The following is a 56434-nucleotide window of genomic DNA, read 5'->3' as shown; positions in this document are numbered from 1 at the left end:
TCGTCACGACGGCTGCCGTGACATATCGCCGCATGGCGGCGCCACCAAGCAAAAGCGCCGCCTGACTGAGTCGCGGCGGCGCCGGGGGCGTCGAGCGCTAGCAGCCGGCCGCTGCGTCGCCTTCGCCAATGAAAACGGCCCGCGCATCGCTGCGCGGGCCGTTGTTCCATTTACAGCCAGTAGACGACGACGTACAGGCCGAGCCAGACGACGTCGACGAAGTGCCAGTACCACGCGGCGCCTTCGAATGCGAAGTGGTGATCCGGCTTGAAGTGGCCGCGGATCATCCGCACCAGCACCACCGCGAGCATCGTGCCGCCGAGGAACACGTGGAAGCCGTGGAAGCCCGTCAGCAGGAAGAACGTCGAGCCGTACACGCCCGAGTTCAGCGTCAGGTTCAGTTCGTTGTACGCGTGGTAGTACTCGAAGCCCTGCAGGAACAGGAAGCAGATACCGAGCGCGAGCGTCGCGGCCAGCCACGCGATCGCCTTCTTGCGGTAATTGTCGCGCAGCGCGTGGTGCGAGATCGTCAGCGTCACGCCCGACGACAGCAGGAACGCGGTGTTCAGCGTCGGGATCGGCCATGGGCCCATCGTCTTGAAGTGACCGGCGAGCGCGGCGGGGCCTTCGTTCGGCCACACGGCGGAGAAATCCGGCCAGATCAGCTTGTAGTCGAGGCTGCCGAGCTGGTGCAGCGCGATTTCACGCGCATAGAACAGCGCGCCGAAGAACGCGCCGAAGAACATGACTTCCGAGAAGATGAACCAGCTCATGCTCCAGCGGTACGACTTGTCGACGTTCTTGCCGTAATGTCCGCCTTCCGACTCGGCGATCGCGTCGCCGAACCAGTGATACAGCGTGAAGAGCAACCACAGCAGGCCGAGCAGCGCCGTGTACGGCGCCCAGTCGTGACCGTTGATCCACAGCGCCACCGATCCGAGCATGACCAGCAGGCCGATGGCCGCGCTGATCGGATGCTGCGACGGATGCGGCACGAAATAGTACGGGGTCTGGTTTTGACCGCTCATGCTTGATTCTCCACTTCAGTCCAATTTGTGTACCGGAAACCGCTCCGGCTGTATTTCTTGCGCGGCGCGACCGCCGCCGCTCTTTCCCGCACGCGGCGCCCGGGCGCCACGCACTGCATTCTTTCGTGGCCGCGGGCCTCAGCCCACGACCGCACGCACGATCAGGATCAGCACGCCGATGAACACACCGGCCGCGATCAACGCGACGATCAGCACGTGCAGCGGATTGAGCTGCGTCGCATCGGCCTCCAGGTCGCGCCGCTTGCGCACCCCGAAGAACGACCACAACACCGCCCGCAACGCCTGGCCGAACGACCCGCTCCGCTTGGTCTCCGTCATCGCCCCGTCTCCTTTCTTATGCGTCCGGTTTGGCCGCGCCCTGCGCTGCCGTCGTGCGCGGCGCCGGCGCCGGTTCGGCCGGCGTATTCAGTTCGAAGAACGTGTACGACAGCGTGATCGTCTTCACGTCCTTCGGCAGCTTCGGATCGATCACGAACACCACCGGCATCTTGCGCGACTCGTTCGCGGCCAGCGTCTGCTGCGTGAAGCAAAAACACTCGATCTTCTTGAAGAACTCCGTCGCCTGCTTCGGCGCGTAGCTCGGAATCGCCTGCGCCACCACCGGCCGGCCCTGCCCGTTGGTCACGTCGTAGACGATCGTCGTCAGTTCGCCCGGATGCACGTCGAGGCTGTTGTGCTCCGGCTTGAAACCGAGCGGGCCGCGCGCATTCGCATCGAACTCGACCGACACCGTGCGGCCATAGTCGACCTGCGAGTTCTTCGCCTCGCGTTCGCTGACATCCCGCTGCACCAGGTTGTTGATGCCGGTGATCTGGCAAATCGCGCGATACATCGGAATCAGCGCGAAGCCGAAGCCGAACATCAGTCCGGCCACGACGAAGAGCTTCACCAGCATCGAACGATTGAACGCGCGATCGGCGGCGCCCTCTTCCGGCTTCGACATACGACGACTTCCTCGCTACTGCGTCAGTTACTGCATCAGTGGGTGGACAGCCACCACTGCTTGATCACGACACCCACAAAAAAAACGGCGGCGATGACGAGCAGGATGAGGCCGAGCCGCTTGTTGCCCGCGCGAATCTGCTCGGGCGTTCGTCTTTCTTGTGGATTCCGGGTCATCTGAAACTTCGCTGAAACTCGATTCCGCGCCCGCCGCGCCTGCCTGCGCGGCAGGCTGCGGCGGAACGCCGGGTGAAACTTATTCGACGTGGGGCGGTTGCTCGAACGTGTGGAACGGAGCCGGGCTCGGCACCGTCCACTCGAGGCCCGTCGCGCCATCCCACGGCTTGTCCGACGCCTTTTCCAGCTCGCCGCCGCCACGGTAGGCCGGCAGCGCGACCGCGAACAGGAAGTACACCTGTGCGAGGCCGAAGCCGAATGCGCCGATCGTCGCCACCTGGTTGAAGTCCGTGAACTGCGCCGGGTAGTCCGCATAGCGGCGCGGCATGCCCGCGAGACCGACGAAGTGCATCGGGAAGAACGTCAGGTTGAAGAAGATCATCGACGCCCAGAAGTGGATCTTGCCGCGCGTCTCGTTGTACATCCAGCCCGTCCACTTCGGCGCCCAGTAGTACCAGCCCGCGAACAGCGCGAACAGCGACCCGGCCACCAGCACGTAGTGGAAGTGCGCCACCACGAAGTAGGTCCCGTGGTACTGGATGTCGAGCGGCGCCATGGCCAGCATCAGGCCCGTCAGGCCGCCGAACGTGAACACGAACAGGAAGCCGATCGCGAACAGCATCGGGGTTTCGAAGGTCATCGAGCCGCGCCACATCGTCGCGAGCCAGTTGAACACCTTCACGCCCGTCGGCACCGCGATCAGCATCGTCGCGTACATGAAGAACAGCTGACCGGTGACCGGCATGCCCGTTGCGAACATGTGGTGCGCCCAGACCATGAACGACAGGATGGCGATCGAAGCCGTCGCATACACCATCGAGCTATAGCCGAACAGCGTCTTGCGTGCGAACGCCGGGATCACCTGCGACACGATCCCGAACGCCGGCAGAATCATGATGTACACCTCGGGGTGGCCGAAGAACCAGAAGATGTGCTGGTACATCACCGGATCGCCGCCGCCTGCCGCGTTGAAGAATGACGTGCCGAAGTGGCGGTCGAACAGCACCATCGTGATCGCGCCTGCCAGAACCGGCATCACGGCGATCAGCAGGTAGGCCGTGATCAGCCACGTCCATGCGAACATCGGCATCTTCATCAGCGTCATGCCCGGTGCGCGCATGTTCAGGATCGTCACGACGATGTTGATCCCGCCCATGATCGACGATGCGCCCATGAGGTGGACCGCGAAGATCGCGAAGTCCATGCCCGGGCCCATCTGCGTCGACAGCGGTGCGTACAGCGTCCAGCCGGCGGCCGTCGCGCCGCCCGGCGCGAAGAACGAACCGACCAGCAGCACGGCCGCGACCGGCAGCAGCCAGAAGCTGAAGTTGTTCATCCGCGCGAATGCCATGTCGGACGCGCCGATCTGCAGCGGGATCATCCAGTTCGCGAAGCCGACGAACGCCGGCATGATCGCGCCGAACACCATGATCAGGCCGTGCATCGTCGTGAGTTCGTTGAAGAACTCCGGACGCATGATCTGCAGGCCCGGCTCGAACAGCTCGACACGGATGCCGAGGGCCATCACGCCGCCCGACAGGAACATGATGAACGAGAACAGCAGGTACAGCGTACCGATGTCCTTGTGGTTGGTGGCGAACAACCAGCGCCGCCAGCCGTGCGGTGTTTCGTGCGCGTGGTCGTCGTGCGCGTGGTCCGCGACTACGTCGTGCCCGATGCTAGACATGAGAATCTCCTAATGCGAATACGTCGACTAACTCAGCGACACGTCAAGCCGCCGGCCCGATCTCGACTCGCCGGGCTTCCTTCGTGTCAGCCCCGCCCGTGATCGTTTCCGGCTTTTTGAGAATAATGTGGTCTTCCGCCACGCCTGCTGCCTTCAGCGCGTCGCGCACGGCCTGTGCACGATGCTTGGCGAGTTCGGCGTTCGCGTCGGCCGAGCCCGTCTTGTCGGTGAAACCCGACAGCGCGAGCTTCGCGTCCGGATGTGCCTTCGCATAGTCGGCCGCCGCGGCGATCGCCGCCTTCGCGTCGGCCGGCAGCACGCTCTTGCCCGTTTCGAAGTAGATGGTCGACAGCGCGGTCGATGCCGGCGCTGCCGCCGATGCCGCCGCCGACTGCTCGGCCGCGCCCGACGCGGCTTGCGCCGGTGCCGAGGCCGCTTCGGCAGGTGCCGCGGCGCCTGCCGTGTCTTCCGGCATCTTGCCGTTGCGCGCGTCAGCCACTTGCTTCGGCTGCAGCAGATCGTTCTTGTGGTTGCCCCACGAGTTGCGCTCGTACGTGACGACCGATGCGATGTCGAGGTCCGACAGCGACGCCCACGACGGCATCGCGCCCTTGCCGTGCAGCACGCGCTCGACGTGGCCGGCGATCGGGCCGTTCACGATCGGGCTGCCGTCCATCGCCGGGAATGCGCCGAGGCCCTTGCCGCTCACCTGGTGGCAGGCCGCGCAGTTCGCCTTGTAGACTTCCTCGCCGTGCGCGACGAGTTCGGCCATCGTGTAGACCTTGTTCGGATCGACCGGCGCGCCGGCCAGCTTGGCCTTCTGCGCGGTGACCCACTTCGCGTAGTCGTCGTCCGACAGCACAACGACTACGACCGGCATGAACGCGTGTTCCTTGCCGCACAGCTCGGTACAGAAGCCGCGGAACGTGCCGACCTTGTCGGCCTTGAACCACGTATCGCGCACGAAGCCGGGGATCGCATCCTGCTTCACGCCGAATGCGGGCACGTACCACGAGTGAACGACGTCGTTCGCGGTCGTGATGATGCGGATCTTCTTGTTGACCGGCACGACGAGCGGGTTGTCGACTTCCTGCAGGTACGTCTCGGTGATCGGCTTCTTGCCCATCACTTCGTCACGCGGCGTGCTGAGCGTCGACAGGAAGCCGATGCCCTCGCCCGGGCCCTTCACGTAGTCGTAGCCCCACTTCCACTGGTAGCCGGTGACCTTGATCGTGAGATCGGCGTTGGTCGTGTCCTTCATCGCGACGACGGCCTTCGTGGCCGGCAGCGCCATCAGCACGACGATGACGAACGGCACGATCGTCCAGATGATCTCGACGGTCGTGCTTTCATGGAAATTGGCGGCCTTGTGGCCTTTGGATTTGCGGTGCGCGAAGATCGAATAGAACATCACGCCGAACACGCCGACGAAGATCACCGTACACAGGATCAGCATCATCGTGTGGAGATCGTAGAGCTCCTCGGCGATCTTCGTGACCGGCGGCTGAAAGTTGATCTCGTTGACGCGGGGGCCGCCCGGGCTATCACCGACCGCCAGAGCAGCGCCGGCAAAGAGCAATCCGCTGCATGCCAGCACGCCCGTGAGGGCTCGCTTGATTGTTTTCATAGCATCCTTACCCAAAATTTCCATTCAAACCCCTCCCCCGTCGCAAGCCGCCGGCCTGTTCCGGCCGGTGCCCGCGCCTCGTCAGCCGCAGCGCCTGAGCGACACGCGCAGTTCGTCGGCGAACTGCGCACGCTTGTGCTGCGCGAGATGCTGCCCGATTACGACGGTCTGCCCGCGCGATACCAGTCGAATCGGATCGCGTGGCGTCGCACCCGGCTCGACCCGCACCCAGCGCGGGTTGAATTCGATCTGCGTGAACCGCTCCGCATCCATCCGCTCGATCACGAGCCGGTGCGGAAACAGCCTGATGCGCTCGTAATCGACCGCATGACGGGCATAGATCGCAAACGCGACGCCTACCGCCAGCAATTCGATTCCGGTGAAGGGCATGACGAGCCAGGCCCCACGCCACATCAGCAATGCCGCGATCACCAGCGAGAAGCTCGCGAGCGACGCGTAAAACAGCACGAACTGGCGCGGCGACATCGAACAGTTGCGTTTCATGAGCCAGTCTGCGAGGACCGGTTCACCGTTCGTCGTCTCCGCCAAAACCCTCGCTGCTCCCATCGCCGCCTCACGCGAATGGCATGCGATGCATGCCTGCATCGGACTCGTCGGCCCGTATTGCGGGGACCCCGGGACGACAAGCTGACGCATTATAGGCGGGTTCAATGGCATCCACAAGCAAGCGGCTATCGGCCCGCAAGCCAAGCGCCACAAGCTTTCCGGCCGTTTTTCACGTCAATTCGACCCCGCTTTGCGCCGCTAATTTCGGACATAACAAAACCCCTCTTTACCGCTTTACCGATTCTTCGGACGCCCCTTTCCGATATCTTCGATGCGCACGATCCCGTGCCCCTCGGCAGTCGTGCGCGGCACGGCCTTCCACGCGTGGCCGTAGATCACCTCGAACGTGAGCGGAATCGTGCCGTCCGCGCGCCGGCGCGCTTCCAGCGCATCGCCGAGCGCCGCGCGAAAGCGCCGCGTCGCGCGCTGCGGCGCCGCGCGGTCGAACGGATAGGCGCCCCAGCGGCGCACGTCGGCCAGCAGGGAATCGGGTGTCTTGTACGTGACGGTGAGCACTTCCTGGTCCATCACCGGAATCTCGAAGCCGCTCTCGACGAGCATGTCGCCCAGGTCGTGCATGTCGACGAAATCGATCACGCGCGCCGCGGGCGGCGCGATGCCGAGCGCCGCTTCGGCTTCCGCGCAGGCCGCGCGCAGCTCGCGCAACGTGTCGGGGCCGAGCGTGCTGAACATCAGCAGGCCGTTCACGCGCAGCACGCGCTGCCACTCGGGGAACACGGTATCGGGACGCGAATGCCAGTGCAGCGCGAGATTCGACCAGATCAGGTCGAACGCGCCGGCCGCGAACGGCAGCACCGAGAAGTCGGCGTGCGCGACGCGCGGGCCGCGCTGGCCCAGCGCCCGGCCGAGCGACGCGGGTAGCCAGCGGCGCCAGCTCGTCTGCTCGACCTCGCGCTGCCCCGCCCGCGCGAGCATCGCGCCGGACAGGTCGACGCCGAACACCGGGGCTTCGGGAAAGCGCGCGCGCAGCGCCGGCAGGTCGTCGCCCGCGCCGCAGCCCGCATCGAGCACGGCCGTGGGGCTCACCTTGATGTATTCGAGGCGCTCGTTCATCCGCTGCGCGATCTCGCGCGGCAGGAACGCGACCGCGTCGAACGCGGCGGCGCGGCGATCGAAGATCCGCCGCAAACGCCGGGCGTCATTGGCCGGACGGCCGGTTGAAGTCGAAGCTGGGGACATGTCGGGCACACTGGCGAAGAGCCCGAAGTATACTCGCTCGCCTCGCAGCCTTCAGCGAGGCGGGGCCGCCAGGAGTCTTCACGAATGGATCGCCGTTTCGCCCCGCGCCCGATGCGCGTCGTTTTGTCGCAGGCTCGCGCACTGGCTGTGCGCGTCGTCGCGCTCGCGTTGCCGAACCGGTGCGCACTGTGCGGCAATTTGTCACACGCCGTGATTTGCAGCGCCTGCGACGCCGCGTACTGGAATGAAGCGCGACTGCGCTGCGACGTCTGCGCGGTGCCGCTCGGCAGCGGGCGGCCGCGTTCGCGCGGAACCCGTGGCCGGCACGCCGGCGCCGCGGCTTCGTTCGCCTACCGGTGCGATGCATGCCGCGCGACACCGCCGCCGTTCGACGCGACGCTCGCGCTCGCCGATTACCGCGCGCCGCTCGACGGGCTCGCGCGCGGCCTGAAGTTTCATGCACGGCTCGCGCTCGGCGCGGAATTCGCGGCCCGGCTCGCGCAGCGGGTCGACGACACGGACGCGCTGCGCGAGCCGGGCGGCTTCGACGTGATCGCGCCGGTGCCGCTGTCGCACCGACGGCTCGTCGCGCGCGGCTACAACCAGGCGTGGGCGATCGCGCGTCCGCTCGCGCGCCGGCTCGGCGTGCGCGCCGACGCGACGCTGCTCGCGCGCGTGACCGAAACCGCACCGCAGTCGCGGCTCGACCGGCGCGCGCGGCGCGACAACGTGATCGCGGCGTTCGCGGTGACGGACGATCTCGCCGGCCGCCACGTGGCGCTCGTCGACGACGTGATGACGTCCGGCGCGACGCTCGCGGCCGCCGCGCATGCATTGAAGATGGCGGGCGCCGCGCGCGTGACGAATCTCGTTGCGCTGCGCACCGCCAGGGATTAATTAGATAGAGAGGCCGGCCGCCCGCACGCGGCGACGGCCGTCACGAACCGGCCGGCAGGGATGGCGTGCACGTTGCTCCGCCCCGGCCGGCCCAGCCAGACCCAACCATGTTCAACGTCATCCTCGTCGCTCCCGAAATTCCGCCGAACACCGGCAACGTGATCCGCCTGTGCGCCAACACCGGCGCGCGCCTGCACCTGATCGAGCCGCTCGGCTTTCCGCTCGACGACGCGAAGATGCGCCGCGCGGGCCTCGACTATCACGAGTACGCGGAGATGGGCGTGCACCGCGACTGGAACGCGTTCGTCGCGGCCGAAGCGCCCGATCCCGCGCGAATGTTCGCGTTCACGACCCGCGGTTCGGGCCGCTTCCACGATCACGCGTTCGTGCCAGGCGACTGGTTCGTGTTCGGCTCGGAAACGCGCGGCCTGCCGGCCGACGTGCTCGAGCGCTTCCCGAACGAACAGCGCGTGCGCCTGCCGATGCGGCCGGGCAATCGCAGCCTGAACCTGTCGAACACGGTGGCGGTGGTCGTGTTCGAGGCGTGGCGCCAGGCCGGCTTCGAAGGCGGCGCCTGACACGCCCGCCCAGCCGCCCGCGCTAGATGCGCGCGAGCCGCGCGCGATACAGGTCGTATATGTCGGATGAAAAACACGCGAACACCACGCGTGCGAGGTTCGGCGCCTGCGGCAGCATGTCGGCGACCGTGCCGACCGCGATATCGACGGCCTCGTCGGCCGGATAGCGGTATATGCCGCAGCTGATCGCCGGAAATGCGATCGATGTCGCCGCAACCTCTTCGGCCAGCTCGATCGCGCGCCGGTAGCACGCGGCGAGCAAATCGGGCTCGCCGCGCCCGCCGCCGTGCCACACCGGGCCGACCGCATGAATCACGTACCGCGCCGGCAGCCCGTGGCCGCGCGTGAGCTTCGCGTCGCCGGTCGCGCAGCCGCCAAGCGTGCGGCACTCGGCCAGCAGGCCCGGGCCGGCCGCGCGATGGATCGCACCGTCGACACCGCCGCCACCGAGCAGCGAACCGTTCGCGGCGTTGACGATCGCGTCGACGTCGAGCGTCGTGATGTCGACGCGTTGCGCGTCGAGCGTGGTGGAACCGATCCGAAGCATGACACCCTCCCGAAATGCCGGAGACCGTTCAAGCGTAGTGCGCTTTGGCGCCGCCCGCTTTGCGCGAGCGCGCCCGGTCGCAAAAATCGGCGTGCTTCGTCGGTGTTATTCGGCGCGCGCGTCGCGCCGCAGCAGGCCGCTGACCGCATCGCGCGGCGCGACGCCGTCGAACAGCACGCCGCACACGGCTTCGGTGATCGGCATTTCGATCGATTGCGCGCGCGCGAGCGCGAGCACGGCCTGCGCGCAGCGCACGCCTTCGGCCACGTGGCCGAGCGCACCGAGGATGTCGTTCAGCGAGCGGCCGGCCGCCAGTTGCAGGCCGACCGTGCGATTGCGCGACAGGTCGCCCGTCGCGGTGAGGATCAGGTCGCCGAGGCCCGTGAGGCCCGTGAAGGTTTCCGCGCGGCCGCCGAGCGCGACGCCGAGGCGCGACATTTCCGCGAGGCCGCGCGTGACCAGCGCGGCGCGCGCGTTCAGCCCGAGCCCGAGCCCGTCGGCGATGCCGGTCGCGATCGCCAGCACGTTCTTCACCGCGCCGCCGACCTCGACGCCGACCACGTCGTCACCCGTGTAGATCCGCATCGCGCCGTGATGGAACGCGGCGAGGGTGCGCTCGCGGCATTCGGCGGACGCGCTCGCGACCGTCAGCGCGACGGGCAGCGCAAGCCCGACCTCGCGGGCGAAGCTCGGCCCCGACAGCACGCCATTGCTGTGCTGCCCCGGCAATTCGGCCGCGATCACCTGGTGCGGCAGCAGATGCGTGTCGGCCTCGAAGCCCTTGCAGACCCATACGACATGCGCGGGCACGCAGCCCGCGTCGCGCATCGCGCCGAACAGCGTGCGCAGGCCGGCCACCGGCGCGGCGATCACGCACAGCGCGTCGTCCGCGGCGCCGTGCGCGAGCGCGGCGCCGAGATCGGCGTCGTAGCGCAGCGCAGCGGGCAGCGCGATGCCGTCCAGATAGCGGGAATTTTCGTGCCGGGCCTGCAGCCCGGCGATCAGCGCGGCGTCGCGCGCCCAGAGAAGCGTATCGTGCCGCGCGGCCAGATGGCCCGCGAGCGCGGTGCCCCAGGCACCGGCGCCGAGAACGGCTACTTTCATACCCAGCACCGGTCCGGAGTGAAACGTCAGTTCAGCGTCGTGCCGTTCGGCGCGCCATTCGGCGCGCCTGCTGCGCCGGACTGCTGCTGAAGCTGCGCGAGACGCTGCTCGTACAGCGCCTGGAAGTTGATTTCCGCCAGGTGGATCGGCGGGAAGCCCGCACGCGTGATCGCGTCGGCAATGTTCGAGCGCAAGTACGGGAACAGGATCGTCGGGCACGCGATGCCGACGAGCGGGTCGAGCTGTTCGTCGGGAATGTTGCGAATGTCGAAAATGCCGGCCTGCTTCGCTTCGATGAGGAACGCGACCTTGTCCTTCACCTTCGCGGTGACGGTGCCCGACACGACGACTTCGAACACGCTTTCCGCCAGGCGCTCGGCCTTCACGTCGACTTCCACTTCAACCGACGGCATGTCCTGCTCGAGGAAGATCGCCGGCGAATTCGGCTGCTCGAGCGACATATCCTTCAGATAGACGCGCTGGATGTTGAAGAACGGTTGATTTTCGACGTCGGACATGGTGTTTCCCTAAAAGTGGTGACGGGGCGGCCCGGCTTCGCGCCGGCCGCCTCGGTTGGATCCTGCGCGCCCAAGCCACGGCGCGGCCGGCGGCCATTCTGCCCTAATCAGGCTGCTTGCAGAAGCGGCAAGAGGCCGCCCTCGCGATCGAGCTTCGACAGATCGTCGTAACCGCCGACGTGCGTGTCGCCGATATAGATCTGCGGCACCGTGCGGCGGCCCGTGCGCGTCATCATTTCGTCGCGGCGTGCCGGATCGCGGTCGATCAGCACCTTCTCGATCTGCTCGACGCCGCGCAGCTTCAGCAGGCGCTCGGCCTGGATGCAATACGGGCACACCTGCGTGCTGTACATCAATACCTTGCTCACTTCGCCACTCCTTGTTTGACGACCGGCATCCCGGCCTGCTGCCACGCGGCGACGCCGCCCTCGAGCACGTGCACCTCGGCATAGCCCGCCGCCTCGACCTCGCGCGCCGCCTTCTGCGACTGCTGGCCGTTCTGGCAGACGAGCAGCACCGGGGTGCTCTTGTTTTTCGCAACCTGCGCAATTTTCGCGCCGATCTCGCCGGCGGCGACCTGGCGCGCCGACGGCAGGTGGCCGGCAGCGAAGTCGGTCGCCGCGCGCAGGTCGATCACGACCGCGTTGCGGCGATTGATGAGCTGCGTCGCCTCCGCGGCCGACAGGCCGCCGCGGCCGCGACGCAGCGCGGGCCATGCAAGCAGGCCGCCGGAAACCAGCAGGATCGCGATAAGGGCCAGGTTCGTGTAATTGGTAAAGAACGTCACGGAATGTCGCCGGAAAAGAGAAATCGGAAAAGGACAATCCGGCCATTATAAAATAACCGTCTTGCGCGATGGCGGACCCGGGCCGGGTACCGCGCGACGCGCCCCGCTTCCCTATCACTACCGACCGCAAGATCCATGTACAAACTCGTTCTCATCCGCCACGGCGAATCGACGTGGAACAAGGAAAACCGCTTCACCGGCTGGGTCGACGTCGACCTGACCGAACAGGGTCGCAACGAGGCCTACCAGGCCGGCGAACTGCTCAGGGAGGCCGGCTACACGTTCGACATCGCATACACGTCGGTGCTCAAGCGCGCGATCCGCACGCTGTGGCACGTGCAGGACCGGATGGACCTGATGTACCTGCCGGTCGTCCACTCGTGGCGCCTGAACGAGCGCCACTACGGCGCGCTGTCGGGCCTGAACAAGGCGGAAACGGCCGCCAAGTTCGGCGACGACCAGGTGCTCGTGTGGCGTCGCAGCTACGACACGCCGCCGCCCGCGCTCGAGCCGACCGACGAACGCGCGCCGTTCAACGACCCGCGCTACGCGAAGGTGCCGCGCGAGCAGCTGCCGCTCACCGAGTGCCTGAAGGACACCGTCGCGCGCGTGCTGCCGCTGTGGAACGAATCGATCGCGCCGGCCGTCCGCGCGGGCAAGCAGGTGCTGATCGCCGCGCACGGCAACTCGCTGCGCGCGCTGATCAAGTACCTCGACGGCATCTCGGACAGCGACATCGTCGGCCTGAACATTCCGAACGGCGTGCCGCTCGTGTATGAACTCGACGAAGACCTGAAGCCGATCAAGCACTACTACCTGGGCGACCAGGACGCGATCGCGAAGGCGCAGGCCGCCGTCGCGAAGCAGGGCAAGGCGGGCTGACGCCCGTCACGCCGGGCAGCGCGCGTCGCGCGCGGCCTGTCCGGCCCGCCCCGGCGCGCGGCGCGAACCTTCGCGGCCCCGATGCTGTCGAATCCGCTTTCGAATCCGCTGCGCGTCCGGCGGCAGCCCGCCGGGCCCTGGGCCTCTGCACCATTTCCGCAGCGTTCCACTGAGTATTCGGACGAACAGTTATACTTGTCCGCTACATCCCCGCTACCGCCACGCGCTTCCCGACCGCACCAGACTCTCTATGCGAATGAAATTGAAGAACATCGGCCTGATTGCCGCGGGCCTCGCCACGGGCGTGTTCGCCACGCTGCAGGTTTCGGCATCGGCCGAGCAGACCGCCACGGCGCCGCTTCCCCTCGACCAGCTCCGCCTGTTCGCGGAAGTGTTCGGCCAGATCAAGCGCGAGTACGTCGAGCCGGTCGACGACAAGAAGCTGCTGACGGCGGCGATCAAGGGCATGGTGTCGAGCCTCGACCCGCATTCGTCGTTCCTCGACAAGACCGACTATGACGAGCTGCAGGAGCAGACCAAGGGTCGCTTCGCGGGTCTCGGCATCGAGATCTCGCAGGAAGACGGCCTCGTCAAGGTGATCTCGCCGATCGAGGATACCCCCGCGTTCCGCGCCGGCATCCGTCCGGGTGACCTGATCACGCGCATCAACGACAAGCCGGTGCGCGGCATGACGCTCGACAAGGCCGTCAAGCAGATGCGCGGCGAGCCGGGCACCAAGGTCACGCTGACGATCTTCCGCAAGAGCGACGACCGCACGTTCCCGGTCACGGTCACGCGCGCGGTCATCCGGGTGCAGAGCGTGAAGATGAAGCTGCTCGACCCGGGCTACGCGTACATCCGGATCACGAGCTTCCAGGAGCGCACGACGCCCGATCTCGCCGCGAAGCTGCAGGACATCGCGCGCCAGCAGCCGAACCTGAAGGGCCTGATCGTCGATCTGCGCAACAACGGCGGCGGCCTGCTGCAGAGCGCGGTCGGCGTCGCCGGCGCGTTCCTGCCGCCCGACTCCGTCGTCGTGTCGACCAACGGCCAGATCCCGGATTCGAAGCAGGTCTACCGCGACACCTACGACAACTACCGCCTGCCGTCCTTCGACGGCGACCCGCTGAAGAACCTGCCGCCGGTCTTCAAGACCGTGCCGATGATCGTGCTGACGAACGCGTATTCGGCGTCCGCGTCGGAAATCGTCGCCGGCGCGCTGCAGGATTCGAAGCGCGCACAGATCATGGGCAAGACGACGTTCGGCAAGGGCTCGGTGCAGACGGTTCGTCCGATGACGGCCGACACCGCGCTGCGCCTGACGACCGCCTACTACTACACGCCGAGCGGCCGTTCGATCCAGAACAAGGGCATCACGCCCGACGTGCCGGTCGATCAGTACGCGGACGGCGATCCGGACGACGTGCTCGTGACGCGCGAGGTCGACTACACGAACCACCTCGCGAACACGCAGGACCCGAACGAGAAGAAGGAACAGGAAGAACGCGAGCAGCGCCGGATGGATCAGCTGCGCGTCCTCGAAGAGCAGAACGACAAGAAGACGCCGGAGCAACGCCAGAAGGACCGCGATCGCAAGCCGATCGAGTTCGGCAGCGCCGACGACTTCATGATGCAGCAGGCGCTCAACAAGCTCGAAGGCAAGCCGGTGCAGGAATCGAAGTCGCGCCTCGCCGAGAGCACGACGAAGAGCCCGGCCACCAAGGCCGCGACGCCCGCGAAGGCGTCGGGCGCGAAGGCCGCCGCACCGAAGCCCGCGTCGGCACCGCAGTAAGCGCCGGCCGGCATCCGACGGGCCATCGCGGGAACACCGCGATGGCCCGTTTTTCATGCGCGCCTAAAATAACGCTACGTCCGCCGCCTCGCTCACGACTTCCCATGAACGACGATCAACTCCTTCGCTATTCCCGCCACATCCTCGTCGACGAAATCGGCATCGACGCGCAGCAGCGCTTCCTCGACGCGCATGCGCTCGTCGTCGGCGCGGGCGGTCTCGGCTCGCCGGCGGCGATGTATCTGGCGGCCTCCGGAGTCGGCACGATCACGCTGGTCGACGCCGACACGGTCGACCTCACGAACCTGCAGCGGCAGATCCTGCACGCGACGGCCTCGGTCGGCCGCAGCAAGGTCGAATCCGGGCGCGACACGCTTGCGCGGCTGAACCCGGAAGTGACCGTGAATGCGGTCGCGGCGCGCGTCGACGACGCGTGGCTCGACGAACACGTGCCGCGGGCGAGCGTCGTGCTCGACTGCACCGACAACTTCGCGACACGCCATGCGATCAACCGCGCGTGCGTCGCGCACGGCGTGCCGCTCGTGTCGGGCGCCGCGCTGCGCTTCGACGGCCAGATCAGCACGTTCGACTTCCGCGACCCGGCCGCGCCCTGCTACGCGTGCGTGTTTCCGGAAGACCAGCCGTTCGAGGAAGTCGCGTGCGCGACGATGGGCGTGTTCGCGCCGACGGTCGGGATCATCGGCGCGATGCAGGCCGCCGAAGCGCTGCGCGTGATCGGCGCGATCGGCACGACGCTCAACGGCCGGCTGATGATGCTCGATTCGCTGCGGATGGAATGGACGACGATGAAGATCGCGCGCCAGGCCGACTGCCCCGTGTGCCAGGGCCGGCACTGACGCGCGCGATGCATGCGCCGAACGGCGCATGCGTGACGTTTCGCTACTTTTGCGGCGGTTTCACCGGGCGGTACGCGGCGCCTAGGCGGCCGCGTCGTCCGCGCGCGGTTCCGCGACCGCCAGGCGCTTGAGCGCCGCCTGCACTTCCTCGGGCTCGAACGCGGCCAGCACGTCGGCCGTCGGCTTCTCGAGCGCCTTCAGATGCGCGCGCAGGATCTCCTGCTTCACGACCAGCAACTGGCTCGGATGCATCGAGAACTCGGTGAGCCCCATCCCGAGCAACAGGCGCGTGAGCGTCGGATCGCCCGCCATCTCCCCGCACACCGACACCGACACGCCCGCGCGCTTCGCTTCGCGCAGCGTATAGGAGATCAGGTGCAGCACCGCCGGATGCAGCGGGTCGTACAGGTGCGCGACCGCGTTGTCCGCACGGTCGATCGCGAGCGTGTACTGGATCAGGTCGTTGGTGCCGATCGACAGGAAGTCGAAGCGCTTCAGGAACAGCGGCAGCGCGATCGCCGCGGCCGGGATCTCGATCATCGCGCCGAGGCGCACGTTCGGGTCGTACGCGAGCCCCGCATCGTCGAGCTGGCGCTTCGCCTCGCGGATCAGGTCCAGCGTCTGGTCGATCTCCTGCGCGTGCGCGAGCATCGGGATCAGGATCTTCACCTGCCCGAACGCGGACGCGCGCAGGATCGCGCGCAGCTGCGTGAGGAACATCTGCGGCTCGGACAGGCTCCAGCGGATCGCGCGCAGGCCGAGCGCGGGGTTCGGCGCCGTCTCGTAGCCTTCGTCGAGCGCCTCGAGCGGCTTGTCCGCGCCGACGTCGATCGTGCGGATCGTCACCGGCATGCCCTTCATCCACTCGACCGCACGCTTGTACGCGGCGAACTGCTCCTCCTCTTCCGGCATCTCCTTCTGATGCATGAACAGGAACTCGGAACGGAACAGCCCGACGCCGACCGCGCCGGCCTCGACCGCGGCCTTCGCGTCGTCGGGCAGCTCGATGTTCGCGTACAGCTCGATCTTGGTGCCGCACAAGGTTTGCGTCGGCGAGAACTTCAGGCGCTGCAGCTTGCGCTGCTCGAGCAGCTTCTCGGACTGGCGGTACGAATATTCCTCGAGGACGATCGGCGCGGGATCGACGATCACGATCCCCTGGTCGCCGTCGACGATGATCAGGTCGTCCTGGCGGATCAGCGCGCTCGCATGCTGGACGCCGACCGCGGCCGGAATGCCGAGGCTGCGCGCGACGATCGCCGTGTGCGACGTGCGGCCGCCGAGATCGGTGACGAACGCCTGGAACGACTGCGACTTGAACTGCATCATGTCGGCCGGCGCGATGTCGTGCGCGACGACGATCATCTCGTTCTGGCCGCGCGCGGCCGCGCGATCGAGCGCCTGCGACGCGGACGGCGCGCCGGCGAGCGCCTTCAGCACCCGCTCGACCACCTGTTCGATGTCGGCCTTGCGCTCGCGCAGGTATTCATCCTCGATGTCGTCGAAGTGGCGCGTGAGCAGCTCGAGCTGCTCGGTCAGCGCCCATTCGACGTTGTAGCGGCGCGTGCGGACCAGGTCGATGGTTTCCTGCACGAGCATCGCGTCGCTGAGGATCATCGTGTGCACGTCGATGAACGCGCCCACTTCGCTCGGGGTGTCGTCGGTCAGGTCGGCGCGCAGCGCCTCGAGCTCGCGATGCACGAGCTCGCGCGCCGTGCGAAAACGCTCGACCTCGGCGTCGATCTGGTCCGCCTCGATCAGGTAATGGGCGACGTCGAGCGCCGCCGGCGCGATCAGATACGCTCGCCCGATCGCGATACCACGTGAGACGGGAATGCCATGCAGCGTGAAGGACACGCGCACCTCCTCTATACAAGTAAAGCCGCGGCACACCGCTGCGATGCGCTTATGACCCCGGTTAGCGATTATAAATTCCGTACCTCCGTGCTGACTGCATGCACCGCAGCATTGTTCTTTCCGCACCCATGCTCCGGACGAAAAAAATGCCGCGGAAAACGCGGCATTCTGCTCCGAAACGGCAATGATCCCGCGCGGGGATCACTGACCTTCGCCGAATTTGTCCGCGATCAGCTTGAGCAGCGCGTCCATCGCTTCGCGCTCGTCGGGACCTTCGGTCTCGATCGTCACCGAGCTGCCGATGCCCGCCGCGAGCATCATCACGCCCATGATGCTTTTCGCGTTGATCTTGCGCCCGTTGCGCGTCATCCAGACTTCCGACTGGAAGTTGCCGGCCAGTTGCGTAAGCTTGGCCGATGCGCGTGCATGGAGCCCCAATTTGTTGACGATGGTGGTTTCTTGTTGAAGCATGATTCTCGGTCGGGTCGGTCGAGGCCGCCGGCGACGTGCGGCGGCTCGGTCTAAAACGGGGAAAACGGGCGGTCAGTGCGATTCGGTGCGCGGTTGCGGCTCGGGCGGAATCGGCGCGCACTGGCCGCAGCCGGCTTCGGTCGGCGGCGGCGGCGTGCCGGCCGCCACTTCATGGACGCCCTTCGCGCCGCCGGACAGCGCCTTGTCGACGAGCTTGTCGAGCGGCACGGTGCGGTAGCAGACGGCCCGCACCAGCATCGGCAGGTTCACGCCCGCCAGCACGCGCACGTTGTCGAGCTTCGCGAGCTGGCCCGCGATGTTCGCGGGCGTCGCGCCGTACATGTCGGTCAGCACGACGACGCCGTTCTCTTCCCTGAGCCGCGCGAGCTCCGCATGCGCGAACGCCATCACCTGGGTGGGGTCGCTGTCCGCCAGCACGTCGATACAGCCGATGCGCGCGGGCACGCCGCCGTAGATGTGCGCGATGCAGTCCCGCAACGCGGTGGCGAGCGGCGCATGCGCGATGATCAGAATCCCGGCCATGTCAGACCGCCTCCGGCCGCCCCTGGCGGGCCGACGCCCCGCGGCGGGGCCACGAGCATAGCGAGTATGGGAATCGTTTCATGTTCAGCCTTGCAACGGTTTCGGCCCGACCGCCGGGCCTTCGGCGCGCTGGTCGCGGCACCGGGCAAGCGGGCATTGTAGCAGGCCGGTCGAACGGCTCCGGCGACGGGGGGCCTGCGCGGCCGCCGCCGGAATTGCGCGCGAAGCGGGCTACGCGGCCGCCCGCTCCAGCGCGTCGATGAACATCGCGGCGACGTCGAAACCCGTCTGCTCCATGATTTCGCGGAAGCACGTCGGGCTCGTCACGTTCACCTCGGTCAGCCAGTCGCCGATCGCGTCGAGGCCGACCAGCAGCAGCCCGCGCGCGGCGAGCACCGGCCCGAGCGTCTCGGCGATCTCGCGGTCGTGCGGCGTCAGCGGCTGCGCGACGCCCAGCCCGCCCGCGGCGAGATTGCCGCGCACCTCGCTGCCCTGCGGGATCCGCGCGAGCGAATACGGCACCGGCTCGCCCGCGATCAGCAGGATGCGCTTGTCGCCGGCCGTGATCTCGGGGATGAACTTCTGGATCATCAGCGAGCGCGTGCCGTCATGACCGAGCATCTCGATGATGGCGCCGAGATTCATCCCGTCGGCCTTCACGCGGAACACCCCCATCCCGCCCATCCCGTCGAGCGGCTTCACGATCACGTCGCCGTGCGCGGCGTGGAACGCACGCAAGCGCGCGGCGTCGCGCGTGACGAGCGTCGGCGCGACGAACTGCGGAAACTCGCCGATCGCGAGCTTCTCCGAGTGATCGCGGATCGACTGAGGCTTGTTGAACACGCGTGCGCCTGCACGCTCGGCCAGCTCGAGCATCCAGGTCGCCGTCACGTACTCCATGTCGAACGGCGGATCCTTGCGCATCAGCACCGCGCCGAACGACGTCATCTGACGCGATTCATGGGCGCCCGCCTCGTACCACGGATGGCGATGAAGATCGGTCGTGTCGCCGACGATCGTCATGCGCTGCACGTCCGCCTCGACGCCCGAGCCCGTCCATGCGAGCTGGTGCGGCTGGCATGCGTACACCGCATGCCCGCGCCGCGCGGCCTCCGCCATCATCGCGTAGGTCGAATCCTTGTAGATCTTGAAGCGCTCGAGCGGGTCGGCGATAAAGAGAATGTCCATGCGGGTCCTGTACGTAGCGAAGCCGTTACACCTGGATGGCTTCGGGATCGGTCTTTTCCAGTTCGATCGACGACGCGATCAGCGACAGGCGCGCGACGACGCCGTACATGTAGAAGCGGTTCGGCGGCGCGGCGCCCGGCTTCGCGCCGGCGTCCGGCAGCGCGGTGTGCTCGAAGCCGAGCGGCACGTAGTGCATGCCCGGCGCGTTCAGGTTCTGGTCGCGCTCGCGGCCGCCGTGCGTGCGGTAGAAGCCGCCGACCACGTAGCGGTCGATCATGTACACGACCGGCTCCGCGACTTCGTCGCCGACGCGCTCGAACGTATAGACGCCTTCCTGCACGATCACGTCGCGCACCGCGAGGCCGGCCTTCGACTCGGCCATCTGCGTGCGCTCGGCCTTCGACATGCGGCCGATCTCGGCCGCATCGTGCACGGTCATCACGCCGCGCCCGGCGGTGCCCGCGTCGGCCTTCACGACGACGTACGGCTTTTCGCTGATTCCGTATTCGCGGTACTTGCGCGCGATCTTCTTCAGCACGCCGTCGATCGCGTCGGCGAGCGCCTGCTCGCCTTCATGCGCCTGCCAGTCGACGCCTTCGACGTGCGCGAAATACGGATTCACCATCCACGGATCGACGCCGACCATCTTCGCGAACTTCTTCGCGACGTCGTCGTAGCACAAGAAGTGCGTCGACTTGCGGCGCACGGCCCAGCCCGCGTGCAGCGGCGGCAGCAGGTACTGCTCGTGCAGGTTTTCCAGCACGGCGGGAATCCCGGCCGACAGGTCGTTGTTCAGCAGGATCGAGCACGGATCGAAATTCTTCAGGCCGAGGCGGCGCTGCGAACGCTCGAGCGGTTCGAGCACGATCTTCTGGCCGTCGGCCAGCGTGATCGGCGTCATGTCGGTGATGCCCGGATCGAGCGAGCCGAAGCGCACGTTCAGGCCGGCCTGGCGCATGATCGTCGCGAGCCGCGCGACGTTTTCCAGGTAGAACGCGTTGCGGGTCGGCAGCTCGGGGATCACGAGCAGGTTCTTCGCGTCCGGGCAGATCTTCTCGATCGCGGCCATCGCGGCCTGGACGGCGAGCGGCAGCACTTCGGACGGCAGATTGTTGAATGCGCCGGGGAACAGGTTCGCGTCGACGGGCGCCAGCTTGAAGCCGGCGTTGCGCAGGTCCACCGAACAATAGAACGGCGGGGTGTGTTCCTGCCATTCGAGCCTGAACCAGCGTTCGATCGCAGGCGTCGCGTCGAGGATCTTCCGCTCGAGTTCGAGCAGCGGACCGTTCAACGCGGTAACGAGGTGGGGAACCATGAATCACTCGCGAGCGGGAGAATGAAGATTGTAGAGCAATTGCCTTGCCCATTTGGGGATTGTTCCCGGCTTCACAAGGATTTGGAGGAAGTTTTCGGCTATTGACCCGATAGGTCGAAGGGTTATGCGCTGCCGCGACATGCGGCAGGAGAAAAAAACGCCCGCCGGGTGGCGGGCCGAAATCGCTGCGCTCATTCGTGGCGGGCGCCGTCTGCGCGGCGGCCCGCCGTCATCCGTACGACTTATTCGACATGCTCGCCGTGCAGCACCACGTCGAGACCTTCGCGCTCTTCCTCTTCGCTCACGCGCAGGCCGATCGTCAGGTCGATCAGCTTGAGCAGCACGAAGCTCAGCACGCCGCTGTACACCAGCGTGATCAGCACGCCCTTCGCCTGCAGCAGCAGGCTGCCGTCGAAACCGCCGATGTCCTTGACCGCGAACACGCCGGTCAGCAGTGCGCCGAGCACCCCGCCCACGCCGTGCACGCCGAACGCATCGAGCGAATCGTCGTAGCCGAGCTTCGACTTGAGCCACGTCGCCGACCAGTAGCACACGACGCCGGCCGCGATGCCGATCACGAGCGCACCCGTCACGCCGACGAAGCCGGCCGCCGGCGTGATCGCGACGAGGCCCGCGACCGCACCCGACACGATGCCGAGCACCGACGGCTTACCGTGCGTGAGCCACTCGGCGAACATCCAGCCGAGCGCCGCGCAGGCCGTCGCGATTTGCGTCGTCAGCATCGCGAAGCCGGCACGGCCGTCGGCCGCGACCGCGGAACCCGCGTTGAAGCCGAACCAGCCGACCCACAGCATCGAGCCGCCGATCATCGTCAGCACGAGGTTGTGCGGCGCCATCGATTCACGGCCGAAGCCGACGCGCTTGCCGAGCATCAGGCACGACACGAGGCCGGCGATACCGGCGTTGATGTGCACCACCGTGCCGCCCGCGAAGTCGAGCACGCCGTCCGCCGACAGCCAGCCGGTCGGCTCCCACACCATGTGCGCGATGGGCACGTAGACGATCAGCGACCAGAGCGTCATGAACACGAGCATCGCCGAGAACTTCATCCGGTCGGCGAACGCGCCGCAGATCAGCGCCGGCGTGATGATCGCAAACGTCATCTGGTAGACGAAGTAGACCGATTCCGGAATCGTCGTCGCCAGGTGGCTGACGGTCAGCGTGGTCGCCTTGTCGCCCTTCACGTAGGTCATCCCGTGCAGGAACACGCGCGACAGGCCGCCGATGAAGCCGTTGCCCGGCGTGAATGCGAGGCTGTAGCCGACCACCGTCCACAGCACCGTGATCAGCGCGGTGATCGCGAAGCTCTGCATCACGGTCGCGAGCACGTTCTTCTTGCGGACCATGCCCGCGTAGAACAGCGCGAGGCCGGGGATCGTCATGAACAGCACGAGCGCGGTGGACGTCAGCATCCACGCGGTGTCGCCGGCGCTGATCTTCGACGAATCGACGGAGAACGGCGCGGTCGGCGCGGCGGGTGCGGCCGGCGCGGACGCAGCCGCGGCAGCCGATGCGTCGGCGGCCGACGCGGGGGCCGCGGCAGCGGCAGGCGCCGAAGCGTCCGTGGCGGCCGGGGCCGAAGCGGCCGAAGCGGTTGCCGTTGCATCGGACGCCGTTGCGGCGGGCGCGGACGCGGCCGAGGCCGCGTCGTCGGCGAGCGCGGGGCCGACACCGGCCGCGATCAGCGAGCCTGCCATCAGCAGGGACATCAGAAGTTTGCGCATCTCGGGTTTCCTCTTGTTGCTTGTCTTTGTCTGTTACAGCGCGTCTGCGCCGGTCTCCCCGGTCCGGATCCGGATCACTTGCTCGATCGGCGTGACGAAGATCTTCCCGTCGCCGATCTTGCCGGTGCGTGCGGCCCGCTCGATCGCCTCCACCGCCTGATCGACGAGATCGTCGGACACGGCCGCCTCGATCTTCATCTTCGGCAGGAAGTCGACGACGTATTCGGCGCCGCGATACAGCTCGGTGTGCCCCTTCTGGCGCCCGAACCCCTTCACCTCCGTCACCGTGATGCCGGAGACGCCGAGCGCGGAGAGCGCTTCGCGCGTCTCATCGAGCTTGAACGGCTTGATGATTGCGGTAATCAGTTTCATGAAGTCCTCTCGCTGGGTTGTCCCGTCGAATTGGTTGGAATGGTGTGACGGTCTCTTCCCAGCAACTCGCATGCCATGTTTGCGGGAGGACCGTCTCGAACGGCTCCGAAACGGGGGCGCATCACCCGCTGAAAGGTGCGCAAGCCCGGCCGAACGGCCAACGTGGGCCCGGTTTGCTGGCGCGCCGAAAGGATCGTTGCTAGAGTGCACGCACGTCCCGGTTCACCGGGCCATTCACCCATGCGGGCGCCATGCCCGGAATTCGCGCCAGCGGCGCACCATTTCCGGTCATGCGTGCATCATGGGCACGTACGCAACTGAAGATGCACATTTTTTGTGCAAGGAAGGAAATCTCATGAAGCAACCCAGCGATGTTTTCAACGACCTGCAGTCGCGCGTCAGCGATCTGCTGAAAAACTCGCCGGCCAAGGATGTCGAGCGCAACGTGAAGGCCATGCTGTCGCAAGGCTTCTCGAAACTCGACCTCGTCACGCGCGAGGAGTTCGACACGCAGGCACAGGTGCTTGCCCGCACCCGCGTGCGTCTCGAGGAACTCGAAAAGCGCGTCGCGGAACTCGAGCAGAAGCTCGCAGCGCCGCAGGCCTGACGCCCCCTGACCGACAGGTTCGGGCACGGGCCGCCTCGTGCGCCCCGTGCCCGCCACCTTCCTCCGCGCTTCGTCGTCCGTCGTTCTTCGCTGCACCCTCCGCTCTTCGCTGTTCATCGTTCTTCGCAGCATCCTCCGCTCTTCGCAGTCCGTCGCTCTTCGCAGTCCGTCGTTCGCAACACCTCGTTCTTTCCCCGCGCCACGCCGGCAAGCGCGCACCGATTTCTCCGATTCCCGCGGCATGCGGCCCTGAACGGCCGTTGCCCGTCCGATTCATTTACAGGAGCCTCGCCATGTCGCTCGCCGTGGTGCGCAGTCGCGCGCCGGCGGCCGGTCGCGCGCCGGACGTCACCGTCGAAGTCCATCTTGCCAACGGGTTGCCGTCGTTCTCGATCGTCGGCCTGCCCGATCTCGAAGTCCGCGAAAGCCGCGAGCGCGTGCGCGCCGCGCTGCAGAACTGCGGATTCGAATTCCCCGTGCGCCGCATCACGGTCAACCTCGCACCGGCCGACCTGCCGAAGGAGTCGGGCCGCTTCGACCTGCCGATCGCCCTCGGCATCCTCGCCGCGAACGGCCAGATTCCGGCCGACGCGCTGGCCGGCCGCGAATTCGCGGGCGAGCTGTCGCTGACCGGCGCGCTGCGGCCGATGCGCGGTGCGTTCGCGATGGCGTGCGGCGCGGCACGCGACTCGCGCGCGGGTGAAACCGGATCGGGCGTCGCCTCCGGCGCTCGGCTCGGCGCGACGTCCGGCCCGGCGGCCGCGTCGCGCCCGCCCGAGCTGTATCTGCCGCTCGACAGCGCCGCCGAGGCCGCGCTCGTGCCGGGCGTCACGGTATTCGGCGCGCCCGACCTGCCCGCGCTATGCGCGCACCTCGCCGGTGCGCCGGACGCCCGGCTCGCGCCGGTCGCGGCGCCGTGCCTCGACGGCGTGCCGGCGCCGGCCGCCCCCGATCTCGCGGACGTCATCGGCCAGCGCGGCGCCCGGCGCGCGCTCGAAGTGGCCGCCGCGGGCGGGCACCACATGCTGATGATCGGGCCGCCCGGCGCCGGCAAGTCGATGCTGGCCGCGCGGCTGCCTGGCCTCCTGCCGCCGCTGACCGACGACGAGGCGCTGACGTCGGCCGCGCTCCTTTCCGCCAGCCGCCTCGGCTTCTCGCCCGCGCAGTGGCGGCGGCGGCCATTCCGCTCGCCGCATCATTCGTCGAGCGCCGCCGCGCTGGTCGGCGGCCGCAATCCACCGCAGCCGGGCGAGATCACGCTCGCGCACCTCGGCGTGCTGTTTCTCGACGAGCTGCCCGAATTCGACCGGCACGTGCTGGAAATGCTGCGCGAGCCGCTGGAAGTGGGCCGCATCACGATCTCGCGCGCGGCGCAGCAGGCCGATTTCCCTGCCGCATGCCAGCTGATCGCCGCGATGAATCCGTGCCCGTGCGGCTGGCACGGCGATCCGTCCGGACGCTGCCGCTGCTCGCCGGACGTCGCCTCGCGCTACCTGCGCAAGCTGTCGGGGCCGCTGCTCGACCGCATCGACATCCAGATCGACCTGCCAGCGCTGTCGCCGGCCGAACTCGCCGCACGCGCGACGGCGCACGGCGAATCGAGCGCCACGGTCGCCGCACGGGTCGCCCACGCGCGCGCACTGCAGTTCGAACGGCAGGGCAAGACGAATCACATGCTGAGCGGCCGCGAGACCGACGACCTGTGCCGCCCGACCGACGACGGCGAGCGGCTGCTGCGCGAGGCCGGCGAGCGCTTCGGATGGTCGGCGCGCGCGTATTTCCGCGTGCTGAAGGTCGCGCGGACGATCGCCGACCTGGCCGGCGACCCGTTGCCGACGGCCGCGCAGATCGCCGAGGCGATCCGCTACCGGCGCGCGCTCACGGCGCTGTGAGTGCCCTCGGAGGACAAAATCCGGCTGTCAAGACTTGACTTATGCACAATTTCGCGAATCTGGCCCCGGATCGCCGCTCGCGAGTGCGCTGCCATCGCGAAATTCGTATCCCGTTGTTTCTATTGATTTTTCTCAAAGGGCGCGGACGTTGTCAAATGTACCGGAAGGCCGTCCGGCGCGGCTTTGCGCGAGATTCGCCCTACTTTTCAACAAAGTTATCCACATGCGCTGTGGATAGCTGAAAAATCCCCGCAAAATCCGGCGATTAGCGTCGAAAGCTGCGAATGAACTTTCAGTTGTCACGGCGTGTCGGAGCGCCCTCGCCGGCCGGTGTCAGTCCAGTTTGAACGAGCCGAAAAACTGGTCGAGCTGTTCCTGCGCAAGCGGCCCGTCGGCGATCACGACGGCCTGATACGCATGCCGGCCGCGCGCCACGAGCCGCGCAACGATCGTCTTGTGCGCGTGGTCGCCGCCGCTGGCCGCACCCGCGACCCGCAGCTCGAGCCCGTTCACCGCGCCGCCGGCCGCGAGCGGCACCGGCACCGAGGCCGTCTGTGGCGCGCCTTCGAGATTGCGCGATAGCCCGGCACGCAGGAACTCGAGCGCCGCACGACGCGTGTCGTCGCGGTCGTCCGGCAGCGTCAGCGTGCCGACCGCGAACACCGCGCCGTCGACGTGCGCGGCCTGCATCCGCATCGGCATCGGCATCGGCATCGACGCGCCGCCGACCGTGACCGGATGGTCCTCGACGGTCGGCTTCGCCGGCAGGTCGATCGTATAGCCGGCGTCGTTGTGCAGCGTGCGCCAGTCATACGATGGCGAGCACGCGGCCAGCGCGGCGCTCACACATGCGAGCGCGGCGAAGTGTCGCAGCGGACGATAAAAGGGGCGCAACGAATCGATGACTTCCTTCGGCATGGCTGGGATCGGAACAGGCAAAACGCCATTATCCGACGAAGCTGACACCGGGGATCCGTGGCGCCCGCGGGTGCGTACCGTGCATTCGCGCTAAAATGAGCGCCGAATTTCGACGTCCTTTGCATCGATCCGCGTCATCGACCGACTCCGAGAGCACCAGATGAACACCACGCCTCCCGCCCGGCGCCGCACCGGCCCCGCCCGCTATATCGTCGCGGCGGTCGTCGTCGCGGCCATCGCCATTGCCGGCTTCTTTGCGTTCAACGGCAAGTCCAGCGTGCCGGACGCCACGTTCACGCTGCTGTCGGGCCAGAAGGTATCGACGGGCGGCGACCTGAAGGGCAAGGTCTACCTCGTCAATTTCTGGGCGACGAGCTGCGCGACCTGCATGCAGGAAATGCCGCAGATGGTCGAGACCTACAATCGCTTCAAGGATCAGGGGCTGGAATTCGTCGCGGTGGCGATGAACTACGATCCGCCGATGTACGTCGCGAACTATGCGCAGACGCGCCAACTGCCGTTCAAGGTCGCGCTCGACGACGGCAGCGTCGCGAAGCAGTTCGGCAACGTGCAGCTCACGCCGACGACCTTCGTCGTCGACAAGAATGGCAAGATCCTGAAGCGCTACGTCGGCGCACCGCAGTTCGCGGAGCTCGACGCGCTGCTCAAGAAGGCGCTCGACAGCAACGCAGCGTGAGCGCCGCCACTTAATTCCCCGCACGCAGGGTGCACGCCGCCCTGCTCCGCACAACGGACCGCACTGCGGTCCGTTCGTTTTTCAGCGCTCGGTGTCGCCTTTCGCCGACAGCCCGTAGCGCTTCATCTTCTCGTACAGCGTCGCCTTGCCGACATGCAGCCGGTCGGCCGTCGCCGCGACCGCGCCGCCCGTCTGGTTCAGCGCCTGCGCAATCACCGCGCGCTCGAACTGCTCGATGCGCTCCTTCAGCGTCTGGTCGCTCTCGGCATCGTCGCCGTTCGCGCCCGCTTCCTGCGGCATGTCGGCGACGCCGAGCACGAAGCGGTCCGCCGCGTTGCGCAGCTCGCGCACGTTGCCGGGCCAGTCGCGCTGCATCAGGCTCGCGCGCTGCCGGTCGGTCAGCACGGGGGCCGGCCGCCCGTAGCGCACGGCCGCGTCGAGCATGAAGTGCTCGAACAGCGGCACGATGTCCTCGCGGCGCTCGGCGAGCGGCGGCAGCGCGATCGTCACGACGTTGAGCCGGTACAGCAGGTCGCGCCGGAACGTGCCGGCCGCGACGAGCTCGCTCATGTCGCCCTTCGCGGCCGCGACGACGCGGCAGTTCACGCGGATCGGCTGGTTGGAGCCGAGCCGCTCGAGCACGCCGTCCTGCAGCACGCGCAGCAGCTTCACCTGCAGCGCGAGCGGCATGCTTTCGATTTCGTCGAGGAACAGCGTGCCGCCGGACGCATATTCGAGCTTGCCGACGCGGCGCTTCGCGGCACCCGTAAACGCGCCGGGCTCGTAGCCGAACATCTCCGACTCGAACATCGGCTCGGGCAGCGCGCCGCAGTTCACCGCGATGAACGGCTTGTCGCGACGCGGCGACAGCTCGTGCAGGCTGCGCGCGATCAGCTCCTTGCCGGCGCCCGTGTCGCCGTTGATCAGCACCGATGCGTCGGTGGGCGCGACGTTCGCGATCAGCTTGCGCACCTGTTCGATCGCCGGGCTGCGGCCGATGATGCGCGGCGCGACGATGTTCTGCCCGGCCAGCTCGCGCCGCAGCGCGTGGTTCTCGAGCACGAGTTCGCGCCGCTCGAGCGCGCGGCGCACGGTCTCGGTCAGCCGTTCGGCCGCGAACGGCTTTTCGATGAAGTCGTACGCGCCGTCGCGCATCGCCTGCACGGCCATCGAGATGTCGCCGTGGCCGGTGACGAGGATCACCGGCACGTCGGGCACGCGCTCGCGACACTGCGCGAGCAGGTCGAGCCCGCTCGCGCCGGGCAGCCGGATGTCGCTGACGATCACGCCGGCGGTTTCCGCGACGATCGCCTTGTCGGCAGCCTCGGCCGATTCGAACCCGACGACGTCGAACCCCGCGAGCTGGAGGCTCTGCACGCTCGCCCGGCGAACGAGCGCATCGTCTTCGATATAGATCACTTGCAGCCGGTTGGCCATCGTAGTCACTTGCTCCTGACACGCCGCGCGGCGGGAAGCGCGCGGCTCTCGTTGATGCCGGTCGTGCGGCGAACGGGGCCCTAGCGCGAGCCCGCCGGCTCGGACAGGGAGTCCGGATGATGCGTGCGCGTGCGCCGCAGCGTCAAGACGAACAGCGCGCCGCCGGACGGCGCATTGCGCGCGGTCAGCGCGCCGCCCGCGTCGCTCGCGATCGACGACGAGATCGCGAGGCCGAGCCCGAGCCCGCGCCCCATTTCCTTCGTCGTGAAGAACGGTTCGAACAAGCGCGGCAGCAGGTCGGGCGCGATGCCGGGGCCGTTGTCGCGCACCTCGACCGCCAGCGTCGCGGCCGACACCGCGATCGTCACTTCGATCGCCGGCGCCGGAACACCCGCGACCGCGTCGAGCGCGTTGCCGAGCAGGTTGATCAGCACCTGTTCGAGGCGCAAGTCCTCACAGCGGGCGACGAGGTCCGGATAATCGCGCGCGAGGTCGAGCGGCGCATCCTGCGCGGGCGACACGGTCGCATCCTGCAGCGTCAGCGTGAGCGCGACGCCGCGCAGCCGGTCGCCGAGCAGCGACAGCACGCTGCGCAGCGCGCGCACGACGAGCGCCTGTTCGTTGCGCGGCTTCGCACGGCCGACGAACAGCTTCAGCTGATTGGTGATCTTGCCCATCCGCTCGGTCAGCGCGGCGATCGCCTCGAGGTTCTCGCGCGCGGCCGCCTGCTCGCCGCGATCGAGCAGCACGCGCGTGTTGTCGGAGAAGCTGCGCAATGCCGCGAGCGGCTGGTTCAGTTCATGCGTGATGCCGGCCGCCATCTGGCCGAGCGCGGCGAGCTTGCTCGCCTGGATCAGTTCGTCGTGCGCGGCGCGCAATTCCTGTTCCGCGCGGATCCGTTCGCCGACTTCCTTCTGCAATTGCTCGTTCGCTTCCGACAGGTCGGCCGTGCGCTCCTCGACGCGCCGGTTCAGCTCCGCATACGCCTGCTGCAGCAGCGCGCGGCCGCGGATCATCTCGCGCACGCGAGCGCGGCGCATGCGCCAGTAGAACGCGAGCAACGCAACCGACACGAAGCCGAAGCCCGTGACGATGGTCGCGTTGCGCGCATCGGCGTCGATCGGTGCGATCGGCGCGAGCGTGACGAGCAGCCAGTCGGGTTCGCCGATCCGCCGCTTGCTGGCCAGGAAGCGCGGTGCGCGCAGGCCCGGGCCGAGGCGCACGATCTCCGCGTCCGCGCCGAGCACCTGCTCGACGCGCAGCGGCAGCGGCGTGACGGGCTGCTGCGCGTACTGGCGCGTCTCGTAGATCGACGCGGCGACAGGCCCCGTCAACGGATGCAGCGTGTGATATTTCCACGCGGGCACGGACGACAGGAACACGACGCCGTGATCGTCCGCGACGACGAGCGGTTCGGACGCGTCGGCGCCCTGGAACCATTCGAGATTGAGTTTCACGACGACGACACCCACGATCTTGCCGTCGCGCCGCACCGGCTGCGAGATGTAGTAGCCGGGATCGCGGGAGATCGTGCCGATCCCGAAGAAGCGGCCGACCCGGCCGTTCATCGCGTCGATGAAATACGGACGGAAGCGGTATTCGATCCCGACGAAGCTGTCGGGCGCGCGCCAGTTGCTGGCGGCGACGCACAGGCCGTCCGCGCCGACCACGTAGGTGACGGTCGCGTGCGCGTGTTCGTTGAGATCTTCGAGATAACGGTTCGCGCGCCCGGTGAAATCGGCGCGCTTCGGCTCGGCGAGCAGGTCCTGCACGTACGGATGGCTGCCGAGCAGATAAGGCAGCGATTCGTAGCGGTCGAGCGTGCTCTTGAGCGCGTTGGTGGTGCGGTCGACCCTCACCGCGGCATTGCGCTGCAGCTCGGCGACGCCGCGCCGCCACGTGATGGTCCACGTCAGCGCGCACGCCGCCGCGAGCGCGGCGGCAAGCACGACGAGGATGAGCAGGCGGCGCTTCACGGACGTGACTTCCTGGCGATGCGGATCGCCTATTGTGTCATAGGGCTCCGCATCACCGGCCCAACCGCCCCGGCCGCCGCGCGGCGCGGCGGCCGCGGGCGGTACCGCCGCCTGCTCGTTCATGGTGTCAGACGCCGGCCGCCTCGGTCGTCTTGACTTCGCCGCCGCCGCTCAGCGCCTGGCGCAGCTTGTTGCGGTCGAGCTCCTTCTCCCAGGCCGACACGACGACGGTTGCGACACCGTTGCCGACGATGTTGGTCAGCGCACGGCATTCGCTCATGAAGCGGTCGATGCCGAGGATCAGCACCATGCCCGACAGCGGGATCGTCGGCACGACGGCGAGCGTCGCGGCGAGCGTGATGAAGCCCGCGCCCGTGACGCCGCTCGCGCCCTTCGACGTCAGCATCGCGACCGCGAGCAGCGTCAGCTGCTGCATCCACGTCAGTTCGATGTTGGTCGCCTGCGCGATGAACAGCACGGCCATCGTCATGTAGATGTTGGTGCCGTCGAGGTTGAACGAGTACCCGGTCGGCACGACGAGGCCGACGACCGAACGCGAGCAGCCGGCCTTCTCGAGCTTTTCCATCAGCTGCGGCAGCGCGGCTTCCGACGAGCTCGTGCCGAGCACGATCAGCAGCTCTTCCTTGATGTAGGACACGAAGCGGATGATCGAGAAGCCCGTGACGCGCGCGATCGTGCCGAGCACGACCAGCACGAACACGACCGACGTCAGGTAGAACGTGCCGATCAGCTTGAGCAGCGGCACCAGCGAGCCGACGCCGTACTTGCCGATCGTGAACGCCATCGCGCCGAACGCGCCGATCGGCGCCAGCTTCGTGACGATGTGCACGATGCCGAACAGCACGCGCGTGAGACCGTCGATGAAGTCGGTCACGACCTTGCCGCGCTCGCCGAGGTGCGCGAGCACGCTGCCGAACAGCAGCGCGATCAGCAGGATCTGCAGGATTTCGCCCTGCGCGAAGGCATCGACCATCGTGTTCGGGATGATGTGCAGCAGGAAGTCGACGGTCGACTGCCCGTGCGCCTTCGCCGCGTACGACGCGACCGCCTTGCCGTCGAGCGTCGCCGGATCGATGTTGAAGCCGACGCCCGGACGCAGGATGTGCGTGGCCGCCAGGCCGAGCAGCAGCGCGAAGGTCGACACGACCTCGAAGTACAGCAGCGCCTTGCCGCCGACGCGGCCGACCTTCTTCATGTCCTCCATGCCGGCGATGCCGGTGACGACCGTACAGAAGATGATCGGGCCGATCACCATCTTGATCAGCTTGATGAAGCCGTCGCCGAGCGGTTTCATGTCGGTGGCGAGCGCCGGGTAGAAGTGGCCGAGGATCACGCCGACGATGATGGCGAAAATCACCTGCACATAGAGCACTTTGTAGAAGGGTTTCTTCTTCACGATGGTTCCTGCTGAAGTAGATGAGCCGTGGAAACGGCGTCACGCGCGCAGGGATGAATGAGAACGGGGGCAATCCCCCGAGGCCACTCGCCCGCGCGGCTGCCGTGCCGCAACAAGCGATGCCTCAGGACATCCGGAGGGGGAGGAAGGCATTGGTCATCGGTTGTCTCCTTGCTTGCTGTAGTAGTTCGGCCGGGGGATGGCCGTGCGTTTTATATCGCAAGGTCGATGCCAGGTTCCTGGAACCCCTCAAGCCGTTGTTTTTATTGTATTTCCCATAATGCGGCAGGCAAGGAAATCCGGGATTCCGGATTTTCGGAAAATAGCCGTCCGGCGATCCGGACGGATCCGCCCATTCATCGGACGGATCAGTGCTGCACGGCGCGGCTGGCCAGCACGCCCGTCTGCGCGTAGAACTCCTGCTGCGCGAACGCGTCGCGCTCGCGCCGCGCGCGCTCGCCGCGGTCCGCGAGCGAGCCGACGACGATCCCGACGAACGCGAGCGGCACCGACACGAGCGCCGGGTTGTCGAGGAACACCGGCGCATGCGCATGGTGCAGCACGTCGACCCACACCGACTTCGACAGCACCGTGAGCGCGACCGCCGACGCGAGGCCGAGGCCGCCGCCGAGCACGGCGCCGCGCGTCGTCATCCCGCGCCAGAAGATCGACATCGCGAGCACCGGGAAATTCGCGCTGGCGGCCACCGCCGCGACGAGGCCGACCATGAACGCGACGTTCACGTGCTCGAACAGGATCGACAATGCGATCGCGATCGCCGACAACCCGATCGTCGCCGCGCGCGAGATGCGCATTTCCAGCCGCTCGTTGGGCTTGCCGCGCGCCCACATCTGCGCATACAGGTCGTGCGAGATTGTGGTCGCGCCGGCGAGCGTCAGCCCGGCGACCACCGCGAGGATCGTCGCGAACGTGACGGCCGCGATGAAGCCGTAGAACCAGTTGCCGCCGACCGCCTGCGCGAGCTTCACCGCGACCATGTTCGAGCCGCCGAGCAGGTCGTGCGTCAGGTTGAACGTGCCGTTCGCGCCGAGCCGGAAGAATTCCGGATGCTGCGCGAGCAGCACGATCGCCGAAAAGCCGATCACGAAGGTCAGCAAATAGAAGTAGCCGATGAAGCCGGTCGCGTACAGCACCGACTTGCGCGCCTCCTTCGCGTTCGGCACCGTGAAGAAGCGCATCAGGATGTGCGGGAAGCCGGCCGTGCCGAACATCAGCGCGATGCCGAGCGACAGCGCGTTGGCCGGATCGCGAATCAGCTTGCCGGGGCCCATGATCGACAGCGCGCCCGGATGCACGGCCACCGCGCGGCGGAACATTTCGTCGACGCTGAAGCCGAATTCCCCGAGCGCGAGCAACGCGAGCAGCGTCGCGCCGCACAGCAGCAGCACGGCCTTGATCACCTGCACCCAGGTGGTCGCGGTCATCCCGCCGAAGAACACGTAGACGACCATCAGCACGCCGACGATCAGCTCGGCCGTGCCGTACGACAGCCCGAACAGCAGCTGGATCAGCTTGCCCGCGCCGACCATCTGCACGACCAGGTACAGCACGACGATCGTCAGCGCGTTCGCGGACGTCAGCAGCCGGATCGGCCGCTGCGCGAAGCGGTACGCGACGACGTCGACGAACGTGAACTTGCCGAGATTGCGCAGCGGCTCGGCGATCAGGAACATGACGAACGGCCAGCCGACCAGGAAGCCGATCGAGTAGATCAGCCCGTCGAAGCCGAACATGAACACCATCCCCGAGAGCCCGAGGAACGACGCGGCCGACATGTAGTCGCCCGCGATCGCGAGCCCGTTCTGCAGCCCGGTGATGCCGCCGCCTGCCGTGTAGAAGTCGCGCGTCGAGCGCGTGCGGCGCGCGGCCCAGCGCGTGAGCGCGAGCGTCGCGAACACGAACGCGAAGAACATCCCGATCGCGACGGGGTTCAGATCGACCTTGTCGGGCATCGGGCCCGCGACGGAGGTCGCGTGCGCGGCGGACGAAACGAGAACGGCCAGCGCGGCGAGCGCGCTCGAAGTGTGTCGCATGGGGGCCTCCGTCATGAACGCTGCAGGATCGCGGCGACGCGGCGGTCGAACGCACGGTTCGCGCGCAGCACGTACCACGCGGTCAGGCCGATCGCGACCAGGATGATCGCGACGCCCACGACGATCCCGACCGTGGTCGTCGCGCCGCGGTACAGCGGCGCGGCCAGCACGTGCGGCGCGAGCGCGACGAGCAGGATGAAGCCGTAGTAGGTGGCGATCATCAGCGCCGTCAGCGTGAAGCTAAAGCGGCGCCGTGCACGCACAAGCTGCTGGTAGTCACGGCATGCCGTGACCGATTCGATGACGGAAAGCTCCATGGTGTCTCCTCCGGTCGACCAGAGTTGGCGCTTCAGCGCTTACTCTGGTCCCATGCTTCGCGGTCGACTGGTGTTGGCGCTTGAGCGCCTACTCCAGTCCCCGCAGGGCAACCACCTCGTCGTCGCGAGGGGCGTCTTGTGGATGATCGGCGCGCGTCGACTGCTCCGCCCGCGCCGCGGCGGCAAAAGCGATCTACACGATGCGATCCGCGCGCAGCCGCGCGACGTCCTCCGTCGACAGCCCGAGCCAGCCGCCGAGCACGTCGTCCGTATCGGCGCCGAGCACCGGCGGCGCACCGCGCACCGGCAGGCGCGCGCCGTCGAAGCGGTACGGCGGCGCGAGCACGTCGACGCCGCCCGCGACCGGATGCGGCTGCCGCGTGACGAGCCCCGCGCGGGTCGCGCGCTCCGAGGTCAGCGCGTCGTGCAGCCCAAGCACTTCGCCGCACGGAATGCCCGCGCCGGAAAGCGCCGCGAGCAGCGTCGCGCGCGGCCGGCGCGCGAGTTCGCGGCGGATCTCCGGCAGCAAGTCGGCGCGATTCGCGGAACGGCCGAGGTTGGTCCTGTAGTGTTCGTCCGCGGCGAGGTCGGGCCGCTCGATCGCGTCGCAGAAACGCGCGAACTGCGTGTTGTTGCCGACCGTGATCACGAGCGGGCCGTCGGCCGCATCGAACACGCCGTACGGCACGATCGACGGATGCGCGTTGCCGTAGCGCGGCGGATCCTCGCCCATCAGCAGCGCGTCGAGCCCGTAGTACGCGGTGATCATCAGCCCGCAGTCGAACAGCGCCATCTCGATTTGCCGTCCGCGCCCCGTCGCATGGCGCTCGTACAGTGCGGCGAGGATCGCCTGCGCCGAATACATGCCGGTGAACAGGTCGACCGCCGCGACGCCGAACTTCAGCGGCGGCTGGCCGGCCTCGCCGTTCAGCGCCATCAGCCCCGCCTCGCCCTGCACGACGAGGTCGTAGCCGGGCCGCGCGGCCTCCGGACCCGAACGGTCGTAGCCCGAGATCGCGCAATGCACGAGCCGCGGATTCAGCTCGGCCAGCGCGTCGTAGCCGAGCCCGAGCCTTTCCGCGCCGCCGGCCTTGAAGTTGTGGATCAGCACGTCGGCCTGCGCGGCGAGCTCGCGCGCGATGCGCTGCCCGGCTTCCGTCTGCAGGTCGACGCAGATCGACCGCTTGCTGCGGTTCACGCTGTTGAAGTAGGTGGTTTCGGTGTCGCCGATCCGCAGCCCCCAGTCGCGCGTGTCGTCGCCGCGCGCCGGATGCTCGATCTTGATCACGTCCGCGCCGAAATCGGCGAGCACCATCGCGCTCCACGGGCCCGCGAGCACGCGCGAGAAATCGAGCACCTTCACGCCGGCCAGCGGTAATGCGCGCGGGTCGTTCTTCATCGTTGTCTCCTCCATTCGCGTCGTTCTTCTTTACTGTTTCGACAGCGCGATATAGCGCGCGAGATGATGATCCTCGTCGCCGAGCTGGTGATCGATCATCACCAGCCGCTTCGCGTAGTGCGACAGCGGCAGCTCCCACGTCATCCCGATCCCGCCGTGCAGCTGGATGCTTTCCTCGGCGACCAGCGTGCCGATCCGGCCGATGCTGTACTTGGCCGCCGCGAGCGCGCGCTCGCGCACCGCACGCGGCGCATCGAGCTGCGCGGCCGCGTTGATCACCGCCGAGCGCGCCTGCTCGACTTCGAGCAGCAGGTCGGCCATCCGGTGCTGCAACGCCTGGAAGCTGCCGATCGGCATCCCGAATTGCTTGCGCGTGCGCAGGTAGTCGAGCGTGTACGCCTTCGCGACGTCCATCGCGCCGAGCGCTTCGGCCGACAGCGCGAGCAGCCCGTAGCCGAGCACGCGTTCGAGCAGCGCGGCGCCCGCTTCGCCGTCGTGCGCATTCGGCGCGCCGAGCGCCGCATCGGCCGGCAGCGCGACGCGCTCGAAACGCACCTCGGCCGCGCGGCCGCCGTCGATCTTCCTGTAGTCGCGCAGCGACACGCCCGGCGCGTCGGCCGGCACGACGAACAGGCCGATGCCGGCCGCGTCGTCGTCGTGACCGGACACGCGCGCGCTGACGACGAAGAACGCCGCCTGCGCGGCCTGGTCGACGACGCCCTTCGCGCCCGTCAGCACCCAGCCGTCGCCGGCACGCTCGGCGCGCGTGCGCACCGTCGTCAGTTCGTAGTGCGAGCCCGGCTCGTCGTGCGCGAACGCGGCGCTCGCGCTGCCGTCGATCAGCGCGGCAAGCCGCTCGCGATGCGCGGGGCCGCCGGCGAGCGACAGCGCGCGGCCCGCGAGCAGCGCGCCGAGGAACGGCTCGACGACGAGCCCGCGCCCGAGGCATTCGAACACCACCGCGATGTCGAAGCCCGCGCCGCCGAAGCCGCCGTCGGCCTCGGCAAACAGCGCGCCGACCGCGCCCAGTTCGGCGAAGCGCCGCCACATCGTGCGATCGAACCCGTCGGCCGACTGCGCGATGCGATCGCGCACCGGGAACGCGTACTGTTCGGCGATGAAGCGGTTCAACGTGTCCGCCAGCATCCGGCGGTCTTCTGTGTGCTGGAAATCCATCGTCGCGTCCCTCGTTACAGCCCCAGCATCATCTTCGCGATGATGTTCTTCTGGATCTCGTTCGAGCCGCCGAAGATCGACAGCTTGCGGTTGTTGAAGTACTGCTGCGCGGCGCTCGCGGCCTCCTCCGGGCCGACCGGCTCGCCGTCGTAGTCGGCGTCGAGCGCGTCGTCGACGAACGGCTGCGCGTATGGCCCCATCGCGCGGCGCATCAGCGCGGTGATCTCCTGGCGGATCTGCGTGCCGCGGATCTTCAGCATCGAGCTCTCGGCCCCCGGCACGCCGCCGCCCGCGACCGCGGCCAGCACGCGCAGGTTGGTCGTGCGCATGTTCTCGAGTTCGATCTCGACGCGCGCGACGCGCGCCGCGAAGAATGGATCGTCCGCGAGCGGCCGGCCGTTCTTCATGACCTTCGCGGCAACCGCGCGCAGCCGCTCGAGCGCGGCCGTCGAAAAGCCGACGCCGGCGATGTTGGTGCGCTCGTACGTGAGCAGGTATTTCGCGCAGGTCCAGCCGCGGTTCTCTTCGCCGACCAGGTTCTCCACGGGCACGCGCACGTCGGTGAAGAACACTTCGTTCACCTCGTGCTCGCCGTCGAACGTGATGATCGGACGCACTTCGACACCCGGCGTATTCATGTCGATCAGCAGGAAGCTGATGCCCTCCTGCTTGCGCACGTCGGTCGCGGTGCGCACGAGACAGAAGATCATGTTCGCGTAGTGACCGAGCGTGGTCCACGTCTTCTGGCCGTTCACGACGTAGTGATCGCCATGGCGCACCGCGCTCGTCTTCACAGACGCGAGATCGGAACCGGCACCCGGCTCCGAATAGCCCTGGCACCACCAGTCGGTGCCGTCGAGAATGCGCGGCAGCCAGTGGCGCTGCTGCGCTTCGTTGCCGTACTTGATCAGCACGGGCCCGAGCATGTTGACGCCGAACGGGACGATGCGCGGCGCGCCCGCGAGCGCGCATTCGTTGTCGAACAGGAATTTCTGCGCGACGCTCCAGCCGGGGCCGCCGTACTCGCGCGGCCAGTGGCTCGCGAGCCAGCCGCGGGCGTTCAGGATCGCGTGCCATTCGCGCATGTCGTCGCGCGTCAGATGCAGGCCGCCCTTCACCTTGCGCGCGGTGCGCGCCGGCAGTTCGGCGGCGAGGAAGCGCTGCACGTCGGTGCGGAACGCTTCCTCTTCGGGAGTGAAATTGAGGTCCATCGTAAGTCCGTTGCGAATGCGGTGGGCGTTCAGTCGATGTGGTTCAGGCTCGCGAAATCCGCGCCGCGCTCGACCAGCTCGACGATCAGCGGCGAAGGCTTCCAGAACAGCGGATCCTCGTTCGCGAACGCGCGAATGTCGGCGAGCACGTTCGCGAGGCCGACCGTGTCCGCGTAGTGCATCGGGCCGCCGCGATAACGCGGGAAGCCGTAGCCGTGCAGGAACACGGCGTCGACGTCGAGCGGGCGCAGCGCGATCTTCTCGTGTACGACGTTCGCGCCTTCGTTGATCAGCGCGGCGAGGTAGCGGCGCAGAATCTCGTCGTCGCTGAACGCGCGCGGCGTGACGCCCTTCTTCGCGCGCTCGTCGGCGACGATGGCTTCGACTTCCGGGTCCGGCGTGCCGACACGCGCGCCGTCCGGATACAGGTAGTAGCCGCGCGCCGTCTTCTGCCCGTACCAGCCGCGCTCGCACAGCCGGTCGGAAATTTCCACGTAGCGCGCGCGCGGGTCGCGCGTCGCCGCGCGGCGCTTGCGGGTCGCCCAGCCGATGTCGCCGCCCGCGAGGTCGACGACCTGGAATGGTCCCATCGGGAAGCCGAATTCGCGCACCGCGCGATCGATCTGGTACGGCGACGCGCCGTCCTCCATCAGGTAGTCGGCCGCGGTGCGATAGACCGCGAGGATCCGGTTGCCGATGAAGCCGTCGCACACGCCTGCGCGCACCGGCGTCTTCTTCAGCTGCTTCGCGAGCGCGAACGCCGTCGCGACGACCTCCGCACTCACGCGTGCCGGCACGACGATCTCGAGCAGCTTCATCACGTTGGCCGGCGAGAAGAAATGCAGGCCGATCACGTCGGCCGGCCGGTCGATGCTGGCCGCCAGCTCGTCGATGTCGAGATACGACGTGTTGGTCGCGAGCACCGCGCCCGGCTTGCACACGCGCGCGAGTTCGGCGAACACCGCCTTCTTCACGGCCATGTCCTCGAACACGGCCTCGATCACGACGTCGGCCTGCGCGAGCGCGTCGTACGACGTGCTGCCCTTGAAGCGCGCGAGCCGCGCCGCATGCGCGGCCGGCGTCATCCGGCCCTTCGCGACGAGACCGTCATACACCTTCTCGACGTGCGCGCGGCCGCGTGCGAGCGACGCTTCGTCGCGCTCGATCATCGTCACGGGCAGCCCGGCATCGAGCGCCGCGACCGCGATCCCCGCGCCCATCGTGCCGCCGCCGACCACGCCGATCCGCTCGACCGGACGCGCGCTCGCGCGGCGCGCCTCGGGCGCCTTCGCCGCCTCGCGCTCCGCGAAGAACGCATGCACGAGGCCCGCGCGCTGCGGGCTGTCGATGCACTGCAGGAACAGGCTGCGTTCGAGCTTCATCCCCGCGTCGAACGACAGCGTGAGCGCGGCCTCGACCGCGTCGACGATCTTCGCCGGCGAGAACAGGCCGCGCGACTTCTTCGGCAAGTCGGCGCGCGCCGCGTCGATCGCGGCCTGCGCGCTCGCGTGATCGGCGAGCCCCTGCGCGTCGCGCGTGCGCCGTGCCGGCGCGCCGAGCGACACGAGTTCCTGCGCATAGGCCAGGCCTTCGGCAAGCGTGTCGTCGCTGTGCGCGAGGCGGTCGACGAGGCCGAGCGCGAGCGCTTCGTCGGCGCTCGCGTGACGCCCCGTCAGCATCAGGTCGAGCGCGCCCTTCGCGCCGATCAGGCGCGGCGCGCGCTGCGTGCCGCCCGCGCCCGGCAGCAGGCCGAGCGTGACTTCGGGCAGCCCCAGCTTCGCGCCGGGCACCGCCAGCCGGTAATGCGCGGCGAGCGCGACCTCGAGGCCGCCGCCGAGCGTCGCGCCGTGCAGCGCGACCACGACCGGCTTCGCGCTCGACTCGATCCGCTCGCACACGTCGGGCAGCGACGGCGGCACCGGCGGCTTGCCGAATTCGCGGATGTCGGCGCCCGCGATGAAGTTGCGGCCGGCGCCGACGATCAGCACCGCGCGGATCGCGTCGTCGGCCTGCGCGGCGTCGAGCGCGCCGGAAAGGCCGCGCCGCACGTCGGCGGACAACGCGTTGACGGGCGGATGGTCGATCGTGACGACGAGCACCTTGTCGCGCCGTTCGCGCGTGACGGTGCCGGCGCGGGAGGGTTCGGGGGAAGCGGTTGAATTCATCGTGTCTCCGGTTCGGTACGCCGGGCGGCAGCCGCGGGACGGGCCGGCGAAGCCGGTTCCGGGATCCCGCGCGGCGGGAAACGATCCAGCGTGGCTGCCGGGGATGACTCGATTCTCAATTGATCGAGATTCATTGACAATTCCCGCACGCCTTTACAAGCTGTCAAGTCTGACTTGACACTGAATGCTTTCGAACCGTTAAACGGGACGGATCAGGAGACACCGGACATGGACCTGAACGCGCTGACGCTGCTCGTCGAGATCCTCGACGCGGGCAATCTGAGCAAGGCCGCGCAGCGGCTCAAGGTGAGTCGCGCGAACGTCAGCTACCGGCTGAACCAGCTCGAACGCTCGATCGGCCAGCAGCTCGTGCGCCGCACGACGCGTCGCATCGAGCCGACCGAGATCGGGCTGAAGCTGTACGAGCACGGCCGGCGCATCCGCAACGAACTGCTGGCCGCGCAGGAGTCGGTGACGACGCTCGGCCAGGACCTGCAGGGCCGCGTGCGGCTGTCGGTGCCGAGCGGCTACGGGCAGATGGTGATGTCCGACTGGCTGCTCGCGTTCAAGCGGCTGCATCCGGGCATCGTGCTCGACGTGGTGTTCGAGAATCGCGTGGAAGACCTGATGCGCGACGAGATCGACATCGCGGTGCGCGTGATGCCGGAGCCGCCGCAGAACCTCGTCGCGCGCGACATGGGGGCGGTGCGCTACGTTGCGTGCGCGTCGGCCGCGTTCGCGGCCGCGCACGGGATGCCGGCGAGCCTCGGCGCGCTGGCCGCCGCGCCGGTCGTCACCGCGACGGTGATGGGGCGGCAGTTGCGGATCGCCGCGTATCTCGGCGACGAGCGCCACGAGGTGCTGCTCGAGCCGACGCTGATTTCGGAGAACTTCCTGTTCCTGCGCCAGGCGATCCTCGCCGGAATCGGCGTCGGCATCGTGCCCGACTACGTGATGCAGGACGACATGCGGCGCGGCACGGTCGTCACGTCGCTCGACGCGTACCGGCTCAGCATCTTCGGCACGCACATGTACATGCTGTACATGCCGAACCGGCACCACACGCGTGCGACCGCAACGTTCATAGAGTTCATCCTCGAACAGGCCGGAAAGACCGGCCGGGGCGGGCCGGGCGCGATGCGTCAGGGTTTCCGGTCGGATGACAACCCGCCGGCCGCGCGGCGACAATAGCGCGCCGCCGGTGCGGAGCGCGTGCCGCGCACACGCCGCCTCCTTCGAATTCACTGTTGCCGAGGGTTCAATGTTCGATCGGATTCGTCCGCATTCGCGTCCCTGGACGCTCGCCGCCGCGCTCGCGCTCGCACTCGCGCTCGTCGCCTTCGGTGCCGGCTGCACGTCCCGTTCCGCGCCGTCGGGCGCCGTCGTCCCGGTCGTGGCCGCATCGGGCGCCGCGGTGCCGCTGCCCGGCGCGCACCCGCCCGAACTGTCGTCGGACTGGACCGACAAGCCGGGCTGGACCTCGCAGCACGCGATGATCGCGACCGCGAACCCGCTCGCGACGCAGGCCGGCTACGACATGCTGAAGGCCGGCGGCACCGCGATCGACGCGGCGATCGCGACGCAAATGGTGCTCGCGCTCGTCGAGCCGCAATCGTCGGGGCTCGGCGGCGGCGCGTTCATGCTGTACTTCGACGGCCGCGCGACGCAGGCGTACGACGGCCGCGAGACCGCGCCGGCCGCCGCGACCGAGCGCCTGTTCTACGGCCCCACCGGCCAGCCGATGCGCTTCTACGAAGGTGTCGTCGGCGGGCGTTCGGTCGGCACGCCGGGCGTGCTGCGGATGCTCGACGCCGCGCATCGCGCGCACGGCAAGCTGCCGTGGCGCCGGCTGTTCCAGCCCGCGATCCGGCTTGCCGAGCACGGTTTCACGATCAGCCCGCGGCTGGCGATGCTGATCGCGAACGACAAGTACCTGATGAACGACCCGGCCGCGCGCTCGTACTTCTACAACACCGACGGCACGCCGAAGGCGGCCGGCACCGTGCTGAAGAACCCCGCGCTCGCGACCGTGCTGCGCCAGGTCGCCGACCGCGGCGCGAACGCGTTCTACACCGGCGCGATCGCGCGCGACATCGTCGCGAAGGTGCGCAAGCACCCGACCAATCCGGGCCTGCTGTCGCTGCAGGATCTCGCGCGCTACAAGGCGAAGGTGCGTGCGCCACTGTGTACCGACTACCGGCGCTCGGTGGTGTGCGGGATGCCGCCGCCGTCGTCGGGCGGCCTCGCGATCGCGCAGATGCTGGGCATCCTCGAGGCGATGCCGGACTGGCAGCAGATCGGCGCGCAGAAGCCGGTGCGCAACGAGGTCGGCTACGAGCCGACGCCGTTCGCCGCGCACCTGTTCAGCGAGGCCGGTCGCCTCGCGTTCGCGGACCGCGCGCGCTACGTCGCCGACCCCGATTTCGCGCCGCTGCCGGGCGGCAGTTGGGCGAGCCTCACCGACAAGACCTATCTCGCGCAGCGTGCGCGCCTGATCGGCGACAACAGCATGGGCGTCGCGCAGGCCGGCACGCCGCAGGGCGCGACGCTCGCGCTGGCCGACGACCGCAGCCCCGAGTTGCCGTCGACCTCCGACATCGCGATCGTCGACCGCTACGGTCAGGCGCTGTCCATGACAACCAGCGTCGAGGACGCGTTCGGTTCGCGGCTGATGGTGCGCGGCTTCATGCTGAACAACCAGCTCACCGATTTCTCGTTCGTGTCGACCGAGAACGGCCGGCCGGTCGCGAACCGCGTGCAACCCGGCAAGCGACCGCGCTCGGCGATGTCGCCGGAGCTCGTGTTCGACCAGAAGACGAAGCAGGTGACGATGATCGTCGGTTCGGCCGGCGGCCCCGCGATCATCAACCACGTCGCGAAAACGCTGATCGGCGTGCTCGACTGGGGGATGACGATGCAGCAGGCGATCGCGCTGCCGAACGTCGGGTCGACGAACGGGCCGACCCAGCTCGAGCGCGGCCGCGTGTCGGACGCGCTCGTCGACGGGCTGAAGGGACGCGGGCACGACGTGCAGGTCGTCGAGATGAACTCGGGACTGCACGGGATCCAGCGGCTGAACGTGCAGGGGCAGACGGTGTGGTTCGGCGGCGCGGATCCGCGGCGCGAAGGGAATGCGATGGGGGATTGAGCAGGATCCAACGCCACCCGGAATTTCGCTGTCCTGAGACCAGCCGCTCCAACCTGCCGCGCCAGGATCGCACGAGCCAAGCCGCGGTCGACAACCCGCCGCATGCGCGCGTGCGCCAATGAGCGCGATCTGGCGCAACGCGCCGGGGGTTGCCGACCGCTCAATCCATGAACGTAAATTCCTCGTAACGTTTCATGCGATTGCCCTCGCGTCCCATACTCTCCACTCCAATTTCGTAACTGTCTGATCGACGGCGCATTCATCGCTCCGTATAGTCGCTCGCTCACGTCACAGCTATCAACACATCCGCCGTGACGTTCGCAGGCAACGGCACCACATCCCGTTGTCGATGAAGCACGTCGGGCCGCTATCGTCCGAGTGCACGACATCAATCATTCAGGACTACGACTCATGATTCGCTCCTTCGCCATGCCCTCCGGCTGCGCGCACCCGCGCGGTTCGACACAACGACAACGCGCGTGTGCCGCCCGCCTTCGTCTGTCCGCGCTTGCCGTTTCGCTGGCCGCACTCGCGCCCGGCTACGCCCAGGCCGCGGATCTTGTTCTCGACAAACTGCACATCGTCGACGGCACCGGCGGCGCGCCAAGCGCGTCGGGCGCCGGCTCGATCGCCATCGGGCCCGGCGCGCGGGCAAACGGCGAAAGCGGCGGCGACTACTCGGCGATCGCGATCGGCGCGGAGGCCAGCGCTACCGGGCAGGCCGCGGTCTCCATCGGCGAACGGGCGAAGGTCCACGGCGATCGCTCGAGCGCGTTCGGCGTCTCGTCGAACGTCAACGCGAACCGCGCCGTCGCGATCGGCGCGGACGCGACGGTTACCGCGCACGGCGCGGTCGCGCTGGGGCAAGGCAGCGTCGCCGATCGAGGCAACACCGTGTCGATCGGCCAAACCGGCAACGAACGCCAGCTCGTCAACCTTGGCGCGGGCACGCGCGACACCGACGCGACGAACTTGTCGCAGCTCAGGCCGGTGGTCGATGCGCTCGGCGGCGATGCCAAGCTCAACGCGGACGGCTCGGTTCGCGGCCCGAGCTACACGATCAACGGACAGACCTTCACCAACGTCGGCGGCGCACTGACGAACCTCGACGGGCGCGTGTCGACGGTCGAAACCGACGTCACGTCGATCCGCTACGACGTCAACGATCTCGGCGCGCGGCTCGACAACGGCACCGCCGGCCTCGTGCGACAAGATCCGGCAAGTCTCGGCATCTCGATCGGCGCCGACAAGGGCGGCACGTCGGTCAGCGTCGCCGGCGCGAACGGCTCGCGCACACTGACCGGCCTGTCGAACGGCACCGGCGACACCGACGCCGTGACGGTCGCGCAGTTGAAGGCAACCGGCCTGATCGATCCGGACGGCAAGCCGCTCAGCGCGATCGCGTACGACGACCTGACGCTCGGCCGCGCAACGCTCGGCGGAGTCGGCGGCACGCTGCTCGACAACGTCGCGCCGGGCGCGATCGCGGCGGGCGGCATGCAGGCCGTCAACGGCGGGCAGCTCTTTACGATGCAGCAGCAATTCGACAGCCGCTTCGAATCGTTCGACAACCGGCTGACGACCATCGAGCAGAATGGCCCGAACACCAGTCCGCCGGGCGATCAAGGCAACAGTCTGGCCCAGCTCGGCGACGGGTCCGGTGCAACGGGTTCGAACTCGGTGGCACTCGGACAAGGATCGAGCGCGGCCGGAAACAACAGCACGTCGATAGGCACGAACGCCAACGCATCGGGCAACAATTCGGTGGCGCTCGGCGCGAACTCCGTGGCGGATCGCGACAACACCGTCTCCGTCGGCGCGCCCGGCCAGGAGCGGCAGATCACCAACGTCGCGGCCGGCACCGCGCCGACCGATGCCGTCAACGTGCAGCAACTGAACAACAGCATCGGCAGCGTGCGATCCGACATGGACCACTACCGGCGCGACGCAAGCGGCGGTATCGCGTCCGCTGTCGCGATCGCGAACCTGCCGCAAGCGGCGCTCGCGGGCGAAAGCATGGTCTCGATCGCCGGCGGCACCTATAGCGGGCAGTCGGCCGTCGCTTTCGGCGTGTCCACTGCCACGCGCAACGGGCGCTGGGTGGTCAAGGCGTCGGGGTCCACCAACACCCGCGGCACGGTGGCCGCCGGCGCCGGCGCCGGTTATCGCTGGTAAGCCGTCGCGGCGTAGTCGCCGGCATCACGCGACAGGGGCCGGGATTCGCTCGACGCGAAACCCGGCCCCTGTCCATTCGCAGCGCGGGGCGGCCGACCGTCGTCACGCCCCGTTGCGGCGGGCGACCTATCCCCTTCCCTTCCACGGCACCACCCGCCGCTCGACCCACCGCATCGCGAGATCGAACAGCCACGCGATCGCGCCGATGATCAGGATCCCCATCACGACGATGTCGGTGCGCAGGAAACTCGATGCGTTGAGCACCATCTGCCCGAGCCCGGCCGTCGCGGCGACCATCTCGGCCGCGACGAGCGTCGTCCAGCCGAACCCGATCGCGATCCGCAGCCCGGTGAGAATCTCCGGCAGCGCGGCCGGCAGCACGACATGGCGCACGATCTGCGCGAAGCTGCCGCCGAGCGAATACGCGGCATTGATCTGCTCGACCGTCGCCGCGCGCACGCCCGCGCGTGCGGCCATCGCGATCGGCGCGAAGCACGCGAGGAAGATCACGACCAGCTTCGCCGTCTCGTCGATGCCGAACCAGATCACGACGAGCGGCAGGTACGCGAGCGGCGGCAGCGGCCGGTAGAACTCCAGCAGCGGATCGAGCACGCCGCGCGCGATGCGGCTCACGCCCATCAGGATGCCGGCCGGCACGCCGATCGCAGTCGCGACCACGAACGCGCCGAACACGCGCGCGGCGCTCCACAGCAGGTGTTCGGACAACGGCAGCCCGCCCTGGATGCGGCCGTGCCAAGCGTCCATGAACGCCGCCCACACCGCTTCCGGCGCGGGCAGGAACAGCGGCGGCAGCCACTGCCGATGCGTCGCGACCCACCACAGCACCGTCAGCGCCGCGACCGTCGCCGCGCTCAAGGCCGCCGTCCTGCCCTGCCCCGGCAACCGGTAGCGATGCGATGCGCGCGCGGGACGCGCCGCGGGGCGACGCTGCGTCGCGCGCTGATCCTGCCTGAACTCCGCGGCCGCTCGATCGGCCGCCCGCGAATCCTGCGTGCTCATGTCGTCCTGCCTGTGCAATGGTCTGATCCGGCTGCGCCCGACGGACGCGCCGTGCCGCGCGAACTCGCGCATCACGCGGTCTCCGCGACCGCATCGTCGCGATGCAGATACGCGATCAGCCGCTCGCGCCATTCGATGAAATCCGGCGACGACTTCACCGCGCGCGCATCGCGCGATTCGACGTAGCGCCGCGCGAACGGCAGCTCGAAGGTTTCCGCGATGCGACCGGGGCCCGGCGTCATCACGACGAGGCGCGTCGCGAGGAACAGCGCCTCCTCGACGTCGTGCGTGATGAAGAACACCGTCTTGCCGGTGCGCGCCCACACGTCGAGCACGAGCGCCTGCATCGTGCCGCGCGTCATCGCGTCGAGCGCGCCCATCGGTTCGTCCATCAGCAGCACGCGCGGGTCGCTCGCGAGCGCGCGCGCGATGCCGACGCGTTGCTGCATCCCGCCCGACAGTTCGTACACGCGCGCATGCGCATGGTTGTCGAGCCCGACGAGCGCGAGCATCTCCCGCGAGCGCGCCTCGCGTTCGGCCTTCGACACGCGCGCGAACCGCAACCCGAGCGCGACGTTGTCGAGCACGTCAAGCCACGGCAGCAGCGCGTACTTCTGGAACACGACGCCGCGATCGGCGCCGGGGCCCGTGACTGGCACCCCATCGACGCGCACCTCGCCCGTCGTCGGCGCGACGAAGCCGGCCATGCAGTTCAGCAGCGTCGTCTTCCCGCACCCGGATGCGCCGAGCGCGACGACGAATTCACCGGCATCGATGCGCAGGTCGACGCGCGCGAGCGCCTGCGTCGTCGGCCTGCCGCGCTCGCCCGGATAGGCGACCGATACCTGACGGACTTCCAGCGTGCTCATGATCGGGCTCCGCGTCGATCGCCGCGCTCAGCGCGCGGCCTTCTGCACGAACTGCGGATCGACGCCGACCGAGTAGTCGGCGAGCACCGTCTGGATCGTGCCTTGCGTTTTCAGGAACGCGGCGGTGGCCGCGAGCGACTTCGCGGCGCCCGACTGCGCACCGCCGCCGAGCCACGTCGGCGACGCCTGCTCGGCCGGCGTCGGGAATGCGTACAGCGCGAGGCTTGCCGGCACGTCCGGCGCGTTCGCGCCCGACACCTTCGCGACTGCCGCGACCTGCGGCGAACCGACCTTCCACGCAGCGGTGTGCGCACGGTAATCGGCGTCGGCGGCCGCGAGCACCTTCACGAAGCGCGCGACGAACTCGGGATTCTCGCGCGCGAACTTGCGGCTCACGACGAAGCCGTCGAAGGTCGCCTTGCCGCTTTCCTTCGCGACCCGGCCCGACGTCGTCAGCACGGTGCCCGACTGCTTGACCTTCGCGAGCACGGGATCCCAGATATAGGTCGCGTCGATGTCGCCGCGCGTCCAGGCGGCCGCGACTTCGGGCGGACGCAGGTTGACGATCTTCACGTCGTTCGGATTGACGCCCGCGGCCTGCAGCGCGACGAGCGTGTGGAAATGCGACGTCGACACGAACGGCACGCCGATCTTCTTGCCCTTCAGCGCGGCGATGTTCGTGACGCCGGAGCCGTTGCGCGCGACGAGCGCCTCGGCGTCGTTGATGTTGTCGAGCACCCAGAACAGCGAGATGTCGAGCCCCTGCGACAGGCCGGCCGCGATCGGGCTGGAGCCGGCTTCGCCGAGCTGCACGGAGCCCGACGCGAGCGCGCGGATCACGTCGGCGCCGCTGTCGAGCTTGCGGAACGTGACCTTGTAGCCGGTCGCCTTTTCGACTTCACCGCTCGCCTGCGCATAGCGCCACGGCACGACCATGTCCTGGTACGCGATCACGACTTCGCGCGATTCGGCGTGCGCCGCGCCGAGCGCGGCAAAGGCGGTCAGCGCGACGACGGCGCGGCGGATGAAGCGGAAACGGGACATGCGGCTCTCCTTCGGATACGGGCAATGCTGCGGGAGAGCCGACTTTACGAGCTTTGCGTGCGGCGGGAGCGAACTTATCCTGCGAAGCTATCGATGATGTTTCGGCTTTGCTTTTCACGCTGGATTGGATTGCGCATCCGGTTGGTTGGCGATTGCCGTGCTGGGACGTTGACCGTCGCGGTTGCCGCCACTAGGGCCTGTTCACGCTAATAACGGGCTTGCGCTGGCCCCCAGAAGGGCCGAGCGCAAGGAATGCGACGAAGCGAATACTCGACGTATTCGCGAGGAGCATGACGCGGCGATCGGCCCTTCTGGGGGCCAGCCCCACGAATGATTTTTCCAAACAGGGGAACGTGCCTTTCCGCCCGCATTGCGGCGTCGTTCGTCGTTGCAATAGCTACGGCTATTGCGCCTCCTCTCTCCTTGCCCTGCGGGCGGAAAGACACGTTCGCAAGCCCGTTATTAGCGTGAACAGGCCCTACCCCCCGCGCAAAGGGCGCCGCGTCGGCCTGCCGAGATGCCTGCGCGCCTGCTCGGTCTGATCGTGCTCGAAAGCGTCGTCGAGGTCGTCGAGTTCCCGTGCCGCCAGACCGATATCTGCCGATGTCCCGACGCGCCTCCAGCTCTGGACGGCATCGAATACTTGGCTCAGCGTGGCGAGCGCCTGCTCTCGAGTCAGCGAAAAATAGTTGCACGCGTCGAGCAGCATGTCGATCGAATCAATCGGCCCGGCGTCTTCAGTGAGCCAGGTTTTCGATTCCCGTAGCTTGCCCGGCATCGGATTCAGATCGAACGCGGGGGCGAGCCTCCACAGACCGTTGCCGTCATAGAGGAATCCGAGATTCTGCAGATGGTCGTCGGTATTTGTAATGAGCAGGTTGAACACGAGGCGCCGCCAGAGCTGACGCGCATCGTCGAGTGGCCGCGCGCCGCGCTGCCTCATCGCGTCGACGATCTCGGTGTACGCGTGTTCGTCCTGACGAGATGTCTGAAGCATCGACGCGGCCGATAGATACGGAATGCGTCGATCATCACCGATGCGGTCGAATCGCTCGATGAGCGCAACGGGTATCCCGCCCACCTCGACACACCGCGCGCCCGCCGCTTCGATGCCGGCCGCGCGCGCCAAGCGCAATGCCAGCACTTCGGCCCGCGTCACGCTGATGGTGTCTCCAACGCTCGGAAACTTCCCGATGGCGAGCCTGCCATTCTCGTCCAACACCGTGCATTTCGGACGCATGCCGCCAAGCGACGTGCCCTTGCCCTGCAGATAGCGCAAGTCTTCCGCCGTATCGGTGCTCGTCTCCACCGCCCGGGTCGCCTCCGCGAGCCGCTCGAGTTCGATCAATGGCGGCGTGGTCCGCCGGCCGTCCTCCTCGGTCCGAAGATACTTGCCCTCCCGACTAAGACGAAGTGCGCCGACGCGGCTGAAATCGTCGACCGCGCAGAGGTAATCCAGTTCGTTGAGCGGCCTCAGATCAGGCTGCGTTCTACGCAGCCTGGCATGCGCGCGATCAATCACGCGCCTGCCCCACGCGTCCGGCTCCGTATCCGCCAGCGCGAAATGAAAGACCGAGTCGACCGGGCGAGGTGCGCGCCGCGTCTGGTAGCCTGGCTGCAACGGCAGATCCGGCGACACTTCGAAGCGATCGGGATGCGTCAACCACGCGTCGTCGTAGACGAACTGGGAAAGTTCGCGGCGCCCCTGGCTCACGTAGTGCAATTGTCCGAGCGGCAGCCCGGCCGTGCCAATGCACACGTCCAGTGCCTCGCTGATACCCGGTCTGGTCGGCTTGCCGTTCATTCCTTTCTCAAAACGCGCTGGTGGTTTTCTTGCGTGCGCGAACCCGCCGAGGCAACTGCTCGTCCATCAGCGCGAGGCCGACATCGTCCTGTGCGCTGTCGAGGAGGCCATTAAGCCGTTCGAGCTCGCCGAACACCTGAAGCACGCGTGCGAGGACGTGCAACTGCATGCGCGGATCACCAGCTTCCAGACGCTTGATGGTGTTGAGTCCCGCGCCGACGCGCTCGGCCAGCGCCTGTTGCGTCAGTCCACGCCGGCGTCGGCCGCGATTGATGTCGTCGCCCAGCTTCTTGAGCGCTCGTTGCGCCGGCGCCGACAGAGGGTGATCAGCCTTACGACCCTCATCAGAGCCGCTATCGGATTTAATGGCTTCCATGCGGACCATTATAGGGCGACGTTAAACAACATCAAGTTGAGTTTCCATAACAGCCCCCATCGCGTCCATTGTCCCGATTAAAGCCCCTTATAAGGCACTTTATAGAGTTCCGCACGACAACCAACGAATCAGAATCGATGACGAGAATAATCTCGGCAGGCGGGCTCATGCGCTGTGCGTTGCACTCATCCTCCGTCGAATCCAGCCGCCGTTCAATCTGCCGTTCGACCGACTTCCCGCAGCCAACAAAAAAGCTCGCATCGCTGCGAGCTTTTTTGATTGCGCGTGCCTGGAAAGCCGGCGCTCAGACCACCCCGGCCCCATGCGCCTGCAGATCGGCGTGATAGCTCGAACGCACCATCGCGCCGACCGCCGCATGCGTGAAGCCCATCTTGTACGCCTCTTCCTCGTACATCTTGAACGTGTCCGGATGCACGTACGCACGCACCGGCAGGTGGTGCTCCGACGGCTGCAGGTACTGGCCGATCGTCAGCATGTCGACGTCGTGCGCGCGCAGATCGCGCATCACCTGCAGGATTTCCTCTTCGGTTTCGCCGAGGCCGACCATCAGCCCCGACTTCGTCGCGACGTCCGGATGCAGCGCCTTGAAGTCCTTCAGGAGCTTCAGCGAGTGCGCGTAGTCCGAACCCGGGCGCGCTTCCTTGTACAGGCGCGGCACCGTTTCGAGGTTGTGGTTCATCACGTCGGGCGGCGCCGCGTTCAGGATCGAGATCGCGCGGTCGAGACGGCCGCGGAAGTCCGGCGTCAGAATCTCGATGCGCGTTTCCGGCGACTGCTCGCGCACTTCGCGGATGCACTCGACGAAGTGAGCCGCGCCGCCGTCGCGCAGGTCGTCGCGGTCGACGCTCGTGATCACCACGTACTTGAGCTTCAGCGCAGCGATCGTGCGCGCGAGGTTCTTCGGTTCGTCCGCGTCGAGCGGATCGGGACGGCCGTGGCCGACGTCGCAGAACGGGCAGCGACGCGTGCACTTGTCGCCCATGATCATGAACGTCGCGGTGCCCTTGCCGAAGCATTCACCGATGTTCGGGCAGCTCGCTTCCTCGCACACCGTATGCAGGTTGTGCTCGCGCAGGATCGTCTTGATCTCGTTGAAACGCGAACTGCCGGTGGCCGCCTTCACGCGAATCCACTCCGGCTTCTTCAGCTTCTCGATCGGAATGACCTTGATCGGGATGCGCGCCGTCTTCGCCTGCGCCTTCTGCTTGGCGGTCGGATCGTAGGCGGCGGTCGCGGCCGAATCGGCCGGTGCGGGGGAAGCGGTAACGTCAGTCATTCGATTGTTCCAGTGCCTGCGGCTTGTCGGCGGCCGCGGATTCGCCATCGAGGTTGGCAATCAGACGCCCCACCAGCGTGTGGGCGACGTCGTTCCAGTCGGCGGCAACCTCGAGGCTCGCCATGTCGACGGTTTCCAGTCCGGCATAGCCGCACGGGTTGATCGCAAGGAACGGGCGCAGATCCATCTTCACGTTCAGGCTCAGCCCGTGATAGCTGCAGCCGTTGCGGATCTTCAGCCCAAGGGCCGCGATCTTCGCGCCTTCGTGCACGCCGGATGCCACGTAGATGCCCGGCGCGCCCGCCTTGCGGACCGAAGCGAGATTATACGCCGCGAGGGTTTCGATCACGGCCTCCTCGATCTTCGTCACGAGCGTGCGCACCATCAGCTTGCGCCGGCGCAGGTCGAGCAGTAGATAGACGACGATCTGGCCGGGGCCGTGGTAGGTGATTTGTCCGCCGCGGTCGACCTTGACGAGCGGCACGCCGCTGTCGGCCACCAGCAGATGGGCCGGGTCGCCGGCCTGGCCGAGCGTGTAGACGGGCGGATGCTCGACGACCCAGATTTCGTCGCCGGTGTCGGCCGTGCGCGTGTCGGTGAACGCACGCATCGCGTCGAAGCTCGTCTCGTACGCCTCGCTGCCCCGCCAGCGCACGGTGACCGCCGCGACGGGCTGAACCGGAGACCCGGCGGGCGATTCGGAAACGGCGACGGGCGTGGACACGATGGCAACCGGCGAGACGGACATGGGCGGTAGTTTACCGAAAACCCATGGGTCTCGCCGACTGCGGAAAGGGACGGATCGGGGTATCCGTCGGAGGAAAGGTCCGTCAGACGGTGCGCCAGCCGTCGTGGAGCAGCGCGTTCACGCGGTTGCGCAACCGCGCCAGCACGCCGCGCGCGACTTCCGCGGCCGGCCGCGACACCGAGAACGCAACATGAGCGCCCTGCCCGCTTTCCGCGCTGAGCCACAGCCGCTCGCCGCGGCGCAGCCGGAGCGTCTCGCCGTCGACCAGGAAGTAGTCTTCGACGTCGTTGCTGCGCGTCGCCCAGACCGGCCCGCATTGCACCGTCAGACGCGTGCTGCGTTGCACCTTCATCGGCACGGTCTCGCCCGGGGGGATTTCGAATGTGATGCTTGAAGAAATTTCTTGCATGATCGACTCCGCCAATAAGTGCTTCGATGGCTACAATCGTAGTCACTTAAAGGCGTCCGACCAAACGACCAATTTTCACGTCGATGTGAGGAAAATTAGCAAATGGACCTCCGCCAGCTCCCTGCGCTGAACGCCATTCGGGCGTTCGAAGCCGCCGCCCGGCACGAGAATTTCTCGCGCGCCGCCGACGAACTCTTCGTCACGCATGGCGCGGTCAGCCATCAGGTGCGCGCGCTCGAGGAGGAACTGGGCGTGCAATTGTTCGCGCGCAACGGCAAGCGGCTGTGCCTGACCGGCGCCGGCATGCGCTACGCGCAGCAGGTGCGCACCGCGCTGATGATGCTGGCCGACGCGACGCGCGAGGTGCGGGCAAGCGACCGCGACCGGCGGCTGGTGGTATCGATGCTGTCGTCGTTCGCCGCGCGCTTCGTCACGCCGCGCATCGGCACGTTCATCGAGCGGCATCCGGAAATCGACGTCGAACTGCAGTCGACCAACACGCTGACCGACTTCGCGCGCGACGACGTCGACCTCGCGATCCGCTTCGGCTTCGGCAACTATCCGGGGCTGCACGTCGAGCCGCTGTTCGACGAAGTGTTCTTTCCAGCGTGCGCGCCGACGTTGAACGGCGGCAAGCTGCCGCAGACGCCCGCCGATCTCGTGCACTACAACCTGCTGCGCTCGGACGACGAGCTGTGGCGGCCGTGGTTCGACGCGGCCGGGCTCGACACATTGACCGAGCCGAAACGCGGGATTCTGTACCAGGATTCGTCGAACCTGCTGCTGGCCGCGATCGAGGGGCAGGGCATCGCGCTGGTGCGGCGCTCGCTTGCGGTGCACGACCTGCTCGACGGGCGCCTCGTGCGCCTGTTCGACATCGACGGGGCGAGCCCGTGGCACTATTTTTTCGTGTGTCCGCCGCCGCTGCTGAACGCGCCGCGCGTGCAGGCATTCAGGGCGTGGATGCTCGACGAAGTTGCGCAATTCAAGCTGCTGTGCGATGAGCTGGATGCGCGGCGGGCGGCGGGGAAGACCCCCGCCGAGTGCGCACAGGAAGGACTTAGAGCACGACCTTGACCATCGGATGGCCGGTCAAGGCGCGGTAGATGTTGTCGAGCTGTTCCTGGCTCGTCGCGCGAACGGTGATCGTGAGGCCGGTGTAGTTACCGCCGCTCGACACACGCTCCTCGATCTTCTCGACGTCGATCTCGTTGTCGTGGACGGCCACGACCTTGAAGATCGTGTCCTTGAATTCCGGGTGCGCCTTGCCCATGATCTTGATCGGGAAATCGCACGGAAACTCCAGCAGCGACTCCTTCCGGGTATCGATCGCGCCGGTGACCTCGATGGTTTTGGTCGGTTCGCTCATCATTTCCTCGGGGTTAGGTCAAACTGTTCAAACTCGCGCGCTTTCGCACGCTGGTACGCGTCGTACAACGCCGCAAACACCGGGCCCGGCTTGCCGCCCTGCACGGGCAGTTCGTCGAGCGACGTGACGGGCAGGATTTCCTTCGTGGCGGACGTGATCATGATCTCGTCCGCCGAGCGCAGCTCGACCTCGCTGAGCTCGCGGGCGACGAACGGAATCCCGCATTGATCGGCCAACTCCTCGACGAGCGCGTAGCGGATCCCCTCGAGGATCTTGTTGCTGCGCGGCGGCGCCAACAGCTCGCCGTTCTTCACGATCCACACGTTCGACGACGACCCTTCGGTCACCTTGTCGTCACGCAGCTGGATCGTCTCGAACGCATCGCGTTCGGCCGCATGCTGCGCCATCAGCACGTTGCCGAGCAGCGAAATCGACTTGATGTCGCAATGCAGCCAGCGGCGATCCTCGGCCGTCACGCAGCGCACGCCGCGCGCGCGCTCCTCGTCCGACGGCAGGCGCAGCGGGCTCGTCATCGCGAACACCGTCGGCACCGCATCCGCCGGGAATGCGTGGCCGCGCTTCGCGACGCCGCGCGTCACCTGCAGGTAGACGAGCGCGTTGCCGTCGCCCAGGCCTTCCGCGTTCGCTGCGACCACGCGCTCGATCAGCGCGCGCCAGCCGGGCGCGTCGTGCGGGTTGTCGATGCCGATCTTCTTCAGGCTGCGCGCGAGCCGGTCCAGATGCTGTTCGATCCGGAACGGCACGTGCGCGCCGTCGTGCGCATAAACGGGGACGACTTCATACACGCCATCGCCGAAGATGAACCCGCGGTCGAGCACCGGCACACGGGCTTGCGACAGCGGCACCAGTTCCTCCTGCGACGACACGCTGAGGTGGACGATCGGTTCGAATTCGGCTTGGCTCATGGCAATACCAGATGGGGATGAAGTCGTGAAAACAAAGGCCCGTCGCGCTTACTTCTTCTTGCTGAACATCAGCAGGATCGAGTCCCAGATACGCCCGAAGATACCCGCTTCCGGCACCGCCTGCAGCGCCACGACCGGGAACTCCGACAGCGTCTTGCCGTCGGCGACGAGCTTCACGGTACCGACCTGCTGGCCCTCCGCGAGCGGCGCGATCAGCGGCGCGTTGACGTCGACTTCCGGCTTCACCTTCTCGCCCAGGCCGCGCGGCACGGTCACCCACTGGTCGCTCTTCACGCCGACCTGCACGGTGTTCTCCTTGCCCTTGTAGACACGCGGCGTCGACATCGCCTGACCACCCTTGAACAGGCGGACCGCGTCGAACGCGCTGTAGCCGTAGTTCAGCATCTTCATGCTGTCCTGCGTGCGCTCGCCTTCCTTCGGCTCGCCCATCATCACCGACACGAGACGGCGCTGGCCGTCGACACCGGGGATCGCGCGCTTGGCCGATGCGATCAGGCAGTAGCCGGCCGCTTGCGTATGGCCCGTCTTCAGGCCGTCGACCGTCGGATCCAGCCACAGCAGCCGGTTACGGTTGCCCTGGCGGATGTTGTTGTACTTGAATTCCTTCTCCGAGAAGATGCCGTAGTACTGCGGAAAATCGCGGATCAGGTGCGCGGACAGCTTCGCGAGGTCGCCGGCCGTCGTGTAGTGGTTCGGATCGGGCATGCCGTTCACGTCGGCGAAGTGCGTGCCCTTCATGCCGAGGCGCTGCGCCTCGGCGTTCATCAGCGTGACGAACTGCCCTTCGCTGCCGCCGACCAGTTCGGCCAGCGCGATCGCGGCGTCGTTGCCCGACTGGATGATCATCCCGTACACGAGGTCGTGCACCGACACCGGCTTGTTCGCCTCGATGAACATGCGCGACTCGTCGCGGCCGACGCGGCGCACTGCCTCGCTCGGCGTGACGATCTGCTCCATCGAGATCTTCTTCTTGTCGAGCGCCTCGAACACCAGGTAGGCCGTCATCAGCTTCGTGAGCGATGCGGGCTCGACGCGTTCGTCGGCGTTGCCCGATGCGAGCACCGTGTTGCTCGTCGCATCGACGAGCACCCACGAGCGCGCGTTCACGCCCGGCGGCGGCACCGCGCCCGGCATGAAGGTCGCGGGCGCGCCGGTGAACTGCTCGGCGGCGGCCGGCGCCGTGTGCGCGGCCTTGGCCTTGGCGGCCGGCTTCGCCTCGGCGACGACGATCGTCGATGCGAGCGCGACGGGCAGCATCAC

General features: G+C 67.7%; 53 protein-coding genes (1 of these 53 cut by a window edge). 12 read left to right on the top strand and 41 right to left on the bottom strand.

The window, feature by feature from the left end; all coding sequences use genetic code 11:
- Positions 1–170: 170 nt before the first annotated feature.
- From SB786_RS01825 to SB786_RS01790, 8 genes are all read right to left on the bottom strand, one after another.
- A complete protein-coding gene (locus tag SB786_RS01825; protein ID WP_006760731.1) occupies positions 171–1028 on the bottom strand; it encodes a cytochrome c oxidase subunit 3 in 858 nt (285 codons plus the stop codon).
- Between the two features lie 138 nt (positions 1029–1166).
- Positions 1167–1367, bottom strand: a complete 201-nt coding sequence (locus SB786_RS01820) for a DUF2970 domain-containing protein (RefSeq protein ID WP_006760730.1) — start codon at positions 1365–1367, stop codon at positions 1167–1169.
- Between the two features lie 16 nt (positions 1368–1383).
- On the bottom strand, positions 1384–1992 hold the full coding sequence (locus tag SB786_RS01815; protein WP_410725913.1) for a cytochrome c oxidase assembly protein: 609 nt from the start codon (positions 1990–1992) through the stop codon (positions 1384–1386).
- Positions 1993–2027: 35 nt separating this feature from the next.
- Positions 2028–2168 carry a cytochrome oxidase small assembly protein gene (locus tag SB786_RS01810; RefSeq protein ID WP_034179107.1) on the bottom strand — a complete coding sequence of 47 codons (141 nt, stop codon included), beginning with the start codon at positions 2166–2168 and terminating at the stop codon, positions 2028–2030.
- 79 nt (positions 2169–2247) lie between these two features.
- On the bottom strand, positions 2248–3855 hold the full coding sequence (ctaD, locus tag SB786_RS01805; RefSeq protein WP_410725912.1) for a cytochrome c oxidase subunit I: 1608 nt from the start codon (positions 3853–3855) through the stop codon (positions 2248–2250).
- A 43-nt stretch (positions 3856–3898) separates the two neighbouring features.
- Positions 3899–5506 carry a cytochrome c oxidase subunit II gene (gene coxB / locus SB786_RS01800; protein ID WP_410725911.1) on the bottom strand — a complete coding sequence of 536 codons (1608 nt, stop codon included), beginning with the start codon at positions 5504–5506 and terminating at the stop codon, positions 3899–3901.
- 57 nt (positions 5507–5563) lie between these two features.
- Positions 5564–6088, bottom strand: coding sequence for a DUF2244 domain-containing protein (locus SB786_RS01795; RefSeq protein ID WP_050810734.1), 525 nt, complete (start codon positions 6086–6088; stop codon positions 5564–5566).
- Between the two features lie 195 nt (positions 6089–6283).
- On the bottom strand, positions 6284–7249 hold the full coding sequence (locus SB786_RS01790; protein WP_410725910.1) for a methyltransferase domain-containing protein: 966 nt from the start codon (positions 7247–7249) through the stop codon (positions 6284–6286).
- Between the two features lie 84 nt (positions 7250–7333).
- On the opposite strand from SB786_RS01790, the gene SB786_RS01785 reads away from it, so the two are divergent.
- Entirely contained in the window at positions 7334–8146 is an 813-nt protein-coding gene (locus tag SB786_RS01785) for a ComF family protein (protein ID WP_410725909.1), read from the top strand.
- A 107-nt stretch (positions 8147–8253) separates the two neighbouring features.
- Positions 8254–8724, top strand: a complete 471-nt coding sequence (gene trmL / locus SB786_RS01780; RefSeq protein WP_410725908.1) for a tRNA (uridine(34)/cytosine(34)/5-carboxymethylaminomethyluridine(34)-2'-O)-methyltransferase TrmL — start codon at positions 8254–8256, stop codon at positions 8722–8724.
- Between the two features lie 22 nt (positions 8725–8746).
- On the opposite strand, the gene SB786_RS01775 is transcribed toward trmL, so the two are convergent.
- From SB786_RS01775 to SB786_RS01755, 5 genes are all read right to left on the bottom strand, one after another.
- Positions 8747–9271 (bottom strand): O-acetyl-ADP-ribose deacetylase, encoded by a 525-nt coding sequence (locus tag SB786_RS01775; RefSeq protein WP_410725907.1) that lies wholly within the window; start codon positions 9269–9271, stop codon positions 8747–8749.
- A gap of 105 nt (positions 9272–9376) precedes the next feature.
- The gene (locus SB786_RS01770) at positions 9377–10375 is read right to left on the bottom strand and encodes an NAD(P)H-dependent glycerol-3-phosphate dehydrogenase (RefSeq protein WP_410725906.1); all 999 of its coding nucleotides are present in this window, start codon (positions 10373–10375) and stop codon (positions 9377–9379) included.
- A 26-nt stretch (positions 10376–10401) separates the two neighbouring features.
- The gene (secB, locus tag SB786_RS01765; RefSeq protein ID WP_059512623.1) at positions 10402–10893 is read right to left on the bottom strand and encodes a protein-export chaperone SecB; all 492 of its coding nucleotides are present in this window, start codon (positions 10891–10893) and stop codon (positions 10402–10404) included.
- A 107-nt stretch (positions 10894–11000) separates the two neighbouring features.
- On the bottom strand, positions 11001–11261 hold the full coding sequence (gene grxC, locus SB786_RS01760; protein ID WP_006752069.1) for a glutaredoxin 3: 261 nt from the start codon (positions 11259–11261) through the stop codon (positions 11001–11003).
- Complete coding sequence (locus SB786_RS01755) at positions 11258–11680, bottom strand: rhodanese-like domain-containing protein (RefSeq protein WP_006761223.1); 423 nt, start codon at positions 11678–11680, stop codon at positions 11258–11260. The genes grxC and SB786_RS01755 overlap by 4 nt, the downstream gene beginning before the upstream one ends.
- A 135-nt stretch (positions 11681–11815) precedes the next feature.
- On the opposite strand from SB786_RS01755, the gene gpmA reads away from it, so the two are divergent.
- From gpmA to SB786_RS01740, 3 genes are all read left to right on the top strand, one after another.
- Positions 11816–12562, top strand: coding sequence for a 2,3-diphosphoglycerate-dependent phosphoglycerate mutase (gene gpmA / locus SB786_RS01750; RefSeq protein ID WP_006752071.1), 747 nt, complete (start codon positions 11816–11818; stop codon positions 12560–12562).
- Positions 12563–12812: 250 nt separating this feature from the next.
- Complete coding sequence (locus tag SB786_RS01745) at positions 12813–14354, top strand: S41 family peptidase (protein ID WP_034177088.1); 1542 nt, start codon at positions 12813–12815, stop codon at positions 14352–14354.
- Between the two features lie 104 nt (positions 14355–14458).
- Complete coding sequence (locus SB786_RS01740; RefSeq protein WP_410725905.1) at positions 14459–15211, top strand: HesA/MoeB/ThiF family protein; 753 nt, start codon at positions 14459–14461, stop codon at positions 15209–15211.
- A gap of 81 nt (positions 15212–15292) precedes the next feature.
- Here SB786_RS01740 and ptsP read toward each other — a convergent pair whose 3' ends face one another.
- The 7 genes from ptsP to SB786_RS01705 all read right to left on the bottom strand — a co-directional run bounded on the left by ptsP (position 15293) and on the right by SB786_RS01705 (position 22702).
- Positions 15293–17068: a phosphoenolpyruvate--protein phosphotransferase gene (gene ptsP / locus SB786_RS01735; RefSeq protein ID WP_410725904.1), complete on the bottom strand. Its 1776-nt coding sequence runs from the start codon at positions 17066–17068 to the stop codon at positions 15293–15295.
- 201 nt (positions 17069–17269) lie between these two features.
- Positions 17270–17539 (bottom strand): HPr family phosphocarrier protein, encoded by a 270-nt coding sequence (locus SB786_RS01730; protein WP_006752075.1) that lies wholly within the window; start codon positions 17537–17539, stop codon positions 17270–17272.
- Between the two features lie 72 nt (positions 17540–17611).
- The gene (locus tag SB786_RS01725; RefSeq protein ID WP_006752076.1) at positions 17612–18082 is read right to left on the bottom strand and encodes a PTS sugar transporter subunit IIA; all 471 of its coding nucleotides are present in this window, start codon (positions 18080–18082) and stop codon (positions 17612–17614) included.
- Between the two features lie 231 nt (positions 18083–18313).
- Entirely contained in the window at positions 18314–19270 is a 957-nt protein-coding gene (gshB, locus tag SB786_RS01720; RefSeq protein WP_410725903.1) for a glutathione synthase, read from the bottom strand.
- Positions 19271–19295: 25 nt separating this feature from the next.
- Positions 19296–20585: a glutamate--cysteine ligase gene (gene gshA, locus SB786_RS01715; protein WP_410725902.1), complete on the bottom strand. Its 1290-nt coding sequence runs from the start codon at positions 20583–20585 to the stop codon at positions 19296–19298.
- Positions 20586–20827: 242 nt separating this feature from the next.
- On the bottom strand, positions 20828–22330 hold the full coding sequence (locus tag SB786_RS01710; protein WP_410725901.1) for an ammonium transporter: 1503 nt from the start codon (positions 22328–22330) through the stop codon (positions 20828–20830).
- Positions 22331–22363: 33 nt separating this feature from the next.
- A complete protein-coding gene (locus SB786_RS01705; RefSeq protein ID WP_006398175.1) occupies positions 22364–22702 on the bottom strand; it encodes a P-II family nitrogen regulator in 339 nt (112 codons plus the stop codon).
- Between the two features lie 355 nt (positions 22703–23057).
- Between SB786_RS01705 and SB786_RS01700 the strand changes: the two genes are divergently transcribed.
- Both SB786_RS01700 and SB786_RS01695 read left to right on the top strand, forming a co-directional pair.
- Positions 23058–23309: an accessory factor UbiK family protein gene (locus SB786_RS01700; protein ID WP_006489451.1), complete on the top strand. Its 252-nt coding sequence runs from the start codon at positions 23058–23060 to the stop codon at positions 23307–23309.
- A gap of 293 nt (positions 23310–23602) precedes the next feature.
- Positions 23603–25201: a YifB family Mg chelatase-like AAA ATPase gene (locus tag SB786_RS01695; RefSeq protein ID WP_410725900.1), complete on the top strand. Its 1599-nt coding sequence runs from the start codon at positions 23603–23605 to the stop codon at positions 25199–25201.
- Between the two features lie 333 nt (positions 25202–25534).
- Here SB786_RS01695 and SB786_RS01690 read toward each other — a convergent pair whose 3' ends face one another.
- On the bottom strand, positions 25535–26119 hold the full coding sequence (locus tag SB786_RS01690; protein ID WP_410725899.1) for a hypothetical protein: 585 nt from the start codon (positions 26117–26119) through the stop codon (positions 25535–25537).
- Positions 26120–26279: 160 nt separating this feature from the next.
- Between SB786_RS01690 and SB786_RS01685 the strand changes: the two genes are divergently transcribed.
- Positions 26280–26816, top strand: coding sequence for a TlpA disulfide reductase family protein (locus SB786_RS01685; protein WP_410725898.1), 537 nt, complete (start codon positions 26280–26282; stop codon positions 26814–26816).
- Between the two features lie 81 nt (positions 26817–26897).
- Here the strand turns inward: SB786_RS01685 and SB786_RS01680 are convergent, their stop codons facing one another.
- The 9 genes from SB786_RS01680 to SB786_RS01640 all read right to left on the bottom strand — a co-directional run bounded on the left by SB786_RS01680 (position 26898) and on the right by SB786_RS01640 (position 39968).
- Entirely contained in the window at positions 26898–28253 is a 1356-nt protein-coding gene (locus SB786_RS01680) for a sigma-54-dependent transcriptional regulator (protein ID WP_410725897.1), read from the bottom strand.
- Positions 28254–28333: 80 nt separating this feature from the next.
- Positions 28334–30352: an ATP-binding protein gene (locus tag SB786_RS01675; RefSeq protein ID WP_410725896.1), complete on the bottom strand. Its 2019-nt coding sequence runs from the start codon at positions 30350–30352 to the stop codon at positions 28334–28336.
- Positions 30353–30356: 4 nt separating this feature from the next.
- Positions 30357–31646 carry a dicarboxylate/amino acid:cation symporter gene (locus SB786_RS01670; RefSeq protein WP_410725895.1) on the bottom strand — a complete coding sequence of 430 codons (1290 nt, stop codon included), beginning with the start codon at positions 31644–31646 and terminating at the stop codon, positions 30357–30359.
- 368 nt (positions 31647–32014) lie between these two features.
- On the bottom strand, positions 32015–33700 hold the full coding sequence (locus SB786_RS01665; RefSeq protein WP_410725894.1) for a cation acetate symporter: 1686 nt from the start codon (positions 33698–33700) through the stop codon (positions 32015–32017).
- Between the two features lie 11 nt (positions 33701–33711).
- On the bottom strand, positions 33712–34017 hold the full coding sequence (locus tag SB786_RS01660; protein ID WP_410725893.1) for a DUF485 domain-containing protein: 306 nt from the start codon (positions 34015–34017) through the stop codon (positions 33712–33714).
- Between the two features lie 193 nt (positions 34018–34210).
- A complete protein-coding gene (locus tag SB786_RS01655; protein ID WP_410725892.1) occupies positions 34211–35416 on the bottom strand; it encodes a CaiB/BaiF CoA transferase family protein in 1206 nt (401 codons plus the stop codon).
- A 30-nt stretch (positions 35417–35446) separates the two neighbouring features.
- On the bottom strand, positions 35447–36592 hold the full coding sequence (locus tag SB786_RS01650) for an acyl-CoA dehydrogenase family protein (protein ID WP_410725891.1): 1146 nt from the start codon (positions 36590–36592) through the stop codon (positions 35447–35449).
- 14 nt (positions 36593–36606) lie between these two features.
- The gene (locus tag SB786_RS01645) at positions 36607–37803 is read right to left on the bottom strand and encodes an acyl-CoA dehydrogenase family protein (RefSeq protein WP_410725890.1); all 1197 of its coding nucleotides are present in this window, start codon (positions 37801–37803) and stop codon (positions 36607–36609) included.
- A 29-nt stretch (positions 37804–37832) separates the two neighbouring features.
- The gene (locus SB786_RS01640; protein WP_410725889.1) at positions 37833–39968 is read right to left on the bottom strand and encodes a 3-hydroxyacyl-CoA dehydrogenase NAD-binding domain-containing protein; all 2136 of its coding nucleotides are present in this window, start codon (positions 39966–39968) and stop codon (positions 37833–37835) included.
- Positions 39969–40196: 228 nt separating this feature from the next.
- Between SB786_RS01640 and SB786_RS01635 the strand changes: the two genes are divergently transcribed.
- From SB786_RS01635 to SB786_RS01625, 3 genes are all read left to right on the top strand, one after another.
- Positions 40197–41159 carry a LysR family transcriptional regulator gene (locus SB786_RS01635; RefSeq protein WP_410725888.1) on the top strand — a complete coding sequence of 321 codons (963 nt, stop codon included), beginning with the start codon at positions 40197–40199 and terminating at the stop codon, positions 41157–41159.
- A 70-nt stretch (positions 41160–41229) separates the two neighbouring features.
- Entirely contained in the window at positions 41230–43116 is a 1887-nt protein-coding gene (ggt, locus tag SB786_RS01630) for a gamma-glutamyltransferase (RefSeq protein WP_410725887.1), read from the top strand.
- A 411-nt stretch (positions 43117–43527) separates the two neighbouring features.
- Positions 43528–45291 carry a YadA family autotransporter adhesin gene (locus tag SB786_RS01625; protein ID WP_410725886.1) on the top strand — a complete coding sequence of 588 codons (1764 nt, stop codon included), beginning with the start codon at positions 43528–43530 and terminating at the stop codon, positions 45289–45291.
- Positions 45292–45417: 126 nt separating this feature from the next.
- Here the strand turns inward: SB786_RS01625 and SB786_RS01620 are convergent, their stop codons facing one another.
- From SB786_RS01620 to SB786_RS01585, 8 genes are all read right to left on the bottom strand, one after another.
- The gene (locus SB786_RS01620) at positions 45418–46383 is read right to left on the bottom strand and encodes an ABC transporter permease subunit (protein WP_410725924.1); all 966 of its coding nucleotides are present in this window, start codon (positions 46381–46383) and stop codon (positions 45418–45420) included.
- Positions 46383–47180, bottom strand: a complete 798-nt coding sequence (locus SB786_RS01615; RefSeq protein WP_410725885.1) for a taurine ABC transporter ATP-binding protein — start codon at positions 47178–47180, stop codon at positions 46383–46385. Before SB786_RS01615 ends, SB786_RS01620 begins: the two co-directional genes overlap by 1 nt.
- 27 nt (positions 47181–47207) lie before the next feature.
- Positions 47208–48224, bottom strand: coding sequence for a taurine ABC transporter substrate-binding protein (gene tauA, locus SB786_RS01610; RefSeq protein ID WP_410725884.1), 1017 nt, complete (start codon positions 48222–48224; stop codon positions 47208–47210).
- Positions 48225–48702: 478 nt separating this feature from the next.
- On the bottom strand, positions 48703–50028 hold the full coding sequence (locus SB786_RS01605; RefSeq protein ID WP_410725883.1) for a type II toxin-antitoxin system HipA family toxin: 1326 nt from the start codon (positions 50026–50028) through the stop codon (positions 48703–48705).
- Between the two features lie 7 nt (positions 50029–50035).
- Entirely contained in the window at positions 50036–50404 is a 369-nt protein-coding gene (locus tag SB786_RS01600; protein ID WP_410725882.1) for a helix-turn-helix transcriptional regulator, read from the bottom strand.
- A gap of 304 nt (positions 50405–50708) precedes the next feature.
- Entirely contained in the window at positions 50709–51701 is a 993-nt protein-coding gene (gene lipA / locus SB786_RS01595; protein ID WP_006760316.1) for a lipoyl synthase, read from the bottom strand.
- Entirely contained in the window at positions 51694–52449 is a 756-nt protein-coding gene (gene lipB / locus SB786_RS01590) for a lipoyl(octanoyl) transferase LipB (protein ID WP_410725881.1), read from the bottom strand. Before lipB ends, lipA begins: the two co-directional genes overlap by 8 nt.
- 82 nt (positions 52450–52531) lie before the next feature.
- Positions 52532–52858: a DUF2917 domain-containing protein gene (locus tag SB786_RS01585; protein ID WP_410725880.1), complete on the bottom strand. Its 327-nt coding sequence runs from the start codon at positions 52856–52858 to the stop codon at positions 52532–52534.
- Between the two features lie 102 nt (positions 52859–52960).
- On the opposite strand from SB786_RS01585, the gene SB786_RS01580 reads away from it, so the two are divergent.
- Positions 52961–53935, top strand: a complete 975-nt coding sequence (locus SB786_RS01580) for a transcriptional regulator GcvA (RefSeq protein WP_410725879.1) — start codon at positions 52961–52963, stop codon at positions 53933–53935.
- Here the strand turns inward: SB786_RS01580 and SB786_RS01575 are convergent.
- The 3 genes in view from SB786_RS01575 to SB786_RS01565 are tightly spaced (at most 48 nt apart) and all read right to left on the bottom strand, a layout consistent with a single transcriptional unit that may run on beyond the window.
- Positions 53919–54227 carry a YbeD family protein gene (locus SB786_RS01575; protein WP_006760320.1) on the bottom strand — a complete coding sequence of 103 codons (309 nt, stop codon included), beginning with the start codon at positions 54225–54227 and terminating at the stop codon, positions 53919–53921. The genes SB786_RS01580 and SB786_RS01575 overlap by 17 nt on opposite strands.
- Positions 54227–55153, bottom strand: coding sequence for a D-amino acid aminotransferase (locus SB786_RS01570; protein ID WP_410725878.1), 927 nt, complete (start codon positions 55151–55153; stop codon positions 54227–54229). Before SB786_RS01570 ends, SB786_RS01575 begins: the two co-directional genes overlap by 1 nt.
- A gap of 48 nt (positions 55154–55201) precedes the next feature.
- Positions 55202–56434, bottom strand: partial view of a D-alanyl-D-alanine carboxypeptidase family protein gene (locus SB786_RS01565; RefSeq protein WP_410725877.1) — the 3' portion only. Its footprint extends 81 nt past the window's final position; 1233 of the gene's 1314 nt are visible here — the last part of the coding sequence; the start codon falls outside the window, past its right edge — the gene reads right to left on this strand; it ends in the stop codon at positions 55202–55204.

Source organism: Burkholderia sp. SIMBA_062 (genome assembly GCF_046534765.1).
In the GTDB taxonomy this organism is placed as follows: domain Bacteria; phylum Pseudomonadota; class Gammaproteobacteria; order Burkholderiales; family Burkholderiaceae; genus Burkholderia; species Burkholderia ambifaria.
This window is presented reverse-complemented; position numbering and strand designations above follow the sequence as displayed.

Excerpts from the sequence above, each read along its gene's own strand:
- SB786_RS01825 (WP_006760731.1), bottom strand. The coding sequence starts at position 1,028 with ATGAGCGGTCAAAACCAGACCCCGTACTATTTCGTGCCGCATCCGTCG.
- SB786_RS01820 (WP_006760730.1), bottom strand. The coding sequence starts at position 1,367 with ATGACGGAGACCAAGCGGAGCGGGTCGTTCGGCCAGGCGTTGCGGGCG.
- SB786_RS01815 (WP_410725913.1), bottom strand. The coding sequence starts at position 1,992 with ATGTCGAAGCCGGAAGAGGGCGCCGCCGATCGCGCGTTCAATCGTTCG.
- SB786_RS01810 (WP_034179107.1), bottom strand. The coding sequence starts at position 2,168 with ATGACCCGGAATCCACAAGAAAGACGAACGCCCGAGCAGATTCGCGCG.
- ctaD (WP_410725912.1), bottom strand. The coding sequence starts at position 3,855 with ATGTCTAGCATCGGGCACGACGTAGTCGCGGACCACGCGCACGACGAC.
- coxB (WP_410725911.1), bottom strand. The coding sequence starts at position 5,506 with ATGGAAATTTTGGGTAAGGATGCTATGAAAACAATCAAGCGAGCCCTC.
- SB786_RS01795 (WP_050810734.1), bottom strand. The coding sequence starts at position 6,088 with ATGCAGGCATGCATCGCATGCCATTCGCGTGAGGCGGCGATGGGAGCA.
- SB786_RS01790 (WP_410725910.1), bottom strand. The coding sequence starts at position 7,249 with ATGTCCCCAGCTTCGACTTCAACCGGCCGTCCGGCCAATGACGCCCGG.
- SB786_RS01785 (WP_410725909.1), top strand. The coding sequence starts at position 7,334 with ATGGATCGCCGTTTCGCCCCGCGCCCGATGCGCGTCGTTTTGTCGCAG.
- trmL (WP_410725908.1), top strand. The coding sequence starts at position 8,254 with ATGTTCAACGTCATCCTCGTCGCTCCCGAAATTCCGCCGAACACCGGC.
- SB786_RS01775 (WP_410725907.1), bottom strand. The coding sequence starts at position 9,271 with ATGCTTCGGATCGGTTCCACCACGCTCGACGCGCAACGCGTCGACATC.
- SB786_RS01770 (WP_410725906.1), bottom strand. The coding sequence starts at position 10,375 with ATGAAAGTAGCCGTTCTCGGCGCCGGTGCCTGGGGCACCGCGCTCGCG.
- secB (WP_059512623.1), bottom strand. The coding sequence starts at position 10,893 with ATGTCCGACGTCGAAAATCAACCGTTCTTCAACATCCAGCGCGTCTAT.
- gpmA (WP_006752071.1), top strand. The coding sequence starts at position 11,816 with ATGTACAAACTCGTTCTCATCCGCCACGGCGAATCGACGTGGAACAAG.
- SB786_RS01745 (WP_034177088.1), top strand. The coding sequence starts at position 12,813 with ATGCGAATGAAATTGAAGAACATCGGCCTGATTGCCGCGGGCCTCGCC.
- SB786_RS01740 (WP_410725905.1), top strand. The coding sequence starts at position 14,459 with ATGAACGACGATCAACTCCTTCGCTATTCCCGCCACATCCTCGTCGAC.
- SB786_RS01730 (WP_006752075.1), bottom strand. The coding sequence starts at position 17,539 with ATGCTTCAACAAGAAACCACCATCGTCAACAAATTGGGGCTCCATGCA.
- SB786_RS01725 (WP_006752076.1), bottom strand. The coding sequence starts at position 18,082 with ATGGCCGGGATTCTGATCATCGCGCATGCGCCGCTCGCCACCGCGTTG.
- gshB (WP_410725903.1), bottom strand. The coding sequence starts at position 19,270 with ATGGACATTCTCTTTATCGCCGACCCGCTCGAGCGCTTCAAGATCTAC.
- gshA (WP_410725902.1), bottom strand. The coding sequence starts at position 20,585 with ATGGTTCCCCACCTCGTTACCGCGTTGAACGGTCCGCTGCTCGAACTC.
- SB786_RS01710 (WP_410725901.1), bottom strand. The coding sequence starts at position 22,330 with ATGCGCAAACTTCTGATGTCCCTGCTGATGGCAGGCTCGCTGATCGCG.
- SB786_RS01705 (WP_006398175.1), bottom strand. The coding sequence starts at position 22,702 with ATGAAACTGATTACCGCAATCATCAAGCCGTTCAAGCTCGATGAGACG.
- SB786_RS01700 (WP_006489451.1), top strand. The coding sequence starts at position 23,058 with ATGAAGCAACCCAGCGATGTTTTCAACGACCTGCAGTCGCGCGTCAGC.
- SB786_RS01695 (WP_410725900.1), top strand. The coding sequence starts at position 23,603 with ATGTCGCTCGCCGTGGTGCGCAGTCGCGCGCCGGCGGCCGGTCGCGCG.
- SB786_RS01690 (WP_410725899.1), bottom strand. The coding sequence starts at position 26,119 with ATGCCGAAGGAAGTCATCGATTCGTTGCGCCCCTTTTATCGTCCGCTG.
- SB786_RS01685 (WP_410725898.1), top strand. The coding sequence starts at position 26,280 with ATGAACACCACGCCTCCCGCCCGGCGCCGCACCGGCCCCGCCCGCTAT.
- SB786_RS01680 (WP_410725897.1), bottom strand. The coding sequence starts at position 28,253 with ATGGCCAACCGGCTGCAAGTGATCTATATCGAAGACGATGCGCTCGTT.
- SB786_RS01675 (WP_410725896.1), bottom strand. The coding sequence starts at position 30,352 with ATGAACGAGCAGGCGGCGGTACCGCCCGCGGCCGCCGCGCCGCGCGGC.
- SB786_RS01665 (WP_410725894.1), bottom strand. The coding sequence starts at position 33,700 with ATGCGACACACTTCGAGCGCGCTCGCCGCGCTGGCCGTTCTCGTTTCG.
- SB786_RS01660 (WP_410725893.1), bottom strand. The coding sequence starts at position 34,017 with ATGGAGCTTTCCGTCATCGAATCGGTCACGGCATGCCGTGACTACCAG.
- SB786_RS01655 (WP_410725892.1), bottom strand. The coding sequence starts at position 35,416 with ATGAAGAACGACCCGCGCGCATTACCGCTGGCCGGCGTGAAGGTGCTC.
- SB786_RS01650 (WP_410725891.1), bottom strand. The coding sequence starts at position 36,592 with ATGGATTTCCAGCACACAGAAGACCGCCGGATGCTGGCGGACACGTTG.
- SB786_RS01645 (WP_410725890.1), bottom strand. The coding sequence starts at position 37,803 with ATGGACCTCAATTTCACTCCCGAAGAGGAAGCGTTCCGCACCGACGTG.
- SB786_RS01640 (WP_410725889.1), bottom strand. The coding sequence starts at position 39,968 with ATGAATTCAACCGCTTCCCCCGAACCCTCCCGCGCCGGCACCGTCACG.
- SB786_RS01635 (WP_410725888.1), top strand. The coding sequence starts at position 40,197 with ATGGACCTGAACGCGCTGACGCTGCTCGTCGAGATCCTCGACGCGGGC.
- ggt (WP_410725887.1), top strand. The coding sequence starts at position 41,230 with ATGTTCGATCGGATTCGTCCGCATTCGCGTCCCTGGACGCTCGCCGCC.
- SB786_RS01625 (WP_410725886.1), top strand. The coding sequence starts at position 43,528 with ATGATTCGCTCCTTCGCCATGCCCTCCGGCTGCGCGCACCCGCGCGGT.
- SB786_RS01620 (WP_410725924.1), bottom strand. The coding sequence starts at position 46,383 with ATGCGCGAGTTCGCGCGGCACGGCGCGTCCGTCGGGCGCAGCCGGATC.
- SB786_RS01615 (WP_410725885.1), bottom strand. The coding sequence starts at position 47,180 with ATGAGCACGCTGGAAGTCCGTCAGGTATCGGTCGCCTATCCGGGCGAG.
- tauA (WP_410725884.1), bottom strand. The coding sequence starts at position 48,224 with ATGTCCCGTTTCCGCTTCATCCGCCGCGCCGTCGTCGCGCTGACCGCC.
- SB786_RS01605 (WP_410725883.1), bottom strand. The coding sequence starts at position 50,028 with ATGAACGGCAAGCCGACCAGACCGGGTATCAGCGAGGCACTGGACGTG.
- SB786_RS01600 (WP_410725882.1), bottom strand. The coding sequence starts at position 50,404 with ATGGAAGCCATTAAATCCGATAGCGGCTCTGATGAGGGTCGTAAGGCT.
- lipA (WP_006760316.1), bottom strand. The coding sequence starts at position 51,701 with ATGACTGACGTTACCGCTTCCCCCGCACCGGCCGATTCGGCCGCGACC.
- lipB (WP_410725881.1), bottom strand. The coding sequence starts at position 52,449 with ATGTCCGTCTCGCCGGTTGCCATCGTGTCCACGCCCGTCGCCGTTTCC.
- SB786_RS01585 (WP_410725880.1), bottom strand. The coding sequence starts at position 52,858 with ATGCAAGAAATTTCTTCAAGCATCACATTCGAAATCCCCCCGGGCGAG.
- SB786_RS01580 (WP_410725879.1), top strand. The coding sequence starts at position 52,961 with ATGGACCTCCGCCAGCTCCCTGCGCTGAACGCCATTCGGGCGTTCGAA.
- SB786_RS01575 (WP_006760320.1), bottom strand. The coding sequence starts at position 54,227 with ATGAGCGAACCGACCAAAACCATCGAGGTCACCGGCGCGATCGATACC.
- SB786_RS01570 (WP_410725878.1), bottom strand. The coding sequence starts at position 55,153 with ATGAGCCAAGCCGAATTCGAACCGATCGTCCACCTCAGCGTGTCGTCG.